Origin of the sequence: Salinadaptatus halalkaliphilus (assembly GCF_006543045.1) — an archaeon.
Taxonomy (GTDB): Archaea; Halobacteriota; Halobacteria; order Halobacteriales; family Natrialbaceae; genus Salinadaptatus; species Salinadaptatus halalkaliphilus.
In genome coordinates, this window is record NZ_RBZW01000031.1 from 1 (window position 1) to 55,284 (window position 55,284).

The following is a 55,284-nucleotide window of genomic DNA, read 5'->3' on the forward strand; positions in this document are numbered from 1 at the left end:
TTCAACACCCTTACTGATCGACTTGGATTTGCCAAGTCCTGGATCGACCAGTTCCTCAGTCCATATTTGCAAAAGTTATCTTGATCATTATCGTCGACATCGCACAGCGGCCACAGGCTTCTCGATCCGAGCTCATAGCCGGCGATACGGCCCGGCGAGACGTAATACTGTCGGAGCCCTCGCGGTGGGTCTCGAGGCTGTTCGAGCGTCTCCTGGGTTCACGCCGGCGTCAAAACCAGCTCCGGGAGGTCGCCGGATGCCGACGCCCTTTTACTACGGCCGTGGTATCACCACCCATGGGCAGTGATCGAGCGGGAGCCGACGGCGGAAACGGGGACCGAGTTGGGAGTGGAGGCCACGAAGCCGACCTCGAGGAACAGACCCTTCCCCAGGATGTCCTCGAGAACGTTCCCGACTGGGACGACGAGTACCTCGACCGGGTCAGCGACCGACTCATGCACACCTACGATTTGGACAAAGACGTTCGCGCCCGGAGCGAATCCTTCGATCTGTACGGCGAGCTCCGCGTCGAGAGCTCCAAACACCTGTTTCATCCGTCGGTCCAGTACGCCAACCACCACATGCGAGAGTATCTCTACGCGGATCGGCGCTCGAGCGTTACCGTCGCCGACCTCGAGCGACTGGTCGATCTGGGTCACGAGCTCGCCGACGAGCGCGTCGAGCCCGGCGACCAGCACCGCGCGACGGAGTTTACCTTCGTGCTCGTGGTGCCGGAGATCCCCGACGAGGTGGCCTCGTTCGTCGCGAACTTCTCGGATCGAACGCTGCTATCCTACGGCTTTCACGGCCACTACGAGATCCACTGCTGTGTCGTCGCACCCGACCACGAGGCAATCGTCACGAGCGACCGCACCGAGATCGACGCGGCGTTTGCACTCTGGGAGCCGATCGAGCGACAGGGTGGCGTCCTTTCGCGCGTTCGCGGTCTCCTCTCGCGGTGAGTCGGCACACAGCCGCTGTTTGCGTAAGCGTTCGTACGTTCCGACGTAGCAACGTTCAGATGGAAATGAACACAGGGTTATTTCGCTCGCTCACATAGAACGGATAATGGCAGACGATAAAAAAGGCCGAGACAAGAAAGCGGATGACACAGAGCGACGCCAGCGAGAGCGGGAGCTCGAGGAAGCGCGCGACCGGACCGACGAACCTGAACCGGCACACAACGAAGCTGGCGAGGGACTTGGTGACCTCGATGACGCGCTCGACGACCACGACTATCCAACGACGACGGACGAATTGATCGAGGCCCATGGTGATCGGGAGATCGAAACCCAGGAAGGGTGGAAATCCCTCTCGGAGGTGCTCGAATCGACCGATAGCGAACAGTACGACTCCGCCGATGACGCTCGAGGTCGGATACAGGGCCTGACATATCGCGGATGAGTGCGTCCAAACCAATCAACGCTGTATCTGTCTTTCTTGACCCTCGCCCAGACACAGCCACCCGCTCTACAGAGATTGTTTTGCTACAGTAACACCTGCAACTAGATACACACTGCTCGCACCCCGAGACGCGGTGGTCGAGACCGCAGTGCGATCAGTCGTCGTCGGAACCGACTGCCGGCTCGTCGGTCGACAACAGACTGTCGCGTGCGGTCTGGAGGTTCTCGTAGGCCATCTTGATTATCGACAACGCGAGGGCGATCAACACGAGCGCAAGCACCAGCCGGAGCGCGCTCGAGGCAATCTCGAGCCCGCTCGCTTCGGCTCGCCAGGCGGTATCGAGGAGCGTTCGCTGGAAGTTCTCCACGAACGCCAGCCACAGCAGTCCACAGACGGTGATGACGGTCATCACGATGACGGGAATGCCGGTAGTCAGCAGCTGCTTGGTGTCGCTCCAGTTGGCCAGCCACACGGTCGCGGTCAGCAAGGCGAGTGCAGCGAGTAGTTGGTTCGCACCGCCGAACAATGGCCACAGCTGTTCCCACTGGCCGCTCGAGACCAGCAGAAAAGCGGCGAACGTCGCGATGCCGGTGTTGACGTACTTGTTCGCGACGGCGTTCTGGACGCCGCTGTCGGGCGTACCGATCAGCTCTTCCATCATGTAGCGTCCGAGTCGGAGTCCGGTGTCGAGACTGGTCAACAGGAAGCTGACGAAGACCAGCGCCATGAACACCTCGCCGGTGAGCATCGGAATGCCGAAGCTAGTGAGGATGAGCCCACCACCTTCCGCGAAGTTCGGCAGCGCTGCGCCGATGCCGCTGACGCCTTCGGCCGTAACCGCGATGACGGAGACGGCCGCGAGCGCGGTCGCGGCGAGGAGCCCTTCGGCGAGCATGCCACCGTAGCCGATCAGACGCGCATCGCTCTCCCGGTTGAGCTGTTTGGCGGTCGTTCCCGAGGAGACCAGCGAGTGGAAGCCGCTGATCGTCCCGCAGGCGATGGTGATGAAAAGCAGCGGGAACAGCGGCATCGCCACGCCGACGAGGTCGCCGCCCATGAAGCTCGTGTAGGCCGGCAACTGAATCTCGAGTGCGCTCGCACCGCCCTGTGTCGTGCCGAGGAACGTGCCGACGATCACCGCGAGCAGGGTCCCGCCGACCCCGGAGTAGAGGAGGAACGACGAGAGGTAGTCCCGCGGCTGTAAGAGCACCCAGACCGGGAGGATGCTCGCGGCGAAGGCATACCCCAGCGCGACGATGATCCACATCGCCGTGTTCGCGCCGAACAGTCCCGATCCCGGCACCCAGGCACCCTCACCCGATAACAGGATAAACGCCTGGTCGGCGAAGCCGCTCGGTTCGAACAGCGCAATCGGGAACTGAATACCGACCCAGACGCTTGCAAAGACGCCGGCGACGAAGACGACCGTGCCCGGAATGAACGGCAGATCCAGCTGGTAGAGCCAGGCGCCAAACACCAGCGCCAGCCCGATGTAGATCAAACTCGCCGTCGCCGCCTGCGGATAGGCGTCCAAGATGATCGCCACCAGCAAGGAAAACACCGCGACCACGAGGATGATCACGAGGAAGGCAAACCAGAGGAACATGTTCTTCCCCCGCTCGCCGATGTACTCCCCGATGATGTAGCCGATCGACTTCCCCTCGTGTCGAACGCTCGAGGACAGTGCCATAAAGTCGTGGACGGCACCCATCAGCGGGTTGCCGATCGCGACCCACAGCAGGGCCGGGAGCCAGCCCCAGACCAGCGCCGCCGTGATCGGGCCGGCGATCGGTGCACCGCCGGCCACGCTCGAGAAGTGGTGCCCGAGCAACACCGGTTTCTTCGCCGGGACGTACTCCTGACCGTCTTGATACTTGTGTGCCGGCGTCTCCCGGGAATCGTCGAGTTCGACGAACTGCGAGAGGTACCGGCCGTAGCCCACGTAGCCGACGGTAAACAGTACGAGTACCGTCGCCACGATCCAAATTACCCCTGTCATGACTCCTAGTCGTTCGATTAGAGTACGCACACATAAATCATGTGGGACTGTGCCAGGGGGCACGGGTCGAAATCGACCGACAGTCGTCGGCTACCGCTCGTCGGCGGTCTCGATCTCGAGTGTCGCCGCGACCGTCGCCAGCCGATCCAGTCTGACCTCCTCGACCTGTGTTTCGATCGTCGCGACGACGGGCGGTGAGAGTACCTCGCGTGCGGTCTCGAGGCGCTCTTGTTCGGTGTCCACCCGGGAGCGAAGGTAGCGAGCACCGCGGCCGTCCTCCTCGGGGTCGGGTTCGGGCGTGAGTCGATTAGCGACGAGACCGCGAACCGAGAGCTCTCGCTCGTCGAGGTCGGCGATCGCTCGCTCGGTTTCTCGAATCGAGAGCGAATCCGGGTTGAACACGAGGAAAAACGCGGCGTCCTCGCGGAGCGTCTCGCCTGCGTACTCGAAGAACTCCTTGCGCTCCTGTAAGTGCGCGAGCACCGGATCGCCCTCGAGTACCCGCCGCGGTTCCTGATTGCCGATCGCCGCCTTCTCGAAGCGATCGATACTCCGGCGGCGTTTGGCCATGAGCCGGTCGATCCACCCCTCGAGGTAGTCGGGCAAGGAAAGCAGTCTGAGGGTGCCGCCGGTCGGGGAGGTATCGAAGACGATCCGCTCGAAGTCGTCGGCCTCGCGCATGACATCGACGAAGCGATCGAACAGCGCGGCCTCGTAGGCGCCGGGCGTCCCGTGGGCCATCTCGATCTGTCTGTCGACCGCGTTGACCATCGCCGCCGACACCTGCTGTGAGAGGTTCCGTTTGACGTCCTGAAGATGCCGGGAGACTTCCTCCTCGGGATCGATCTCCATCGCCGAGAGGTGTTCGACCCCCTCGACCGACCGAGGCTCGTCGCCAAACGACTGCCCGAAGAGGTCGCCAAGCGAGTGAGCGGGATCCGTCGACACGACGAGCGTCTCGAGACCGTCCTGAGCGCACGTGTAGGCGTAGGCCGCCGAAACCGTCGTCTTCCCGACTCCACCTTTGCCGCCGAAGAAGACGTGTCGATCCATCAGAAGTGATACTGGCGACCTTTGCGCTCGACGAGCGAACCGCGATCCCACAGCCGGCGCTCCCAGGCCTCGAACTCGTCCTCGAGATAGGGCAGCAGTTCCGCCGTGTAGTACGACACCGGCGAGGGAACGCCGAACGCGTCGGGGAAACACGACAGCATGAACTCGTCTTCGAGGTCCTCGGCTTCGGCCTCGATCTTCTCGTAGGCCGGGTGCGAGATCATCCCGTGATACAGGCCCCGAAGCCACTCCTCGAGGGCGGCGCGGAACGTGGCGATCCGATCGGCGAGTGTCATCGTCCGACATGCTCGGTGCCGACGACAAAAAGATGTCGTCGACGGCGACGGGTCGCGCTATCCGCTATCGGTCGGGAGCCACGAAGCCGACCGAGTGGTCGTCGCCGTAGACGAGCGTGGCATGTCGAAAGTCGTCCACGTCGACATCGAACCTGTCGCCGGCTTCGAACTCGCCGCTGAGTTCGTCCTCGAGCGCGAATTCGCTGTCACCGTCGTCTCCCCAGACCCGGACCTCGAGGGTCGAGACTGGCAGTTCGTCGCCGCCGACGTGTTCGATCGCCCCGTCGTCGTACTCGAGGTGGACCGACGGCAGGGCTCGCGTGCTGGCGACGCGGGCGTCGTCCGCGACCCAGACGACGTCGACGGTCACGCCGACCGACACGTCGGTGACGTCGATGGTCGTCTCCCCAGAGAGGGTGTCGGTCTCGTCAGACCACTGCGTCTCGGCTGGGTCGCCGTCGATCTCGTCGTCCCACCGCGCCCCATTCGGGTCGTCGTCGATCCGGAGTTCGTACGCGTCGGCCGGCCGTTCGTCCTCGAGGGAAAGCGTCGCCGAGAGCTGGCGGTCGTCGTACTCGTACTCGAACTCGACGTCGCCGGGGGGCGAAACGCGATAGGAACCGATTGCGTCCCGGTGGGTCCGCCCCTGCCAGCCGACGACGACGTGATCGCCGGGCGAGACGTCCTCGAGAGCGCCCGCGTCGCCGTCGGTGACCGTCTGACCGGTCCATGGGTCGGCCGTTGCGTGGGGTTCCGGCTCGTCCTCGCTTCTCCCGACGAACGGGCGCTCGTCGTAGGCCGCGAGCGTGATGTGATCGCCCTCCAGTGGGAACTCGTCCCCGTAGGTTACCGCGAGTGAGTCGTCGTCGTGGTCGTAGTCGAACTCGAACGTGAGGTTGTTGAGAATCGTCGTCCCCGAGCCACTCCCGCCGGCTGCGTGATCGTGTCGAAGCATGATCGAGAGGTTTGGCTCGACGTCGTCCATGTCGACGACGATCGTATCGCCCGCCTCGAGCGTTCCGTGACCGTCGGCCCAGATGTCACGGTCGTACACCTCGTCGTCGAGCTCGAGCGTGAGATCCTCGATCGGCGTCGGGTCGCCGCGGCCGATCTCGATCTCGAGGTACTCGTCGTCCGGGTCGATGTCGCGGTCGGCTCGCAACGAGCCGGGGCTGTCGTGCTCGCGGGCGGCGCGTTCGGCCGCGAGGTCGCGTTCGGCTGTCGCAGTGACGAGCGAGCCGTCGACCTCGACCGTCGGCTCGTCGCTGGTCGCCATGTAGGCCAGTTCCCCTTCGACCGCTTCGACGATATCGTCGGTGACCTCGCCATCGTCGTCGAATGCGAACGCGACGACCGTCTCGATCGTATCCGCATCGAGGACGGTCATCGCCCGTACCGTATACGCCACCGTGGCGTCGTCCGTGCCTGGAACTACGTGATCGTCGTCGTCCGTGATCGTGACGGTGACGTTGTCCGCACCGGCGAACTGCTCGAAGGCCGTCTCGAAGCGCGAATCGGTCTCGAGCAGTTGCTCGCCCTCGCCCGCGCTGGCGGCGACGGCGTGCTCGATCGTTCCAGCGTCGTCAGCGACGACGACGATGTCGTCGACGACGGCCGCGAGTTCGTCTTCGTCCGGCGCTTCGTGCCGGTCGTAGTCGACGCCAGCGACCGTCCGGCTTGTTGGGTCGCCCTCGAGGTCGACATCACCAGTGAGTACGACGACCGTACTGGCGAAATCCTCGTCGACGCTGTAGGCGGTCGTCATCGTCTCGATGGCGTCGGCATCGACGCCGAATGCCATTCTCGTCGGCCGCGGGTCGTGGGGATGGTCGGCCTCGAGCCACCGGTCGTAGTCGATGTGGGAGACGGTCGTCGACTCGCCGGCGACGGCGGCGGGGAGGGCCTCGAGTTCGGCGTCGATAGCGACGGCGTTCGATGCGGCGTCGGCATCGCCCGTACGAGTAGCATCGTCCGATTCGTCAGCACTCGTCGTCCCGACGGCGACGAGGGAAGCCGTCGCTGCGAGACCACCGAGGAGGGAACGGCGGGGACACTGTTGCATACGAGCCGACTTGATACTCCACCAACAAATAACTTCCCGTTATACTCCAAACCGCGACAGTCCCGAAGACGACGCTTCTTGACCCCGGGGCTCCAATAGCGCCGTATGAACGCCGATTCGGACGATATCCCCGTCACCGTCCTCTCGGGTAGTCTCGGCGCGGGAAAGACGACCCTCGTGAACCACCTCCTTCGGAACGCGGGCAACCTGGACCTCGCTGTCCTCGTCAACGACATCGGGTCGGTCAACGTCGACGCCGATCTCGTCGCCGACGGCTCGGACCTCGAGGTCGACGACGGCGTCGCCGAACTCTCGAACGGCTGTATCTGCTGTGAACTCCAGGACGACTTAGAGACCGCAGTCGTTCGCCTCGCGCGTGAGCGGGACTTCGATCACCTCCTCGTCGAATCCTCGGGCATCTCCGAGCCGGCACCCGTCGCCAGGCTGTTCACGACGACCTCGAGGGTGGCCGCCCGCTACGAGATCGACGCGCTGGTTACCGTCCTCGATACCCGGCTCTTTCTCGATACCTTCGCCGGCGACGAGGTGCCAGAGCGCCGGGGCGCGGTCCAACCCACCGACAGCGACGACGATCCCGACGACGATGCCGCCGATGGCGACGACCGCCGCCCCCTCTCGGATCTACTGATCGAACAACTCGAGGTCGCGAACGTCGTCCTGCTGAACAAGGCCGATCAGTGTGACCCCGACGAACTCGAGGTCGCAGCCGAACTGGTTCGTGCCCTCCAGCCCGACGCGACGACGATCCGAACGGCGTTCAGCGCGATCGACCCCGGTCGACTCCTCGGTGTCGGCCAGTTCGACCCCGACCGACTCGGCGAACTCGCCGGTTGGCAGCGGGCGCTCGAGGACGATCACGACGATGCGCACGGCTCCGACCACGACGATTCTCACAGTCACGATAGACACGACGACCACGATCACGACCATCGCCACCCCGACGAGGTCTACGGCGTCGACTCGTTCGTCTTCCGGGCACAGCGGCCGTTTCACCCCGAGCGGTTCACGACCGTTCTCCGTAATCTTCCCGACGGCATCGTCCGCTCGAAAGGCACCGCCTGGGTCGCCGATCGCGACGTGAAAATCGATATCGCCCAGGCGGGGCCGTCCGTCCGCGCAAGCGTTCGCGGCCCGTGGATCGACGCCCTCCCCGAAATCGACCAGGAACTCTACCGATCGAACCGTCCCGGCCTCGAGTGGGACGACGATCACGGCGATCGGCGGACGGAACTGGTCGTCATCGGAACCGATCTCGAGGAACGTGACCTACGTTCCCGGCTCACCGAGTGTCTGGTTACCGACGAGGAGTGGAACCGCTCGAGCGCCCTTGAGAATCCGTTCCCGCGCGAGGGCGAGGAACCGGTCGTCCTTTGCGAGCCCTGACGTTGATCTGTGAGCCCCACCACAGGTCCATCACCCCTTACGCACGCTCGCGACGAGTCGCCGCCTCGTCGCGTCCACGAGGGCGCTCAGAGCTCGAGTCGCCCCATCACGCATTGTTCGGCCTTTCGCAGGTGCTCGGCGGCGGTCCCCGGGGCACAGCCGAGTTCCGCGGCGACGGCCTCGACGCCCGCCTCCCGGGGGACCGCGAAGTAGCCCAGGTTGCGGGCGACGCGTACGGCCTCGCGCTGGCGGTCGGTCAGCGCCTCGAGCGTGCGGTCGCCGCCGCGGTAGTCGCCGACGCGTTCGACCGTCGTCTCCATCTCGTCGGGGACGGTCTCGAGTGCCGCCTGGATGTCCGCGGGATCACCGACCAGGCCGAATCGGACCGACCAGTCCATGCGATACTCGAGCGGCGGAATCGGGACGAGGCTGCCGCGGGCGAACGCCGACACCAGCTGTTCGCCCAACTCGCCCGGCTCCTCGCGAACGTAGACGTAGAACGCGTCGTCGTCACCGTCGGTGACGTCGATCGTCGTGGGGTTCTCGAGTTCGAGCAGGCGTTCGCGGTAGGCCTCTCGGTCGCCCCGGACGTGAAAGAGCATGACGTTGTAGCCGTCGTGGGCGTGGTTCCAGTTGACCAGCCAGTAGCGCGTAAACGCGTCGTGCTCGGCGACGAACCGATGCATCGGATGGACGTTCTCGGGACCGTGCTGTAGGGTCAGCCGAACCGACTTCATCGGTCCTCGTTCGTCCGCCTGGCATAAATGACCTAGCCACTGATGCAGAATGTCCACCCGAGAGCGGTGGCAACCATCGAGTAGGATGCCTTCGCAGTCGGACCTCGAGACTCTTCGCTCGGCCGGACCGGACACAGACGACGAGACACCGCTCGAGACCCTCCTCGAGGAGTACACGATCGGCCGCGACGACCACCGGCACGCGCCGGCGTTCGTGATCCGGCCCGACGAGGTACAGACGGTGCTTCGGACGCTACGCGAAGCGGCTGGATTCGACCACTGTGCGTGTGTCACCGCCCAGCAGTATCCCGACCGGTTCGAAACGATCTATCACCTCCGTTCGTACGCCGACGCGAGTCGCGAGGTGAGCGTCGTCGTGCCGACGCCGATCGACGAGCCGAGACAGGAGTCCGCCGCCCCGGTCTTCGAGACGGCGAACTGGCACGAACGCGAGGCCTACGACCTCGTCGGCATCGAGTACGCGGACCACCCCGATCTGCGACGCATCCTCCTGCCAGAGACGTGGCAGGGACACCCGCTGTCGCTTGCCTACGACCGCCAACAGCCCCAGATCGTCACACTGGCCGAGCACGCGAACCCGATCGCGGGGAGCGAACGCGATCCCGAGGGCGAGACGCTGTTTCTGAATATCGGCCCCCATCACCCCGCGACCCACGGCGTCATGCACGTCAAGGTGGTGCTCGACGGCGAAACCGTCGTCGACGCCGAACCGGACATCGGCTACATGCACCGCTGTGAAGAGCAACTGTGCCAACAGGGAACCTACCGCCACCAGATCATGCCCTACCCCGACCGCTGGGACTGGGTCTCCTCGGGCCTGTTGAACGAGTGGGCCTACGCCCGTACTGCCGAAGACCTCGCGGACATCGAGGTGCCCGAGTACGCCCAGGTCGTTCGCACGATGGGGGCCGAACTATCCCGGATGGCCGCACACTTCATCGCGCTTGGCACCTACGCGCTCGACGTCGTCGGCGAGTTTACAGCCACGTTCCAGTACGCCATGCGCGACCGCGAACTCGTCCTGGACATCCTCGAGGAACTCACCGGCCAGCGGATGATGTTCAACTACCTCCGTCTGGGCGGCGTCGCCTGGGACCTGCCAGAACCCCGCGAGGAATTCGTCGCGCAGGTTCGAGACTTCCTCGCTGATTTGCCCGCCAAGATCGACGAGTACCACGACCTGCTGGTGACCAACGAGGTCGTCCAGCTTCGCTGTGTCGACACCGGCGTCCTCGAGGCCGACACCGCCAAGGCCTACGGCTGTACGGGGCCCGTCGCCCGCGGCTCCGGCGTCGACTACGATCTCCGCCGAGACGACCCCTACGGCGTCTACGACCGCCTCGAGTGGGACGTCGTCACCGAATCGGCGGGCGACAACTTCGCGCGATTGCTCGTCAGGATGGGGGAGGTCGAACAGTCCGCGAAAATCGTCGACCAGTGTCTCGACCTGCTCGAGGCGTGGCCTGAGTCCGAGCGAACCCTCCAGGCGACCGTCCCCCGAACGCTCAAACCCGACGCCGACATCGAGATTTATCGTGCTGTCGAGGGGGCGAAAGGCGAACTTGGGATCTACATTCGCGCGGACGGGACCGAGACGCCCGCCCGATTCAAAATCCGGAGCCCGTCGTTTTCGAACCTCTCGGTACTGCCCGAACTCGTCCGCGGCGAGTACGTGCCCGACCTCATCGCCGCGATTGGGAGTCTCGATTGTATCATGGGCGAGGTCGACCGCTAACGACGCTGCTCGAGCGCGTCGATGACGACCCGCCTCGAGCGCGACCCACTCCTACGCCGGTCGAACCCGTTCGTAGATCGGAACCAGCGCCGTCCAGAAGAGGACGAACGCCGCCCCGACGGCGACGACCGCGAGCCACGGAATCGCGGTACCCGTCGGCGGCCCGCTCGCGAGCAACGCGATTGTCCCGACGAACAGCACGATACAGGTACAGACGCTGCCGACCTCGAGGGTCGTCGCGACCGGGTGGGCGCGAAACTGGGCGACGAGGCCGCCCATCCTCAGGCCCGCGATTCGATGTCGGCGGCGATCTCGTCGAGTTCGTCGTCTCCGAGATCGGCGAACCCGCCCATCGCGGCGTGAATCGGGCCACCGTCGTCGCCGTCGAACCGGGGGACGATATGACAGTGGACGTGGGGCACCTCTTGGCCGGCGGCCTCGCCGTTGTTGAACGCGACCGTCGAGGCGTCGGCGTCGACGGCGTCCTCGACGGCGGGCACCAGCTGCTGAACCGTCGCGTAGAGATCCGTCGCGACATCGTCGGGAAGGTCGTTGAGCCGCTCGTACTCGTCTTTCGGGATCACCAACGTGTGTCCCGGCGACAGCGGATTGGCGTCGAGAAAGGCGAACGTGGTCTCGTCTTCGTAGACGACTCGCGCGGGGATCTCCCCCTCGACGATCTGGCTGAAGATCGTGCTCATACCCACCACTGTGTCCGCTCTCCGTAAGAAACTTACCAGAACTGACCCGATCGTTGAATCGCACCCTCGAGCCGAACGATTACTGTGGTCGCGACCGTAGCACCGGCAACGAGCGATGAGCCCGACAAAATCCAACGGCCCCATCCAGAGTCTACTTGAGGCCGAGCGGCGACTCCACGAGTTGGCACCGATCAAAGACATCTACAGCAAACTCTTCTTGCGGACGATCGCCTGGTTTCTGTTCTTCTGGCTGCTCTACGTTGGCTTTACTGCCGTCGTCTGAGTTACGATCGTCAATCCCGCGAACCGCCTTCCCGCGTGTCTCTAGGAGCCACCAGACAGGCTCGACCAGCTACTCGAGGGGGCGATCACAACACGCCGTGAGCGTCTCGCCGACGGCCTCGATGTAGGAGTCGGGATCGTGATCGATTCGGGGTATCCAGACGTCCTGATACGAGGGATGAAAGATGGGGACGAGCCAGACGCCGAGTTCCTCGCAGGCGATCGGCTCGAGGACCGTCTCGAGAAAGCCATCGAGCGATCGGTTTTCGGCCGCGAGCATCGTTTTCGTGGCGTGTTTGCCGGTCGCGAGGACGACGTCCGGATCGACGATCTCGAGTTCGGTCAGTAGGTGCTCCCGGCAGTTCGTGCGCTCTTCTGGCGTCGGCTCGCGGTTGCTCGGGGAATCGGCCGGATCGGTGCTCGCGGTTTCACCGCTCGCATCCGAGGTGCGTGGCACCTCGCTTGCGGGAAAGCACTTGACCGCGTTCGTGTAGTAGACGTCGTCGCCGAACCCCACCGTCTCGAGCAGGCGCCGGATTCGCCGACCCGAATGCCGGGAGGTGTAGGCCTTCCCGGTCCAGTTGCCACCCCGCCAGCGATCGGCATCGGGATCACCGTATCCGGGTGCTTCGCCGACGACCACGACGCGTGCATCCTGCGGACCCGTTCCCCACGAGATACACTCACGGCTGTCAGTGAGTGCGGGACACCGATCGCAGTCCGCCTCGAGGACGGTTCGGTCGGTTGGAAATGCGGGCTCGGACGACCCCCCGTCGCCGTCGGCACCTGATTGGGATGGAGGCGAAGACACGTTCGCGGGCAGGGACTCGAGCGTGGTATGTCGATCGGTTCGTCCGTCGCGCTCGAGGGATAGAGTTACAATCACCGAGCCACTCTCGAGCAGTAATGCCGTCGGCTACACCCGAACTCCTCGCCGAATCGCTCACACTACTCCTCTATACGCTCGTCGCCGTGGTGCTCACGGTTGGCGGTCTCGCCGCCGAGTACGCGAGCGTCCAACACTTCGGTGCGGGCGAGCAACTCGTTGCGCTGTGGCTCGCCGCGATCGGCGTGGTCATGCTGTATGGCGGTCTCTACAAACTCGGCTACGAGCGGGTGCTTCTGGGGATCGCTCGGACGGTTTGAGATCCCGACAGGCTCGGTCAGGGCGGCGATCACCGCTATCGATGCATTGACCCTCGAGGAGCGTTCGTCTCCGACGTGTCCATCCCCAGGAGTAAGTACGGTGCTCGGCTCCGTCGACTCGGAGCCGAACTCTGGAGCGAGGGACGTGGCCCGATACTACTGGCAGTCGCCGGCGGCTGGTTTCTGTCCCTTGGCGCCCGGATGATCTATCCCGCGATACTGCCGCAGTTGCGAGCCGCCTACGGAATGGACCTGACGCTTGCTGGCATGCTGATCACCGCACTGTGGGTTGCCTACGCGCTCGGGCAGTTGCCGGGTGGGATCCTTGACGATCGGTTCGGTGGCGGACCCGTCCTCGTCGCCAGCACGGGTATCTCGGCGCTCGCGCTGGTCCTGGTCGTCACCGCGGGTTCGGTCGGCGTGTTGTTCGGGGCGACGATCGTGTTCGGCTTCGCCACCGCGCTGTACGGCATCGCCCGGTTTACCATCCTCGCCTCGAACTATCCGGACCACGGCGGGACGGCGATCGGGTTGACCATGGCCGCCGGCGACCTCGGCAACACCCTCTTGCCGCCACTCGCCGGCGCGCTCGCGGCCGCGATCGCCTGGGAATTCGGTCTCGGCATCACGATTCCCCTCTTTCTCGTCGCGACGGCCGGGCTCTTCGTCGTGTTGCCCCGAGATGGCGGCGGATCGGCCGCCTCGAGCGCCTCGAGCGAACCCGAATCCGGCGACGGCTTTGCCGAGACGGCTCGAACGATTGCGGGAGCGATGCGTCGTCGACCAGTACTGACCGTCGCGGCAATTCAGACGCTTGGCTACTGCGTCTGGCAGGCCTTCACCGGCTTTTATCCGACCTATCTGGTCGAGAGTAAGGGTCTCGAGCCAACCACGGCGACGATCCTCTTTGGGGGCTTTTTCGCACTCGGGACGCTCGTCAAGCCGATTGCTGGATCGGCCTACGATAGCTACGGGCTTCGGCGGTCGCTCCCGGTGCTGTTGCTCGCGATCACCGCGACCATGTTCGTGCTACCCTTTGCCGAGGGACTTGCGATGCTCGTGGCCGTCACTGCCCTCGCAAGCAGCATCCTCGGCTACGGCACCATCACGCTGACCTACCTGACCAACTCGCTTCCCGAGGACGTACAGGGGACGGGGCTTGGCACACTACGGACCAGTTACATGCTGATCGGTGCCGCGAGTCCGACCGTCGTTGGCGTCCTCGCCGACGCTGACTACTTCGACGAGGCGTTTTTTCTGCTCGCAGCCGTCGCCGCCGTTGCTGCGCTGCTCTCACTGCTCGTCCCCCGACAGTGACTGCCAGGGCGACTGTGGGTGCAGGCCGGCGGGCTCGCGCGGACCGATTCTCCTTTAGTCTCGGAGCGAATCACGTTCGGTATGAGCAGATTCGACGAGGTCGACGACCAGTACGACCCCGACGCCTTGGAACAGCGGGTGTTCGACTACTGGGACGACGTCGACGCCTACGAGCGGACCGTCGAGCACCGATCGGACGGCGAGAACTTCTTCTTCGTCGACGGCCCGCCGTACACCTCGGGCTCGGCCCACATGGGAACCACCTGGAACAAGTCCCTGAAAGACGTCTATCTGCGTTTCCTTCGGATGCAGGGTTACGACGTGACCGATCGGCCGGGCTACGACATGCACGGGCTGCCGATCGAAACCCGCGTCGAGGAACGGCTCGGCTTCGAGAACAAGAAAGACATCGAGGCCTTCGGCGAGGAGAACTTCATCCAGGAGTGCAAAGACTACGCCAACGAGCAACTCGAGGGCCTGCAATCCGATTTCCAGGACTTCGGCGTCTGGATGGACTGGGACGACCCCTACCGCACGGTCACCCCGGAGTACATGGAAGCGGCCTGGTGGGGCTTTGCGAAGGCAGCAGACCGCGACCTCGTCGAGAAGGGACATCGATCGATCTCGCAGTGTCCCCGCTGTGAAACGGCCATCGCGAACAACGAGGTCGAGTACGAGGACGTCGAGGACCCATCGATCTACGTCAAATTCGACCTCGAGGATCGTGAGGGGTCGATCGTCGTCTGGACGACGACGCCCTGGACCATCCCGGCGAACACCTTCACGGCCGTCGACGAAGACGGCGACTACGTCGGTGTTCGCGCCGAAAAGGACGGCGACGAAGAGCTGTTGTACCTCGCCGAGGCCAAACACGAGGAAGTGCTGAAGGAGGGTCGCTACGACGACTACGAGGTCGTCGAGGAACTCACCGGCGAGGACCTGCTCGGCTGGGCCTACGAACACCCGCTGGCCGAGGCGGTGCCCGACCACGTCGATGCTGCAGGCACCCACGAAGTCTACGCCGCCGACTACGTCGACACCCACGGCGACGGTACCGGGCTCGTCCACTCCGCACCGGGCCACGGTGAGGAGGACTTCGAACGCGGCCAGGAACTTGGCTTCCCGATCTTCTGTCCCGTCGGCAGTGACGGCACCTACACCGACGAGGCTGGCAAATACGAGGGGCAGTTCGTCAAAGAGGCCGACGACGAGATCATCGCCGACCTCGAGGGCAACGGTGCACTGCTGGCCTCGGGCACGGTTCAGCACAGCTACGGTCACTGTTGGCGCTGTGACAGGGGGATCATCCAGATCGTCACCGACCAGTGGTTCATCACGATTACGGACGTCAAAGACGAGCTCCTGGACAACATCGAGGACAGCGAGTGGCATCCCGACTGGGCTCGCGACAACCGCTTCCGGGACTTCGTCGAGGACGCCCCCGACTGGAACGTCTCCCGCCAGCGCTACTGGGGCATTCCGCTGCCAGTCTGGACACCCGAAAATCGGGACGATGACGAGGATACGATCGTCGTCTCGACTCGAGAAGAACTCGCCGAGCGCGTCGATCAGGAGATCGATCCCGAGGCCGTCGACCTCCACAAGGACACCGTCGACGACTTCACGATCACCGAAGACGGCACCACCTACACCCGCGTTCCCGACGTCTTCGACGTCTGGCTGGACTCCTCAGTGGCGACCTGGGGGACGCTCAACTACCCCGAAGACGACAGCCAGTTCGACGAGCTCTGGCCCGCCGACCTCATCCTCGAGGCCCACGACCAGACCCGGGGCTGGTTCTGGTCGCAGCTGGGAATGGGGACCGCCGCCCTCGGCGAGAGTCCCTACGAGCAGGTCCTGATGCACGGCCACGCGCTCATGCCTGACGGCCGCGCGATGAGCAAATCGAAGGACATTCTGGTCGACCCCCACGAGGCCATCGACCGTCACGGCCGGGACGTGATGCGGCTGTTCCTGCTGTCGAACAATCCGCAGGGCGACGACATGCGCTTCTCCTGGGACGGGATGCAGACGATGGAAAACCACCTCCGAACCCTGTGGAACGTCTTCCGGTTCCCGCTGCCGTACATGCGGTTGGACGACTTCGATCCCCAGAAGACGGGACTAGCAGACGTAGACGAGGACCTCGAGCTCGTCGACGAGTGGATCCTCGCCCGGCTCCAGACGACCAAAGCCGAGATGACCGAGCACCTGAAAGACTTCCGCCAGGACAAGGCCGTCGACGCGCTGCTCGAGTTCGTTGTCGAAGACGTCTCCCGGTTCTACGTGCAGGCGGTTCGCGAACGGATGTGGGAGGAAGACGACAGCGCTTCGAAGCTGGCCGCCTACGCGACGATCTACCACGTCCTCGAGCAGAGCGTCGTTCTGCTGGCCCCCTACGCGCCGTTCGTCAGCGAGGAGATTTACGGCACCCTCACCGGTGACGCCGGCCATCCGACGGTCCACATGGCAGACTGGCCCGCCGTCGAGGAGTACTGGGCCGACGACCAACTCGAGACCGACGTGGCCGTCCTGCGAGCAATCGAGGAAGCCGGCGCAAACGCCCGCCAGCAGGCCGGCCGCAAGCTGCGCTGGCCCGTCCCGCGAGTGGTCGTCGCGGCGGACGACCAGCGGGTCGTCGACGCCGTTGCCCGGCACACCCCGCTGCTCGAGGATCGGCTCAACGCCCGCGAGATCGAACTCGTCGCGCCCGAGGACCGCTGGGGCGAACTGAACTACAGCGCCGAGGCCGACATGAGCGAACTCGGGCCAGCCTTCGGCGACCGCGCCGGCCAGGTCATGAACGCGCTCAACGAGGCCCGAATCGACGACCCATCGCTCGAGGCGCTCGAGGCGGCCGTCTCAGACGTGCTCGAGGACGGCGAAGAGATCACCGAGTCGATGGTCTCGTTCGTCACCCAGACCCCCGACGACATCGCCGGCACCGCCTTCGGACTCGACGGCGACGACCGCGGCGTCACCTACGTCGACGCCTCCCTGACCGACGATATCGAAAGCGAGGGCTACGCCCGCGAGGTCATCCGCCGCGTCCAGGAGATGCGCAAGGACCTCGAGTTAGACGTCGAGGAACGCATCGCGCTCGAGCTCTCGATCGACGACGACCGCGTCGCGTCGCTCGTCGACGAGCGCCTCGAGCTGGTCCGCGAGGAAGTGCGAGCCGACGACCTCCGCGATGTAGAGGACGCCCACCGCAAGGAGTGGGATGTCGAGGGTGTGACGATCGAGATCGCGCTCGAGGCGCTGGCGGCTGCGGAGGCGTCCGATTAGTCGGCTTCGAGTCGCTCGAAGTAGATCATGCGACGTTCGTCGGGGGCTGGGCTGGTCAGCCAGGAGACACCGACGGTGACGAGCAATCCGAGGCCCATTCCGACGATGCCGGCGGTCCAGCCCATGTACGTTCCCCGAAGGACGCCAGTGACGAGCAACACGAGCAACGGTGCGAGGTCGCCCAGGATCGGCCCGAAAAACTCGATCGCGCCGACGATCGAGCCGACGAAGAGATTCCCGAGGTAGAACAGCTGACTCGCCAGGATACCCGCCGTCATGCCGGCTCGAGTCGTCCGTCGCCAGTAGAGGGCGACGATCACGGGCAGCGCGAGTTGAGCGAAGCCGCTGAAGGCCGCGTCGCCGAGTTCGAACAGCGTGGCGGGGTTCCAGAGGCTGGCGAGGAAGGCGCCGGTCGCGAAGACGACGACGCCGATTCGGGCCAGCAGGTCCTCTCGGCGTTCGGAGACATCTTGCTCGAGGAACGGACGGTAGAGGTCTCGCGTGAAGTACGACGATCCGGACAGCAGCATGGAGTCCGAGGAAGACATCATCGCGGCCATCGCGCCGGCGATGACGAGCGCGGCGAACCAGACGGGAGTAAACTCCGCAAGCACCGCGGGCAGGACGTTGCCGCCCTCGGGGACGGTCACGTCGAGGCCGCGAGCCCACGCGCCAAGCAAGAACGAGGGGACGAACAGCAGGACACAGAGGATCGGCCACAGTGCGAAAGAGCGCTTGAGGACGGTTTTGGAACCCGCGGCGAAGAATCGTTGGTTTACCTGCGGAAACATCGCGACGCCGAAGCCGATCGTAATCGCCGTCGAGAGCATCCACTGGTGGGTGTAGAAGTCGCTGCCGAGTGCTAGGTGGTGGGCCGCCTCGGCCTCGAGTGCCGACGTGGCCGCGACGGGGCCGCCGACGACCGCGAGCACCCAGATGAGCGCGAGCCAGGTCGTGACAAGCATGAAGATCCCCTGGAGGGTGTCGGTCCAGGCGATGCCGCGCATCCCCGCGATGACGACGTAGAGGATCATAAACGCCGTGATCAGCCCGGCACCGACGGCGTAGGGCAGCGACCCCTCGGTCAGGGCCTCGAGTGCGGTCCCGGCGCCGACCTGCTGGAGCATGACGTAGGGGAACAGATACAGCAAGCTGATGCCCGCGACGAGGCCGCGAAGCCGCCGCGAGGCGAAGCGGTCGCCGAGCATCTCCCCGAGGGTGACGTAGTCAAAGCGCTGGCCGAGCAGCCACTGTTTGTAGCCGATGACGTACCAGAGGATCGCGAAGATGATGCCGTCCATCAGGCCCATGACCAGTACCCACTCGGGGCCCTCCGCGTAGGCGATGTTCGGCCCGGCGAAGAACGTAAACGCCGAGAGGAGGGTTGCGAAGGTGGTAAACAGCAAGACGACCGTTCCGAAGGTTCGGCTCGCGAGGTAGAAGTCTTCGGCCGTCCGTTCGGCGACGCGGTAGGCGACCAGGCCGACGAGTAAAGCGATCACGAGATACCCGACGACGATACCGAGTTGGAGCGCGACGCTCACGACCGATCACCCCGCGAGTCGCCGGTCGTTTCGATGCCGATACCCCATGCTCGCTGGGCGAACAGCCAGAAGACGACGCTGGCGAGTCCCATCCAGCCGACGTGCCACCAGAGCCACAACGGAACGCCAACGACGGTCATCGCGTCTCCCCACAGAAACCAGGGGATCGCGAGCGCACTGAGTACCACCCCGACGACGAGCCACCCCCACACCTCGAGACGTCGCATGGTCCGTGGTGTGGACTGACGTGGGTAAAGCCTTTCTTTCGACCGGCTGGATTGAAGACCGAGAGTCATCGGTTCGATCGGAGCGCTGTATCCCGGTTTTGCTGGCTAAAATCGCTTTTTCACGTAGGAAAAGGAGTATAAGGCACCACAGGAGATATCACAGCGACGACGATATGGCCCGTCTGTTTCCCTTCCGGTCGGAGACGCCCGCCCAGGATGGCACACCCCGCGTCGTCGACCTCGAGGGCGACGACGCCGATGCGGTGTTTGGCGCGCTCTCCTCGACGACGGCTCGCCAGATTTATTCGCGACTCGACGACGAACCGGGGACACCAAGCGACATCGCCGACGCGATCGACTCCTCGATTCAGAACGTCCGCTACCACCTCGAGAACTTGGAGGAAGCCGGCCTCGTCGAAGTCGTCGACACCTGGTACTCCTCGCGGGGCAACGAGATGAGCGTCTACGGGACGACCGACGGGCCGTTGATCGTCACCAGCGATGAGTCGACGGGCTCGCAGTTGAAGACCGCCATCTCGAGGCTGATCGGCGGCATCGGGGCTCTCGCGGGCGGGAGTCTGCTGGTCCAGTACGGCGTCACGCAGTGGCTGGGAGCCGGCGATCCGGTGACGCTCGAGGGGCCGATGCCATCTGCCGAAGACGAGGGCGATGCAGCACCGCCGCCCGACGGCGAACGCGAGGCGCGGGGCGACGAGCCGGCTGGTGCGGACGGTGACGACGGCACGTCCGACGACATCGATACCGACGCAACGGGTGACATCGACGACAGTGTGCCCGACGACGCCGACGATGACGCTGGCATCGCGTCGGTCGAGGACGATGCCGAAGACGCCGAGACGGAAGCGGACGAACCGGTCGATGACGCCGTCGAGGATACTGACGGCCCCGCCGAAGTCCAAGAAGAGGAGGCGATGGACGAACCCGACGACGAGTACGCGATGGACGTGCCCGACGACGACGCCTCGACCCCCGGCGAACAGCTGGATACCGAGCCGACCGGCGACTACGCCGCCGACGGCGGTGCCGAGGCGGCCGACGCTGTCGTCTCGAGCGTGCCGCCCGGGCTGCTGTTTTTCCTCGGTGGCCTGGTCGTCTTGCTCGCGGTTACGGCCTACTGGTACTGGTATCGACCGACGTACTGATCCGTCGAACTGGTCTGCGTACTGATCTGTCGATCGGTCGGTCGGGATGGCTCGAGACCGAACGACGTGGCAACGGTTTCTTCCACAGGTCAACAGCTATTTGCCCATCACGGTCCAACGACTAGATAAACCGGTCCCCCGACGCGATTATCGCGTCACCGCCCTATCCGGGGCTGATCTCCCATGGAAGACACCTCGAAATACCTCATTCACGCGGACGTCACGGCTGACGGGGTCGTCGAGCGCAGCGACGTCGTCGGTGCCATCTTCGGCCAGACCGAAGGCCTGCTCGGCGACGAACTCGATCTGCGCGATCTCCGCCAGTCACAGAAAGTCGGCCGTATCGATGTCGAAATAGCCAGTACGCAAGGCCAATCCCACGGCAGCGTTACGATCGCGACCAGTCTGGATAAGGTCGAAACCGCGACGCTCGCGGCTTCCCTCGAGACGATCACCCGCGTCGGCCCCTGTCGAGCTACCCTCGCAGTCGACGAGATCGAGGACGTTCGGGCTGCAAAGCGAAAGGCGGTCGTCGAGCGTGCCAAGGAACTCCTCCAGACGGGCTTCGACGACAGCGTCATGTCCTCCGAAGAGATCCTCGCCGAAGTCCGCGAACACGTCCGCGTCGAGGATATCACCGAGTACGAGGGACTCCCGGCCGGCCCCCGCGTCACGGACAGCGATGCGATCATCGTCGTCGAAGGTCGCTCGGACGTCCTCACGCTCCTCAAGTACGGAGTCAAAAACGCGATCGCCGTCGAAGGGACCAATGTCCCCGACTCGGTGGCCGAACTCACCCACCATCGGACCGTCACCGCCTTCCTCGACGGCGACCGCGGCGGTGACCTCATCCTCGAGGAACTCGCCCAGGTCGGCGACATCGATTACGTGGCGTTTGCGCCCTCGGGCGAGTCCGTCGAAGAACTCGATCACCACCAGCTGTTTGCCGCCCTGCGAAACAAGACGCCCTTCGACATCATCGACGGCGCGAACGAACCCCGCGAAGCCGTCGCCGCGACCGACGGGAGTTCGACCCCGGCACCCGCGCCCACCCGTAGCGCTCCGCCGTCGCCGACGGTCGACGACCCCGACGTGACCGACGCTGGCGACGACGGTCTCGAGGCCACGGCGACATCCGAGTCGACTGAACTGGATGGAACTGCAACGGCAGCGGCGACGACCGAGACGGAGTCCTCGACCGACACCGCGACGGCCGACGACACGCGATCGCCAGCGACGGCCGGTTCCGCCGACGCCGAGGACGAGCACGCGCAACCGGGGCCCGCGACGGTCTACGAACACGCCAGCGCAGTCATTCGCGAGGGGTCCGATACCGTCCGATTTCTCGACGAGGAATCCGAGACACTCGAGGGCGCCGACGCGAGCGACGCCTACGACGCGCTCGAGGACGCCGAGACGGTCCCGGTGACGATCGTCCTCGACGGCATCCTCAGCCAGCGGCTACTCGATCTGGCCGCCGATCGCGGCGTCGAGCGGATCGTCGCCAGATCGCTCGGGCAGTTCACCAAGAAACCAACCAGCGTCGCCGTACACGCCGCAAGCGATATCGCGAAAACGCCTCCAGTCCCGCAATCCGACGATCCGTAAGTCTCAACCGAGTACGCCGACGGAAAACACCAGCAGTGCACAGACGATCGCACCCAGTAGCGTCGCGAGGAAGTTGACGCCCTGATTGCCCAGCACGGACCCCTCCAACGTCGCCCCGAGCAAGCTGTCGACGGTCATCCCGACGAAGCCGGCGGCGGCGATGATCGCCGCGCCGACCGCGTCGACTTCCGGGAAGAGCACGTAGGAAATGAGCGCGACGATGGCGCCGCCGGCGATCCCCGCGACCTCCCCCTGCCAGGTGACGCCGCCGTCGGTGCCGGGCTTGACGGGCTCGAGGGTGGTGATCAGTCGCGGTCGCTCGAAGACGCTGCCGATCTCGCTCGAGAGGGTGTCGCTCATCGCGGTGGCGACGGAGCCGGCGAAGGCGAACAGAAAGAGGGCGGGGTTCGGATCGGCCGGCAGAAGCGCCGCCGAACTGGCGGCATAGCCCAACACGGCGACGAGTGCGACCGCGGCATTACCGAGTACGTTCCCACTGCCGCGGGCGCCGTCGTTGGCCTCGGCGACGCCGAGTTCTTCCTTGCGCTCGTAGCGGTATTTCGTCGAGAGGCCGCCGATCGCGAAGAAGGCGATGAGGACGACGAACCAGCCGTAGCCGCCGAGAACGATCGTCACGAGTCCGAGGAGAACGCCCGTTAGCATCCCGGCGATCGACGCCGTGCCGAGGGCAAACGAGGCGTACCCGAGCGCGACGGTCACTGCGAGTGCGATGGCGATCTCGCCGGCACCGATCGCCGGCTGGAGTTCGACCAGCAGCCAGAGCAGGAAACCGACCGAGAGCATGACGATCGGATCGTCGTAGAGCAAGAGGACGTCACGAAGCAACGCGGCGAACAGGGTACCGCTGGCTGCCAGAAAGAGAACCGTCGGAAGCAGCGGTTCGATAGCCGTCCCAGTGAGCCAGAACGTGGCGAGTTGGCCGGCAGTCGCTGCGAGCGTTGCAACGAGACAGAAGGTGGTCACGACGACCACCTCGGTGTCGGTTCGCAAGCGGGCGAGTCGTTCACCCAGGTTGCCGTAGCCGATCAACAGGACCGTTCCGACGAAGACGGCGATCGAGAGGGACGCTGTCACCGCGATGAGACCGAGTACGACGGCGGCAAGGACGAACGTCAGAAGCCCGTAGAGTCGACCGTCCTCGTAGTCGCTTGGATAGGCGAGCAGATCGAACAGCGGCCCGTCGGTGAGGACGAACGCCCCGACCAATACGATCGCGGCGAGTGTGGCCCCGACGGCCGGCCCGAACAGCGGCACGGCGAGCGAGAGCGTCGCGAGAATCGCGAAGACGGCGGCTCGCCGAACGGGTGTAGTCACGATATCGAACTCTTTCTGTGGCGGTTACTTGAAGGTTCCCGAACCAGTGGCACGACGGTATCGGTCGTATCAACGTCTGTGGACCGTTTCTCGCACTGCAAACGGACGAAACGCACACAACCCGTAACCGGTATAGTATCGGCTATCGAACCAGTTACCGTGGGACTGTACGAACGGTATCTCGCGAGTCGGATTCGTCGCCACGACGGCGACCCGCCCGACCACGTCGCACTGATCATCACCGAGCGGGATCTGTTAGAGCGTGGCGCCTACGAGACGCTGACGGACTTCTTCGAGTGGGCCGTCGAGTACGCTTCGCAGGTGACCGTCTACGTAAGCGTCCTCGATACCGGCGCCGTCCCCGCACTACGGCGCGAACTCGAGGCGATCGATGCACCCCGCGAAATCGCCGTCCGCGGCCCGGACGACCGCTCGCAGGCCGACGCCCCGATTCGAATCGGGATCGGACTCGGGGGCAAACACGAGTTCACGAGCGCCGTCCAGACGATGGCCGAAGCCGTCGACGGCGGTGGTCTCGAGCCCGACGATATCGACGACGAACACGTCGAAGACCACCTCGTCTTCCCGGCGGAACCGGACCTCGTCATCAAGACCGGCGCCGAACGGCTCTCGGATTTCATGATCTGGCAGTCGGTCTACTCGGAACTGTACTTCACGGACGTCAACTGGCGGGATTTCCGCAAGCGAGACTTTCTGCGAGCAGTACGAGAGTACTGCAACCGATCGCGGCGCTTCGGTCGGTAACTCGGCATCGGTCCCCTCATCGTGACGGCCCGATATGCACTCGATGACATCGACCCGGCACTCGCAACGAAAGTGACAGCCGTCCCGATCGTGAGCAACGACCATCGATGGCGTCGCTCGCGTGGGCGGTCACCGCGGACTCGCTTCTCGTCGCGCTCCTCGTAGCGATCGTTGCCGTCGTCCACCTCCTCCCCGACGAGGTGCCCATCTCCGTCCCCGTCTCGCGACACAACGTCCTCTCTGCCACCGGGGGCGTGTCGATCGTCTACGCGTTCGTACACCTCTTCCCCGAACTCGACGAGCGCCAGCAGGCCCTCGAGGGGGTGGCCGTCCTCGAGTGGTCGCTGGCTGCCCACCACGTCTATGCCGTCGCATTCGTTGGGCTCGCCGCCTTCTACGGTCTCGAGCGACTCGCGATTATCACCCGAACGCACGACATCGGTAGCGGACGGCAGACCGAGCCCGTCTTCTGGGTTCACATCGGCGCCTTCGCCGTCTACAACGCCTTCATCGGCTACGCGCTGGTCCAGGGAGAGACCGGTGCGGACAACACGACACTGTTTGCGATCGCGATGGCGGCACACCTGTTCGGCAACGACACCGGCCTCGAAGGCCACCATCGCGACGCCTACCGGCGACTCGGCCGTTGGATACTCACCGGGGCGGTCCTCGTCGGCGCCGGCGTCGGCGTCGTCTACACGATCGACCCGGTCACGCTTGCCCTCCTGTTGGCGCTGTTGACCGGCGGCATCGTCTTCAACGCGATCAAAGACGAACTTCCTCGAACGCGAGAGAGTCGCTTCTGGCCGTTCGCGGCGGGATCGATCGCCTACGGGCTGCTATTGCTGGTACTGTGATCTAACAGTACTCGAGATATCCCGGGATCAGTCGGCGGTCGATCCGCTCGAGTCGAGACTCTCGACGGTGCCGTTCGCGTCGGGCTCGTCAGCTGGTGGCTCGAGACGGCCCTCGGGTCGCTCGCCGGTCGGCAGGGAGTCCCGGAACCGGTCGACGATCGATCGGGCTTCGGGGAGGTCCGCGTCGCCGACCGCGCCGAGCAAGGCAAGCGCCCGTCGGGCCCGCGTTCGTCGCCAGGATTCCTCGCGGTGTTCGTAGGTCCGAACCGCACGGAGGAAGTCGGCTTTCGAGAACTCCGGCCAGTAGGGCGTACAAAAGAAGACGGCGGCCTCGTTCCCGTTGGCGTGCCAGGGCAGGAAGTTCGAGGTGCGCTCGTCGCCGCCGGTGCGGATGATCAGGTCGACGTCCCGAACCGGCCGGTCGTAGAGGCGGTGTTCGATCGCCTCGACGTCGATCTCGGCGGGGGAAATATCGCCCGATTCGACCTCGCGTGCGACGCCCCTGGCGGCCTCGAGCAGACGCGAGCGGCCGCCGTAGGCCAGCGCGATGTTGAGCACGAACCGGTCGTACTCCCGCGTGCGACGCTGGGCGTAGTCGACGGCCGCTTGGACCCGGTCGGGGAGCATCCCGGTCTCGCCGATTGCGCGGATACAGACCTCGTTGTCGTGGACGCGGTCGGCGTCGGCGAACTCCCGAAGTTTCTCACAGAGTAGATCGAATAGTTGTTCGTTCTCCTCGTCGGGGCGATCGAAGTTCTCCGTCGAGAACGTATACAGCGTCAGTTCCTCGACACCGACATCCTGGCACCACTCGAGGACGCGCTCGGTCGTCTCGACGCCAGCGCGGTGGCCCTCGTGGGCAGAGCCGCCGCTACGACGGGCGTACCGTCGGTTTCCGTCCTGGATCACCGCGACGTGGGTCGGTGCGCCCGAGAGTTCCCGCGAGAGGACGCGCTCGTAAACGACATCGACCCGTCGCCGGAGCCACCGCTTCATTAGTTGCAGTGACGACACCGCTGAATATGTGTCTTGTGTGTAACTCGCTGTCACTGAGAAAAGTCATCACGGATACAGGTCGGCGGCCGTCCCAAGGAATATTGTCCCGCCAAACGACGGGGCGGCCGCCTCAGCAAACCGTGATGGCTATCAGTCCGGACCTGCTCGTTCCGACAATGACCACCGCGATCGACGAGGACCTCTACCAGCGAACCAAGGCGCTGCTCGAGCCGGGTGAGATCGACCTCAACGGCGCGATCGTCCACACCGACTACGACGGCAGCGAGGACGTCCAGATGATGCAGGCGACGATCGACATCGGCGACATCATCGCCGACCGCTCGGGCTACGAGCCGACTGACTGCTACGTCCACTCGGGCAACGACGATCCCGACTTTTCCTCGAATCAGCACCAGGGACGTACCCTCGAGGACGAGGCGTTCGTCTGGGAGTGCCAGCAACTGCTCCGGGACGGCAGTTTCGACGTCGTCATCTACTATCGTGCCAGCGCGGATCACGAGGCGATCCTCGAAGATGTTCGGGACCTCGGTTACGAGGTAACCGGCGTTACGGGCGAGTAACGGACCCACTCGAGATGATTCCGCTCCTGCACGACCTTACGGACGCGACGGTGCTCGTCTTCGGCGGCGGTCCCGTCGGTGCTCGCAAGGCCCGACGCTTCGACCGCGAGGCCGACGTCGTCGTCGTCAGCCCTGAGTTCGCCGACCGCGAGTTCGGGTCGGCCGAACTGATTCGTACTGCACCCGATCCCGCAGCTATCGACGGCTGGCTCGAGCGAACCGACCCCGAACTGGTCGTCGCCGCGACCGACGACGACACGATCAACGACGCCGCCGAGCGCGCCGCTCGAGCGCGGGGCGTGCTCGTCAACCGCGCGGATCGAGCGGGCGAGCGCGATCCCGGTAGCGTCGTCGTTCCCGCGACAGTCCGTGACGATCCCGTCGTCGTCTCGATTTCGACCGGTGGGACCGCGCCGGCACTGAGCAAGTACCTGCGCCAGGAACTCGAGGAGACGCTCGCGGGTGCCGGCGAGGTAGCCGTCGTTTGTGATGAACTTCGGAGCGAACTCAAATCACGGGACGTGGCGCCGAGCCGACGACGCGAGATCGTCACCGATGTCGTCAATTCTCCGGATGTTTGGACAGCTTTACGTAGCGGTACTGCAAACACTCGCCAAGTGATCGAGGACGTGCTCGGCGAGGAACTGGCTGGGGGTGGGCACTCGTGACGTCGACTGGCGTCGTCACCGCTGGACGCGTAACACACCAAAGCGGTGGCGTCGACGATCTCGCGGCCGCGAGTCCCGACAATCAACGGGTCGGCGTCGAGGCCCTCTGCTCGCTGCAGTCGGTCGAGGAGGCGTACGTCCTCTCGACGTGTAACCGAGTCGAGGCCTACGTGGTCACCCCGGACCCGGCGATCGGGCAAGCAGCCATTCGCGAGTTTTTCGACACGGTCGAGATGCAGGCGCTCGTCATCACTGGCCACGACGAGAGCCTTCGCCACCTGCTGTCGGTCGCGACCGGCCTCGAATCAGTCGTGCTCGGCGAGGATCAGATCATCGGCCAGGTTCGAACGGCCTACGAAGACGCCCGCAACGCCGGCGGCATCGACGAGATGCTCGAGGCCGCCGTGACGAAGGCGATCCACGTGGGCGAACGCGCCCGCACCGAGACGGCGATCAACGATGGCGTCGTCTCGCTGGGCTCGGCCGCGACCAGACTCGCGGCCGACGAGATCAGTCTCGAGGACGCGACGGGCCTCGTCGTCGGTGCCGGCGAGATGGGGCGTCTCGCCGCCCGCAGCCTCGCCGACGCCGGGGTCGACGAACTCGTCGTCGCGAACCGAACCGTCTCCCACGCCGACCATCTCGCGAGCGAACTCCCTGTCGACGCCGAGGGCGTTGCGCTCGAGGCCCTCGCGACGACCGCCGCCGCCGCCGACGTGGTGGTGACCGCGACCGGCAGCGACGACCCCGTCCTCACTCCCGGTCACCTCGACAACGACGACGCTCGAGACGGTCCCGGACAAGTGGTCGTCGATCTCGGACAACCACGCGACGTCGACCCGGCAGCCGACGAGCTTGGGCCGGTGACCGTCTACGATCTGGACGACCTCGAGACGATCACGCAGGCAACTCGCGAACAACGCGCCGACGCCGCCGCCGAGGTCGAAAGAATGGTCGACCGGGAGTTCGAGTTGCTCTGTGACCAGTACAAACGCGCGCGTGCCGACGAGGCCATCGCTGCGATGTACGAATCCGCCGAACGCATGAAAGCTCGCGAACTCGAGCAGGCGCTCTCCCGACTCGAGGCTGAGGGAATTACCGACGAGCAACGCGAGGTCGTCGAATCGATGGCCGACGCGCTCGTCAACCAGTTGCTCGCGCCGCCGACCAAGAGCTTGCGGGAGGCCGCCGCCGAAGACGACTGGAGCACGATCAACACCGCCTTGCAGCTGTTCAACCCCGAGTTCGACGACGGCCGACTGGCGCCGACGTTCGGCACCGGCCAGCAGGCCGAGCCTTACAGCGAAACTGCCGACGACGATTGAGACGGTTTACTGTACCGATGTACCGGCCCACCCGCCGCCCGAGTCGCGGGTGGGCCGGCAACGACGTACAGTAATCCGTATGAGGCGGATTGGTGTCACGATCACCCGGTACAACCGCAGGACATCGCGGTTGCACCAGCAACGATGGCCAACAGTCCGTCTGGGATCCACCGAACGGTTAATTGTTGCCAAAACGACGGTGGCACAAACGTTATTTGAGTGGCCTCCGTTCGATCAGCTATGGGCGACTTACTGTCAGACGACGAGATCGAGACACGGCTGCCCGAGACCTGGGCGCGCGACGACGACGAGATCGTCCGTACCTACGAGTTCGACGACTATCTTCACGGCGTCAACTTCGCCCAGATGGTCGGCGAGATCGCCGAATCCCAGTTTCACCACCCCGAGATCATCATCGGCTACAAGGAAGTCGAGATCCGGCTCACCTCCCACGAGGCCGGCGGGATCACCGACGACGACACCGAGATGGCCGAGCTGATCGAGTCCGAGCGAGAGGAACGCGACGCCTGATCGCCGACTCAACGACGGCTCGAGTCGCCGACCGCCGTTGCAGCGGCGCCAGATTCGACGATCCGACGGTCCATGGAGGGAAACTACGTCTTTCGCGTCACGCTACAGATCGAACCAGCAGTCGAAGGCGTCTCGATCGAGCCCGCGAGTGCCGAGCCGACGGTGACGTGTTATCGGGAAGCCGCCGAGCCGGGTACCGAGGGCTGGCTCTTCTTCCGGAATACGCTCTGGCGCGGCGAGATCGCCGATCAGGCCTACGGCTGTGATCTCGCCGAGGAGTGGCTCGAGCTCCCGGTGGCGGCCGTCGACTTCCGCGAACTCCAGGTCGACGAGGCCTACCTCGAGGCGCTGAAAACCGAAATCGCCGCCGATCTCGACGCATTCAACGCCGAGACCGTCTCGGCGGTGCTCTCGAAGTACCTCGGCTCGAGCATCCATGTCCGTTCGGCGTAGTCGACAGCGTCTCCCGTAACCAACACTCATATACTCGAGAACCACGTAGTACTCGTTCCCGATGGCACCGCAGTCCGCCGCCCTCGCAGACTACGATTTCTGGCTGCTCGACCTCGATGGGACGCTCGTCGATGTCGAGTGGTCCTACACTCGAGAGGTGTTCGACCGGGTTGGCGACCGTCTCGGTCGCGAGTTTACCGATCAAGAAGCCGACATCATCTGGAGCGGGCTCACCGGGTCGCGCGACCGCCAACTCGAGGCCTGGGGGATCGATCCCGCGGCGTTCTGGGAGGCGTTTCACGACGAGGAAGATCCCCTGGTCCGGGCCGAACAGACCTACCTCCACGACGACGCCGCCTTCGTCGCCGAACTCGAGGGACCGGTCGGGCTCGTGACCCACTGCCAGGAGTTTCTCTGTGAACCAGTCTTAGAGAACGTCGGTATCAACGACTGGTTCGACACCCGGCTATGCTGTACCGAGGAGACGGGCTGGAAGCCCGATCCGACGCCCGTCGAGCGCGTGATGGCCGACCTCGGGGTCGCCCACAACGGCCACCGGGGCGTGCTCGCGGGCGACGGCGCGAACGATGTCGGTGCGGCCTGGAACGCCGGTCTCGACGCGATTCACGTCGAACGCGTCGGCCACGAACGCCGCGGCCAGTGCGTGCTCGGCGATTACCGAGTCCAGTCGTTCGACGACCTACAGTAGCGTCCGAAACGCTGATCCACCGCGTTACAGCAGGTGTTTTTCGGCGAGGGAACTGACGACCGGCAACCGCGTCGCCTCGCCCTGATAGGCGGTGATCAGCAGGTAGAGCCAGGCGACGAAGACGACGAGCCAGATCGCCAGCGAGACGAATATCTCGATGATCGTCACGAACAGCGCGAGCAGAAAGCCGATGACGGGGACGGATCCCGCCAGCGTATTGAACACGAGCGACAGCGCCTGTAACGTCGCATACACTGCGATAACGCCGATACCGAAGACGACGCTGTGGGCGGCGTGATACCGAGCGAACTCGTTGTCCTCCTCGAGCAGGTAAACCAGGATCCCCGAAATGGGCGTAAATACGTGGGCAAGCAGTGCAACGACGTTGCCATCCGGACCGAGACTGGTATCCGTCGTGGCCGCCGGTTCGACCGCCGAAACGTTTTGTTCAGTTGCCATACGGGGACTATTGATGGCCGTATTTAATAACATTTTACCATTCAGAGCAGGAATTATTCGCCCGACTGCTGAACCGATAGCCAGTGGCGGCTGTCTGGACGGCGGCCTCGAGGGATCGCAGCCCACTTATCGCCACCGCCCAAACCGTCGGCTATGCAGATCAAAGACCGGGAGCAGATCGAGGGCGGACGCAAGCGGGTGACGGTCGTCCCCGAGAGCGTCGACGATCTCTGGCATTTGCAGTACGTCCTCGAGCCCGGCGATCGCGTCGCGGGCGATACGACCCGGCGGATTCAGCGCAACGACGACCAGATGCGCGATACGGGCGGTGAGCGCGAGCACATGTGGGTCGCCATTGCCGTCGACGACATCGAATTTCACCGGTTCGCGAACCGGCTGCGGGTCGGCGGCGAGATCGTCGCCTGTTCGCGCGAGGACCAGCTGGGCTTTCACCATACGTTGAACGTCGAGGCACGCGAGGAGCTATCGATCGAGAAGTACTTCAAACCGGATCAGGAGGCCCGCCTCGAGGAGGCCGAGGAGGCCACCGAAAATCCCGATGTCGCGATCGCCACCGTCGAGGAGGGGCAAGCCCACGTCCACACGGTGGCTCAGTACGGTACCGAGGAGCGGGCGACGATCACCGGCACGACGGGCAAGGGAGAGTACGCCCGCGGGCGCTCGGAGCTGTTCGCCGAACTCGGGACGGTCCTCGAGCGCCAGGACGCCGACGCGATCATCCTCGCGGGCCCCGGTTTTACGAAACAGGACGCCTACAAGTACTTCGAGCAGAACCATTCCGAAATCACCGAGCAGATCACGATGGTCGATGCGGCGGCCGTCGGCGATCGCGGGGTCCACGAAGTCCTCAAACGCGGCGCAGTCGCCGATGTCCAGCAGGAGACTCGCATCGAGAGCGAGGCCGAGTACATCGACGAACTCACGCGGCGAATCGCCGACGGCGCGAAGGCGGCCTACGGCCCCGAGGAAGTGAAACAAGCCGCCGAGTTCGGTGCGATCGACCGCTTGCTCGTCCTGGACGACCGCCTCCGCAAAGAGCGTGGACCTGACGGCGACTGGGCGGTCGACGTCGACGACATCGTCCGCACGGCCGAACAGAAAGGCGGGGAGGTGACCGTCTTTTCGAGCGAGTTCCCGCCCGGCCAGCAACTGTCGAACCTCGGCGGGATCGCTGCGCTATTGCGGTACCGCCTCGAGTAGATTCGATGACACACGTGGTGAGAATTCGTCCCCAGTCGCCGGATTTGTCGGTTCACTATCGCTCTCGACGCCGATTCCGGCTCCGATCGCCTGTCGGAAATGTACACATACAAGCAAAAATGAGTTATCCTAGGACTCGTATGAGCGGTGTATGAAGCTCGCGACAATTGGTGTTGGAAACGCCGGCAGCAAGATCATCGACCGGATGCTCGAGTTCGAGCAGGAGACCGGTCGAAATCTCTGTCGGCACGTCCTGGTGATCAACTCCGCCAGGACCGACCTCGCAAAGCCCGACTACGTCCCCGAAGACCGGCGCGTCCTCATCGGCGACACCCACCAGAAAGCCAAAGGCCACGGCGTCGGCGGCGACGTCGAGGTCGGCGCGGAGGTCGCCAAACACGACATCGACGAAATTCGGCGCGCGTTCGACGATATCGACATCCACGAGGTCGACGCGATTCTCGTCGGCGCTGGACTCGGCGGCGGGACCGGCAGCGGTGCGGGGCCGGTCGTCATCGACGAACTCCAGAAGATGTACGACGAGCCGGTCTACGGCCTCGGTATCCTCCCCGGCGAGTACGAAGGCGGCCGCCCGGCGTTGAACGCCGCACGATCGTTGCAGTCGTTCGTCCAAAAGGTGGACAACTTCGTCGCCTTCGACAACGACGCCTGGCGCTCCCGCGGCCAGACCATCGAGGAAGGCTACGAGCAGATGAACCGCGAACTCGCGATCCGGCTGGTGACCCTGCTGGCCGCCGGCGAGATCGACGAAACCGAGGTCGCCGAGAACGCGATGGACTCGAGTGACATCATGCGAACGTTAGATACGGGCGGCGTCTCCTCGATCGGCTACGCCTCGACGACCGTCCGCACGGAAGGCGGGGGCCTCCTCGATCGGTTCCGCGACGAGGGAGAGGCACTCGACGAGTCGACCGACGCCGCGAAGATCAAGGGACTGGTTCGTCGGGCGGTCAACTCCCGGCTGACGATCCCCTGTACCGTCTCGAGTGCGGATCGGGCACTGATCATCCTCTCGGGGCCCTCCGAACTCATCTCCCGGAAGGGAATCGAGAGCGCCCGACAGTGGCTCGAGACCGAGGCCGACACCGTCGACATTCTCGCGGGCGACGATCCGCGACCGAACTCACCGGAGCTTGCGGCGGTCGTCTTGCTCTCGAACGTGACCGAGACGCCGCGGGTCGACGAGATCCAGAACCAGGCCGTCGACGCACAGGACAAGATCGCGGAGCTCGAGGCCGTCCGCGAGGAGGAGATCAACGACCTGATCACCGACGACGACGACGAACTCGATCCGGTCGTCTGACCGCGCGAAGGGTATGCTAGGTGTCTCTCAGCTATGAAACTCGCTCTCATCGGCGTCGGTCGCGGGGGCTCGCGGGTCGTCGACCGGCTGGTCGATCGCGAGTCGGCGACCGGTCGCACCCTCTGTGATGGCAACGCACTCGTCTTCGATACCACCGAGACGACGCTCGAGGCCCTCGAGTTCGTCCCCGAGGAGCGACGATCGGTGTTCGGCGATATCCACCCCAACGTCGGCGACGACGGCCTCGAGGGTGATCCCGACCTCGGCGCCGAGGTCGCCCGAGAAGACGTCGAGGAGATCCGCCGCGCGTTCGACGACCTCGCGTTCACCGACGTCGACGCCGCCCTCGTCGTCGCGGGACTGGGCGGCGGTACCGGCGGCGGTGCCGGCGCGATCGTCCTCGAAGAACTCCAGACGATGCTCGAGAAGCCGGTGTACGCAGTCGGCTTGCTCCCGACCGACGACGAGTCCGACCGACGGATACACACCGCTATGCGGTCGCTACAATCGTTCGTCACCATCGCGGACAACGTCGTCTGTTTCGACAACGAGAGCTGGCGCTCGACGGTAACCTATGACGAACACGCCGCGACCGAGTCAGCCGACGACCAGGACGGGGACGACACCGCCGTCGACGACGATCGAGACGAAGACGACACGTCCGATCCCTACGACGAGATCGACGACGCCGCTGCGAGACACGTCCACTCGCTGTTCGGTGCCAACGAACTCGAGTCGACCACCCTGGCGGAGAACCGGATCGACGCGAGCGATATCGCCCGCACCCTCGAGACGGGCGGCGTCTCCACGATCGGCCAGGCGACGCTCGAACTCGAGCGAACGGACGGCCCGCTGCCCTGGTTGCCCCGCCCGTCGTGGCTCCCCGACGCGCTCGCACGGCGGCTCCAGGGCGAGATCGAGAACAACCAGACCGACGCGGCGGCGATCAAACGTCTCGTCCGGAGTGCCGTCGAGTCGCGGCTGACACTGCCCTGTGACGTCGCGAGCACCCATCGAGCGCTCGTCGTGCTCTCGGGGCCGCCCGCTGCGGTCTCACGGAAGGGGTTCGAGAGCGCTCGCTACTGGCTCGAGCAGGAGACCGACACCGTCGAGATCCTCGCGGGTGACGAGCCCTTGACTCGGTCGTCGACGATCACGGCGACCGTCCTGCTCTCGAACGTCACGACGGTGCCCCGGATCGACGACCTCCAGGCGCGGGCCGTCGCAGCCGAGCGGGAACGCGAAGGCGACGACGCCGGCACAGCCGCCACGCCCGCAGACGCCGGGACCAACGAAGAATTTATCTGGTGACTGTCGTGGTCGGGGTCGCGCTCGGCTGGTCGTCGCTTGCCACCGGGCTCTGGCTGCTCGCGGTGGCGGCCTACGGCGTCGGCGATCTCGTGACGACGATGGTCGGCCTGCGCTCTCCCGATCTCGAGGAGGGACAGGCCGGCGCGCAACTGATCCTCGGTGAGCCGCCCTCGTGGTGGCGATTCAGCTGTTTCAAACTCGTCTTCCTTGCAGTGTGTTACGCGGGCTACGTCGCCCTCGAGGGGACGCGAGCACGACTGCTCGTTCCTGCCGGCATCGCGCTCGTCGGGCTGTACGCCGTGTTCAACAACGTGCGTGTGATGGTCGCGGTTCGATAGGTATCGGCCGGTGGCGATTCGATCGGCGTCAGCCACGGACGTGCTACCGGTCGAGAACTGACACCCGTTGTCGGCTCAGCGCTTGGCCAGCCGCTGTCCGACGAGGACAGGTCCGATCGTCCACAGTCCGAGCACGGCGAGCCCGAACAGGTTCGGCAGGTGTGGCGCGGTCGTCGAGCCACCGACGGCGACCTCGAGCGTCCGCGGTAGATAGTAGATCGCCCCCTCGACGGCGTCGAACGGACTCACGCGCGTGGCGTACAGGTACCAGGTCGGCTCCTCGAGGCTCGCGAGTAGCGTCGGTCCCTCGACGGGCGGCGTCGACCCGCCGGTGAGAAGCACCGAGACGAGCGCGACGGCGGTCTGGTGCCACAGAAAGCCAAGCACGACGAGACAGCCAATCGCGACGCCGACCGTCCGGGTCACCGTCTCGAGCCACGCCGAGAGGCCGACCGTCAGCCCGAGCCAGGCCCCGCCAAACAACACCAGCGCGAGGAGGCCACCGACGATCGATGCTGGGGCGACGGACTCGAGGTAGACCCCGATCAGTGCGGCCAACACCGCGACCAGTATCGTACAGACGCCCGCGAGAAAGATCAGCCGGCCGAGTAGCGTTCCGAGAACGGCCTCGAGTATCCCGGCGCCACTGGGCGACGTATCCGTTCGGAACTGACTCGAGTCGGCGGTATCCGTTAGCGACACTGCACCGAGGACGAGCGCGAAAAGCGACGTCCAGAGGGTGACCTGACGAAGCGCCAACAACAGCGGCCGATCGTCAGCCTGGGCGTGGGGCGAGAACAGCCACGGGAGCCAGGTTACAGTCGCAACGGCGACGAACACCACCGTCGCGACCACGACCGTCCGTGACCGAAAACACCGCTCGAGGTCGGCGCGAGCGATCGTTCGAACGCGACTCACGGCCGCTCACCGATCCGGCATCTCCTGTTGGGAACCATAGGAACGACGATGACTCGAGTAACGGTTGGAATGTCTATATTTCTGTCGCTCCGTCGCCCCGAGAGACGACGCGGGGGCCGATCTCGTCAACCCCGCATTTCGGCGTCGATCGCGGTTCGAACGAGGCGAGCGAGACCCAATATGACGAGAAAGGTCCCCGCAAAGACGATGGCGCCAAAGAGCACGAGCCCCATGATGAGTGCGCCGGCGTTCCCGAACCCAAAGAGGTCGACGATCACGAACCGATAGCTGAGCGCGACCAGCAGGATACCCGCTGCGACGTAGATCGACGCTCGCCAGTAGGCACCGTACTCCTCGGGCGACAGTTCCATGGCTCGTGATGTACGGCTGTCCCTAATACGGTTTACTGTACCGGCTTGCCGGTACAACCACCGGACGGTCGCGGCTGCACCGGCGACGATCGACACCAGACCGTACAGAAGCACTGCCGAACCGGCGTTATCGGTCCGCCGCGATCCCCGTCGTCAGCTGTTGGGCGACGCGAGCGCCCGTCCGCCGGGCGATCGCTTGGCGCCGAAAGACCGCACGAGCGCTCTCGGCGGCCTCGGCGTCGACCTCGAACTCGAGGTCGGGATACGTGACGTCGGTCAACACGAGTGGTTCCGGCGGCGCGGGAGCGATTCCCTCGTGACCGGGGAGCGGATCCGGCTCGAGCGCGCGGTCGATCGCCTCGAGCGACGACTCGCCGGTAGCGACGGCCGTCGCGAGCGAGACCAGCCGACGGACGAGTTCTCGGGCGAATCCACCAGCGGTGACGGTGACGACGAGGTAGTCGCCGTCCCGCGTCGCCTCGAGGGTCGGCGCACGCTCGGTGTTGTGGTCGTCTGGCGTGAGGTTGTGGAAGTCGTGTGGTCCCGACAGCGCGTCGCAGGCGGTGCGAAACCGGTCGTCGTCGACGGTGGCGTCGTCTCGCGTCGCCGAGTCCGATTGCGGTCCCTCGACAGGGGACGCGTACAGGTGGTACGTGTACGTCCGTCGGGCCGCATCGTGGGTCGCGTGAAAGTCGGCCGACGGATCGGCGACCGCCCACGCCCGTACGTCACCGGGCAGTTCGGCGTTCAACGCCCGCGGCGTGAGCCACTCGGGTGCCTCGAGGGCGATCGTCTGGGCCAGCGCGGAGACGCCCGCGTCGGTTCGGCCGGCCGCGGCGTAGCCCGCGGGTTTGGACGCATCTGCCTCGAGTACCTCGAGTGTACGCAGGCCGTCGAAAAGTCGATCCTCGACGGTGTCGACGTCGGGCTGGCGCTGAAAGCCGTGGTAGGGACGGCCGTCGTAGGCGATCCGAAACGCGCGCAGTGGCATCGACTCGAGTGAGTCGGGCCAGGGAGTTAGGGCCGTCGGCTTCGCGCCGGCCGGAGACGGCCGGTCACTGTTCGTCGGTCAGGTCCGCGATCAAACTCGACTGGGCCGGCATCGGCACTCGCGTCGCCGAGGGCGGCGTAGGCCTCCCAGACCTCGGGGTACTGCTCGGCGAATTCGCCGGCGGTCGCGGGCAGTTCCCCGGTCGGATCGTCGACATCGTCTGGCATGATCGTTCGGGCCGTCACTCCCGAGCCCGGCAAGTGATCGCAGGCGTTCCCATTCGGCTACAGGTTCCGACACAGCGGATCCGGCGTTTTATGTGCCCGAGTGGCCGATCACTCTGCATGACACGGCCACTGCTGATCGATACGGATCCGGGCTGTGACGACGCCGTTGCGCTCGCACTCGCCCTCGAGCACGCCGCTCTCGAGGTCGTCGGACTGACGACGGTTCACGGAAACGCACCGGTCGCGGCGACGACCGAGAACGCACGATCGATCCTCGAGCTGGTCGGTCGGACGGACGTGCCGATCGCCCGCGGGGCCGACCGACCGTTGACGGCTGATCTCAATACGGCCGAGCACGTACACGGCGAGGGCGGGATCACCGGCGACCTGCCGGCACCGACGGCGGCGACCGAGCCCGTCGAGGCCCACGCCGCGCAGTTTATCGTCGAGCAGGCCAGACGCCACGCGGGCGAGCTGACGCTGGCGGCGATCGGCCCGTTGACCAACGTCGCACTCGCGCTGGCGATCGAACCCGACCTCCCCGACTTGCTCGAGGAATTCGTCGTCATGGGCGGGGCCGCCTTCGATCCGGGCAACGTCACGCCGCTGGCCGAGGCGAACTTTCACTCCGATCCCGAAGCGGCCTATCGGGCCGTTCGCGACGCCGAACCCACCATTATCGGGCTGGACGTCACGACCCACGCGACGCTGCCGCCGGAACGTGTCGACGGCCTCACCCGCGACGGCCCGCTCGAGCGCTCGCTCGCCGCGTGGCCCACCTACTACGACGAGGACCAGCTCGCCCGGTACGACATCGAAACCGCCGCGATCCACGACGCGCTGGCGATCGCCTGGCTCGTCGACGAGTCGATCCTCGAGATCGAACCCTATTACATGACCGTCGGTACCGACTCCGATATCGCCCGCGGGAAACTCGTCTGTGACGCGATCGGGGTGACCGGCGAGGAGCCAAACGGCGCCGTCGCCCTCGAGGCCGACTACGAACGCTACCACGAGGTGCTGTCGGCCTCACTCGAGCGCACGCTCTCGGTCGCCGAGCCCACGCCGTAGGATAGCCACCCGATCACAGTACAGTCGATAGGCACTCAAACCGTCGACGCCGGCCCGTTCTCGAGGGCGTCGAAGACCATCTCTCGCGTCGGGATCGCCGTCTGGACGCCCTCAGTTTCGGTCGCGATCGAGCCGGCGGTCGTCGCGACGTCGGCCGCGCGTTCGATGGGCGCGCCGTCGGCGAGCATCGCTGCGAGGTAGCCACAGAACACGTCGCCAGCGCCGGTGGTGTCGACAGGGTCGGCCGCCGGTGGCGTCAGGCGGTAGGACCGCGTGCCCGAGATGACGACCTCGTCGCCGCCCTGGGTCCGGACGATCGTCCCGTCGAACGACTGAAGGGCGTCCTCGAGAGCTGCGAACTCGGTCTGGTTGACGACGACGATGTCGATCGTGGCTCGCTCGAGCAGCGGGGCGGCGCCGTCGGCGGGCGCGGGGTTGCAGATCACGGTCGGGCGCTCGGATTCGTCGGCCAGACGGGCAAGCACCGCGTCCATCGTCGCGACGGGGATCTCGTTCTGGAGGAGGAGGACATCGGCCGCGAGAATGCGGTCGTACTGGCCTCGTGCGTAGTCCGGGTCGACCGCCTCGTTCGCACCGTCGACGATACCGATCCAGGATTCGCCGGTGTCGTCGACGAAGACGTAGGCCTTCCCGGTTTCGCAGTCGGCGGTTCGGACGCCGCCGACGTCGACGCCGCGGTCGGCCAGCGTTTCGAGGACGCCGTACTCCGTGTGATCGGTGCCGACACAGCCCAGAAAGGCGCTATCGGCCCCGCCACGTGCCGCGGCGACGGCCTGATTCGCTCCTTTCCCGCCGACGACGTTTCGATACGCGTCGTCCTCGAGGGTCGGCAGCGACGGGCTCTCCTCGACGCGGACGGTTTCGCCGGCCGCGGGAAACCAGTCGTATCGAGACTCGAGAGCCCGGATGCTCTCGGTGTCGAGATATCGCGTTCGGTCGACGTTGGCGCTGCCAAGACTCACGACATCGCTCATCGGTCGCTGGTATGCGGGCAAGCGCGTATATAACCCGGTCGTTGCGAAATCGGTCGATCCGTAGACAGATACGCGGCGATACGTCCGTCTCGATATCGTGAATCACCTGCATACTCCGGGCTGGTGGCCTTCCCCACGAGTGGCGAGGTCAACCCTATGGCGGAACCCAACGGACGTGACAACGACCCACACACGAATCCGCGGAACGTCGCACTCGTCGTACTGGATACGGCTCGAGCCAGGAGTGTCGATCCGACGACGGCCCCGACGCTGTGTCGACTGGCCGACGAGGGAACGGCGTTTTCGAACGCCTTCGCGACCGCACCGTGGACGCTCCCATCACACGCATCGCTGTTTACCGGGCTGTACGCGTCCGAACACGGGACTCACGGCGGGCACACCTATCTCGACGACGATCTGCGGACGCTTCCCGGCGCGTTCGCCGACGCCGGTTACGAAACCGTCGGCGTCTCGAACAACACCTGGATCACCGAGGAGTTCGGCTTCGACCGGGGCTTCGAGACGCTGCGCAAAGGCTGGCAGTACATCCAGTCCGACGCCGACATGGGCGCGGTCGTCCGCGGCGAAAACCTCCGCGAAAAGCTTCAGGCGACCCGCGAGCGACTCTTCGATGGCAACCCGCTGGTCAACGCGACCAACATCTGCTACAGCGAACTGCTCCAGCCGGCCGGCGACGACGGCGCCGACCGATCGACATCCTGGATCGCCGACTGGCTCTCGAGCCGGGACGACGACCGACCGTTTTTCCTGTTCTGTAACTACATCGAGCCCCACGTCACCTACGACCCGCCCCGAGAGTACGCCGACCGGTTTCTCCCGGCGGACGCCGACTACCAGGATGCGATCGCGATCCGGCAGGATCCTCGCGCCTACGACTGTGAAGACTACGCGATCACCGATCGGGAGTTCGCGCTCCTGCGGGGGCTGTACCGCGCCGAACTCGCCTACGTCGACGACCAGCTCGCCGCGCTTCGAACCGCCCTCGAGGACGCCGACGAGTGGGAGGAGACCCTCCTGATCGTCTGTGGCGACCACGGCGAGCACATCGGCGAGCGCGACTTCTTCGGCCACCAGTACAACCTCTACGACACGCTGTTGCACGTTCCGCTGATCGCCCACGGCGGGGCGTTCACCGGCCGCGGCCGCCGCGACGATCTCGTCCAGTTGCTCGACCTCCCCGAGACGCTGCTCGAAGCCACCGGCGTCGACGACCCGGCGCTTCGCGGGCAGTCCTCGGGGCGGTCGATGTATCCACAGACCGCCGCCGAGCCACGCGAGGCCGTCTTCGCCGAGTACGTCTCCCCCCAGCCCTCGATCGAGCGCCTCGAAGACCGGTTCGGCGAGATACCGGACCGCGTCCGACGTTTCGATCGGCGGCTGCGAGCCGTCCGGACGCGCGAGTACAAGTACGTCCGTGCCGACGACGGCTTCGAGCGGCTGCACGACCTCGAGGCCGACCCGAACGAGCGAACCGACCTCGCCGACGACGACCCCGATCGCGTGCGGGACCTCCGCGGTCGGCTCGAGGCGAGATTCGACCCGCTCGAGGACGTGGGCGCGGACGGGTCGGTCGAGATGCGAGCCGGCACGAAAGAGCGGCTGGCCGATCTGGGATACCTCTGACACGCAAGTGATTCCTGCGATGCGGACGTGGCTCGACGTATGACCGACGGGACGAGCGAGGACGCAGACCACGTTGTCACCGCCTTTTTGCGCCATCGAGGCGAGATAGCCCTGCTCCGTCGCAGTGACGCCGTCGGCTCCTACCGGGGGTACTGGGGCGGCGTCTCGGGGTTTGCGGAGGGCGACCCCGACGAACAGGTTCGCCGCGAGATTCGCGAGGAAACCGGCCTCGAAGTCGACGACGTGTCGGTCGTCCGATCGGGACGGCCCCTCGAGGTCGTCGACGACGATCTCGGACGAACGTGGATCGTCCACCCGTATCTGTTCGATGTCGACACCCGCGATCTCGTATTGAGCGACGAACACGACGCTGCAGCGTGGGCGCCGCCGACCGTCATCGTCGCGGGAGCGGTCCCTAATGGCGACGAGGCGACCTCGGACGGCGATGGGGCCGAATCGTGGGCCGACCGCGAGACCGTTCCCGCGTTGTGGACGGCGTACGAACGCGTTGGCCCTTCCGTTCGATCGATCGCCGCCGACGACGAACACGGTGCGGCGACGCTCTCGATTCGCGCGCTCGAGGTGGTACGTGACCGGGCGGGACTGCTCGTCTCCGAACGCGAGAGCGACACGACGGCCGGCGAGATCCCCGCAGACGGCGAGTTGCCCGTCGACGAGACGACCGTTGGGGACGAGTGGGCGGAGCTGTCGGCGCTCGCCGACCGCGTGCTCGAGGCGCGGCCGTCGATGGCCGTGCTTCGCAATCGCGTGAACAGAGCGATGGCCGACGCGATCGGAACCGAACGCGCCGGAGAAACCGACGGTGACGGTCAAGACGATCCAGCCGACGATGAGAAACGGGACGGTACAGCCGGCAACTCGACTGGGGCAGTCGCCGTCCTCGAGTCGACGATCGCCGGTATCGAGCGCGCGCTCGAGGTCGATGCCGATGCCGCGGCGAACGCGAGCGAGTTGCTCGGGGGCCGCGTCCTGACCCTCTCGCGCTCGGGAACCGTCTTCGAGGCGCTTGGCCGCGGCGAGCCGTCTCGGCTCTTCGTCGCCGAGTCGCGGCCGGATCGAGAGGGAATCGACGTCGCGGCGCGACTGGCCGACGATCCGGCGTTCGAGTGTCCGATCACGGTAGTGACCGACGCCGCCGTCGCTCACGTCCTCGAGCGCGAGGGCGTCGACCGGGTGCTCGTCGGGGCAGACACGATCCTGCCGGATGGCTCGGTGGTGAACAAGACCGGGACGCGGTCGACGGCAATCGCCGCCGAGCGAGCCGGCGTCCCCGTCACCGTCGTCGCCGCCACCGACAAAGTCTCGACCCGCGAGGCGGTCAACCTCGAGTCCGGGCCACGCGAACAGGTCTACGACGGTGACGCCAACCTCGACGTAATGAACCCGACCTTCGACGTGACGCCAGCCGATTGTGTGGCCGACATCGTCACCGAACGCGACACGCTGGCTCCCGACGGGATCGAATCGCTGGTGGGCGAACTGGCCGCCCTCGAGTCCTGGCGGGACGGGTAACAGCCAGCCGGAAGCGACAGACCGAAACCCGTCGGGAGACAACCGACGGTTGGCGGCCGTGACGACGTGTTACCCCCTCCGAGCCCCTTGTGACGAGGGTCTTTTCCCGAGCCGCCTTCGGATCGGCGCTCGAGCTACAGCTGCCGGGCCGTGGTGGGTGCTATCAAGGAAACACATATAATGGATACCCCGAATGGTCAGGGATGGGTTCCAAATCGAGTCTGTTTCGTCGTGCGTTACGCCACCCGGACGCGTTCGTCGCCTCGGTTCGACATCACAGTTATCGAGTAGCAACCAGCCCGATTCGGACGGTCGGCTCGATCGTTATCATGTACGTGTTCATGATCCTTCTCGTCGCGTTTGCCAGCAATCCCGACGAAATGCAAACGCTCGTAGATTCGGGACCGTCGGTCGACGGATTGGTCCCGTTGCTTCCGCCACTATCGTTCTTGCTCGTGCTTGCCGGGGTGTCGGTCGTAGCTGTCCCGATCGGCACCGTCGCACGCGGCGTTCGACGCGACCTCAGATCGAGTCGGCGGCGGCGAAAGCGACGAGACGAGTGACCGCACTCGACAGGCATCCACTCGACATCGATTTAGTAGCCGTCGAGACGCGTCTGGCCACCCTCAGTACCGTCGATATCCGCAAGCTCGGCCGCCCGCTCGAGGGTCGTCCGGAACGTCTCCTCCTGGCTACGGTCATACAGCGTGGCAGCAGGGTGAACACAGACGAGCAGTCGTCGTGGCTCGCCGCCGATGCGAACGTCCTCGAGAGTGCCCGCCTCCTTGGTGACTGCGACCGATCGCTCGAGGAGGTGTTCGGTCGGTACCTTGCCGAGCGTGACGATCACTTCGGGGTCGAGTTGGTCAATTTCGGCCTCGAGGTAGCCGCGACAGTTCGCGAGTTCGTCGTCGGTCGGATCTCGGTTTGCCGGCGGTCGACAGCGGACGCAGTTGGTGATGCGAACGGCCTCGCGCTCGAGGCCGACCGCCCGAAGCCCGTCGTCCAGGACGGAGCCACTGCGGCCGACGAAGGGCTCGCCCTGGTCGTCCTCCTGCGCGCCCGGTCCTTCGCCGACGAATAGCAAGTCGGCGCCCTTGGGACCGGTGCCGTTGACGATCCGACTCCGGGAGTCGACCAGTGCCGGACAGCGCGTACACTCCGTCACACAAAGATCCTCCATCTCGCCCATACCGATAGATCCGCGGTCGGCTTTCTACCTCTTTCGGGTCGCACGTGCTGGTCATCCGTCCGGCCGCGACTCGCTCGCTGACCAACGCTTATCCGGACGCGTGGGCGTACGAATCCGCGGCTCGAGCCGCGAGGCTGGCGACGCGGATCGGTTCGGGACGGCCGCCCTCGAGAGTAAACGCCCGGACGACCTCGGCGGCGCGGTCGGGTCCACAGCCAACACAACGTACGTAGACGGTGTCGTCGCCGACCGAAAGCTCCTCTCGTGCGGGCAGCGATCGGTAGCGCTCGAGGCGATCGCGCTGCTCCGTGCCGTCGAAGGCGTCCTCGAGTGCGTCCTCGAGTCCCGAACTCGCCTCGAAGGTGACGGCGATGACGGGACGGTCGACTACCGAGTGGATGTGATCCAGGTCGAGAATATTGTACCAGGCGGGGGCGATGGCGCCAAGCAGGACGAAGCGGACATCAGGCCGACAGACGGCCTCGAGTATCGAACCGACGGCGTCGGTCGCGTCGGTCCCACCGACCGTACACTCTTCGTAGCCGAGTCCGTCGAGAACGCCGTCCGCACGCACGACGGCACCCGCGAGCGTGCTGCGATCAGCGCCGTCGCCGTAGGACTCGGCGATGCCAAGCGCCCGCGCCCCGGGTTTCATCAGCCGTCGTCGTCTTTGATCTCCTGGAGTCGATCGAGGAGTTCGTCGCTCGAGGCGCCGTTCTCGAACTCGATCGATCCCTGGTGGCTGTTCTGTTCGGACTCGACTGCGTCATCGTCGTCAAAATCAGCGTCTACGTCTTGTTGCTCGGATTCGTCGTAGCTCCCGAATCCCATACAGGTACGACTACGGGCCTGGCAGTGAAAAAATCCCGGGTCGTTCGAATCAGCAGCTCCCGTGCGAAATAATCGCTGACCGCCATCGTTTTTCACTGTGGTCTGCGAATAGCAGGGTATGGCTGTCCACCACGTCACCGACGATGCCGACACGTTCACCTGCAACGCCTTTCTCGCCGTCGGCGAGGAGACGACCCTCGTCGACGCCGGCGCCTGGGACGGGATTCTCGAGGCGATTCGAAACCACGTCGACGATATCGATGCCGTCGTCATGACCCACCAACACGGCGACCACGTCGCTCAACTCGAGGCCGTCGTCGACGCCTTCGACCCCGACGTCTACGCCTACGGGGACCATCCGACGCGAACGCACGCGATCGACGACGGCAACACGGTGGCGATCGGCAGCGAGACGTTCGAGGTCGTCTACACGCCCGGTCACGCCGACGACCACGTCTCGTTCGTCTCCGAAACGACGCTGTTCTCGGGCGACGTCGTGGTCCACGACGACGGCGCGTTCGACTACGGCAGCTTCGGCCGGACCGACATGGCCGGCCAATCCCGCGAGCGACTCATCGAGAGCATCGAGACCCTCCTCGAGCGCATGCCCGACGGCGTCGAGGCCATGTACGCCGGCCACGGCGGCGTCTTCGAGGGTGACGTTCGCGATGTCGTCGAAACGGCGCTCGAGCGGGCAGAGAAGCGCGAGCCGAAGTATCCCGACGAATAGTACCGCGAGTGAGCACGGCGAACGAGCGGCTTTTTCATCTCTCGCTGAACGAAGTGAAGCGACGGTCAGCGAGAGCGTTGCTCTCGCCAGACAGATTTTTGCGCGAGGGATGAGTGAGCACCGCGAGCGAACCCGAGCGCAAAAAGGTGGGCCTCATACGGTTTACTGTAAGTCGTTACCGCCGAAACCGCGACCCGTCTGCGGTTTCGCCGGTACATCGTTACAGCAATCCGTATCAGTCGTCGCTCGGCGCTGCTTTCGCGTCGTCGGCGACCGCTTTCGAGTTCTCGAGCCAGCCCTCGAGGTTGTCGGCGACGTAGTCTTTGCCGCCCCAGCCGAACGCGATGCCGATCGCCAGCGCGGCGGCGAGACCGATGCCGTAGGCGAACGCCTGTGCGAACGTGTGCAGGATGGCGACATTGATGCCCATCGTATCCAGGCCGATGACGAGGACGACGAAATACAGCAACGCTTTCGTCCCACCGGCGAACTGTGGCGAAAAGCTCGACCCCTGGGCGACATCGGACGCTCGAACCTGATCGGCGGCGTAACTCGCCAGGTAGAAGCCCAGAAAGAGGACGATGACGCCGAGAACGATCGGCTGGATGTCGCCGAGGAATTCTCGTGCCCAGTCCCGGAGAAACCACGTGGACGTTCCGATGTGCCTGGAGACGGTCCACTCGACGGCGACAACGAACGCGATTAGCACGACGTAGTACTTGACCAGCAGCGCAAACGCTCTCGAGACGGCGTTTGGCTCGTCGGAAAACAACGCCGCAAACGGCGTTTGATGGACCTTCTCGTCGAATTCGATCCGTCGACTAACGGACGTAACGATCGGCTGGAGTTTGTTGCCGATAGCGACACCGCACAGGACGATCACCGCTGCACCGAACAGTACCGGGAGGAAATCGACGAAGTCAACGACCGCGCCCTGGATCGAATTTCGGATTCCGTCGGCAAGTAGTGGATACATCATCGAACACCCTGTAACAACACGTCTCTCTCAGTGGCGTCACCTGTTCTGTCGATGGAAACGAGCATACGTGAACGACGGATTTATTCAAAATAATATTTTTGATTTTATTCTAAATGTACGAGGATATATGTAATACGGACGCCGACGATAGTGGACAGTGACGCTTTCGACACCGATAGAGAACTGACTCGAGAACAAATTCGACAGCTGGTTCCGATCTCGACGGAGAATGAACCTCGAACGGTTCGAACGACCGATCAGGCCGCGCGGGGCTCTTTGGCCTTGGGACGGAGGTTCCCGTAGCCACATTTGCGGCAGTTGTCAGCGTCTTGCGGGTTGCGCGCGTTACAGCGCATGCAGATCATCTTCTCGAGCGAGCGGCGTTCGGCGGCGTCGAAGCTTGGCATATCGCTCCGTTGGAGGGACGTGCATTTAACCGCTGTGATCGGTATCCGACGCGGCGCGAGAGTGGCCAGGGCTCGTGATCACTCCTCGTCGGCCAGATACTCGTCCTGAACGGCGACGACCTCGGTCGAGTCCGTACACTCGCTGTAGCGACGTAGCGGTTCCTCGTTGAGCGTCAGAAACGTCTCGCCCCAGCGAAACGGCTCGAGCAGCGACTCGGCACGGTCGTACTCGTCGAAGATACAGCAGCCAGCCGCGAGGGCCTCGACGGTCGTCAGCCGGAACGGCCGACCGTAATTGACCGGGTTCGCGGCGACGAGAAAGGGGAGTGCGCGGTGGACGCCGTTCATCCGAAAGGCGGCTTCCTCGGCCGACTCCCAGGAGCAATCGAGTGCCACGAGCGTCCCTAGTCCCGCCTCGGCGTCGGCCGGCGAGAGGGCCTGGTCTGCGTGTGGATTGAGGACGACGCCGTAGGGGACCTGTTTCATCCGCCGGTAGAGAATCGCCTCGTCGAAGCGCTCGAGTCGACGGGCGGTGCACTTCTCGGGGTCGTCGTCACCCTCGTAGTAGACGTGACACTCCACAGCGGCCTCTCGGAGATACAGCGAGAAAAGCGTCGTGATACAGCCGCCGATACGATCGGGCGGGCTCCGTCTCCCGCACTCGAGGACTGGTTAATATCGGGTGTGGGTCTACCGCGACGAGTCGAGAATTATTTGAATTCGAGATATAATTTGAAACTGAAATATTGCTGCCAAATTCGTGGCTTCGAACGCCCCCGACGTGCTCGAGTCGGGAGACTCGCTGCAGCCGTCACTCACGACGTTTGTCACCGTCACCAGCGTGTGTCAGGTGGCCAAGCGGACGGCTCCGCGCAATCGCGTGGAGCCGTCCGATTACGGGGAATGGCAGGTGGGTGCGGTTGCCTGGTGGACTGAAAGGGCGGGGGAGGGTCGCGTCGGAGAGCAGTCGCTCCGGTAGCGCTATCCGACCGGCGGGAGGATATCTACCGGAGCGGCCGCGAGCCTCCCGAGGGCTTTCAAAATAATACCTTCTCTTGAGAAGAGATCGTAGACATAATCAGTAGTTCATTTAGTAGCGTGCAAGACCTACACCCGACATCGGTCACGGCGGCGGAAAGAGGGACGAACGACTCGTACGTTTTTCACGCTCGAGTGGAATATCGAGATATGGAACCGGTCGCTCTCGTTCGCCAGTATTACGACGCGCTGGATGCCCACGACTACGAGACGCTCGAGTCGATCCTCGACCCCGCGTTCGTTCAGCACCGCCCCGATCGAACCTTCGAGGGCCGCGAGGCGTTCGTCGAATTCATGCGCGAGGAGCGACCCAATCCCGACACGACCCACGAACTGGCCGCGGTCGTCGCCGAGGGCGAAACGGTCGCTACACGGGGGCGCGTCCTCGACGACGGCGAGGAACTGTTCGAGTACGCGGATTTTTTCGACCTCGAGGGCGACCGTATTGCGGTCCTCGAGACCTACTCGCGGTGACCGACCCCGCGCCGTCCCGGCCATCGCAACACCGGAGCCAAACGCACTTGTCACTCGAGCAACGAGAAGTACCATGGAACGTCGCCAGCTGCTCGCAACCGGTGGGACGCTTGCGGCCGCCGCAGCCGGTGGCTGTGTCGGCTGTGCCACGGCACCGACGCTCTATCTCGCGATGGAGGCAACGTCGGACCGGGATATCGGCGAGCGGATGACGATGGCCCTCGAGCCCGATTCCGAGGACCACCGAATCGGGATCGACGCCGTCGAATCCGACTCGGTCACGGCCACCGACATCAGCGAACCGTTCCCGCTGGCGACGCCCTACGCGTACGAGGGGACCGTCTATACGGCCGACGCGACGGTCGTCGACCGGACGCCCGGCACGTCGATCAGCTTCTCGATCAACCCGCTCGACGACGACGAGCGCGTCGATTCCGCGGACGCGATCGAGTACGACGAGCTACCCGACGTCGACAAGGATGCCTTCGATCGGTACGGCTGGGACGAGCCCGATCCGTTTCTCGGCTACAGCACGTCCGTCCACTATCTCGAGGACGATCTCGAGGCATCCGTCCTCGTTCCCGATCCGGAGTACGAGGTGATCGTCTGGCCGGAACGACGGGGTCGGTTCGAGGTCGACGGCCACACGGACCAGCCCCTGGAAACCTACGAATACACTGCCGAAGCCGTCGCCGACTCGATCGAACAGTACGGCCGAGAGATCCGCGAGCCCGTCGAGTTCGAACTCGGCCCGCTCGACGAGGAGGTGGCCGCGGTCGTCGAGGACGCGATCGAGGACCCGCCCTACACCGTTCCTCGAGAGGACGATCTGTCGGATGCCGAGTCACAGGTCGTCGAGCAGTTCGAAGATCAAGAGCGGGTACACGTGGAGTCGGTGCCGGAAAACGGTTCGCTACGGGGAACTGAGTGGTACATCGTCGCGTACGCTGACGAGCGTTACTGGGCGGACATGCGCGTCTTTACGGGTTGAGACGGTCTGTTGTAGCTCGGTACCAGTTATCGCTACCGGGACAGCGATCACCAGTATGGGCATCGACGAGCAGGTGACCGCGTCAGGCCGAACAGTTGTTCGGCCCCAACTCGAGTTCGACCCGCTCTTCGGGTGGGAGATCGAGCGCGCCGCGGTTTCGCTCGATGATTTCCTCGTAATTCGACGGCTTCTCGCCGGCGTCGGCCATTCGGTCGACGAACGCGTCTTCCTCGAGGTCGAGCAGATCGATGCCCGTTCTGGCCGCACGAATCGTCGTCGTGATGGGGTCGCCCGGCGCGCCGTGTTCGAACTCGCCGTCGGCGGTGACGGTGACGTGACCCGGGAGGACGAGCACCCCCTCGGGTTCGGCCAGAATCGTCCGGTGTAGCGTCTCGTAGAGCATCCGGGCGCCACGTTCGCCTCCGTCGTCGCTCGCGGTTTCACCGCTTGTGCCCCCCGAGGCGCTACGCGCCTCGCTGCCCCCGAACTCGAGTTCCGTTCGTCCCGTCGACGCGACGTGGAGCGTATCCGCGGTCAACAGCGCGCGATCGTCGACCAGCACGGTAATCATCTCGCTCGTGTGGCCGGGCGTGTACAGCGCCTTGCACTCGAGGTCGCCCACGGCGAGGACCTCGTTGCGCTCCAGCGGCGTGAACTCGATCTCGACGCCCCGGTCGGTCGCGTGTTCGCCCAAATAGTACGGTACCGCGAGACTGTCGGCCAGCTCGCGACCGCCGGAGACGTGATCGGCGTGGACGTGCGTGTCGACGACACCTGTGATCGTAAGGTCGCGTTCCGTCGCCGCGACCTCGAACTCGTCGATGTCGGCCGTTGGATCGACGACGATAGCCTCGCCGGTCGACGCACAGCCGACGACGTAGCCCAGACAGCCCTTCGCCCGGCGCTGGACCTGCACGATCGTCACGCTCTCGCCGGCGTCGACCTCGACGTGGTCGTAGACGCCGCTCCACCCTTTCATGCCGCCGTCGACGACCTGGACGTCGTACTCGTCGGTCGTCGACTCGAGACGCGTCGCGAGATTGCTCGAGGAGATCGCCTTCGCACAGATGGTGATCACCCGCTCGGCGTCGCCGACGGCCTCGTGGAACTCCTCGAGGCGCCCGTCGAGTTCCTCCTCGGGACCGAACGGAAAGTGGATCGCCCCGCTGACGTGCCAGGACTCGTAGCTGTCTTCGGGCCGCGTATCGACGAGTGCGTATTCGGCGTCCGAATCCTGGAGTTGCGCGAGGCGGTCGGGCGAGAGTGCGGTGACCATATCCTCAATAGTGTCGCAAGCACCGTAAGTGTCGCTGGGTAGGTGCTAGGCCAACGTCGTGGAGACAGTTGTGTAACCCGGTAGATCTGTCATCTCGGTTCCTACTACATGGGAACTACAAACCGAGTACAAGTGTAGTGGAAGCCAACGATCAACTGTAAGAGGTGACCGACAATGCCAACAACTCCGGTAAATCGCTTCGAAAGCCGTCTCGGCGGCATCACACTCGAGGGTGAGCCACACGCGCTGAGTGCGTGGTTCGTCGTCGGCCTGCGGCTCACGATGGGACTGGCGTTCCTGGGAGCCGGGCTTGGAAAAGTCACCGGCGAGGCCTTCGACGCGAGCGGCTACCTGATGGGCGCCGAAGGTCCCGTCGCGGGACTGTACGCGACGATGGCCGGCAGTCCCGTGCTGATGGACGTCGTCAACGTCGTCGTCCCGGCGACCCAGCTCCTGATCGGACTGGCGCTGGTCACCGGCGCATTCGTCCGCCTCGCTGCGCTAGGTGGCGCGATGCAGATGGCGATGTTCTACCTGGGGAGCTGGGACGTGGCCGGCCCGCTCGGGTTCGTCAACAGCGACTTCGTCTACCTGCTCGTCTTCCTGGCGATCGCGGCCTTCGGCGCCGGCCGCATCCTCGGGCTCGACCGCTACATCGAGCGCCTCGAGGTCGGCGGACAACCGCTGCTCGAGCGCGTCCCGAAACTCCGGTACGTCCTGGGCTGATCCAGGCCGTCTCTCCGTTCCCAACTCGGTTGTCTCGATATCCGCTGTTGGGTTTTTGTCGCGTCTTCTGTTCGGTCGTGTCTTCTGTTCGGTTTTCCCAGTCTCGCCACGTCGGGCCACGAGCCGCGATTCTCGTGACCGATCGATACACACGCCCACGAGACAGTACGCAACCACTACATACCCGCGCTGTAAACGTGGCGACGATGTCATCGATTCGCCGCCTTCTGCGAGGGCTCTTCGCCAGCGTCGTGGGCATCCTCGTCATCGGCGTGGTCGCAACGCTCGTCTTCGCGGTGGCTATCTTCGTCGTCTCGACCGGTGCCGGACTCGCCGGCTACGATCCCAGCGCGGACTACGTCGTCCTCGCTGCGGCACTGATCGTCGTCGCGGTCATCCTCACCGGCGGCTTTACGCCGCGACTGTCCGGCGGTAGCGACGACGAGACGACCGACCGGTTCGACGACCGGACCTTCAACTAACCCGGATCGGGGTCGACGGAGCAACCTCTCGGGCGTCGACTGAGGGTCGAATCGGCCGACACCACCGGATTCGACTCGACAGTACTGGGTTGGGAGGCCCATATTCACATCGCGGTGCGTATGAGTTCGTTTAACTGACACGGGACCGAACGGTCGACTATGAGCCTCTCCGATTCCGTCGCCGCCGTGGGCGCCGCCTTCCGCCGTCGGCCCGCCGACTTCCTCCCGTTTTACTTCCTCGGGGCGGCGATTCCCGCCGTCGTTCGCGTCTTTCCGTTCGTCGCGATCGCCCTGTCGTACGTCTATCTCGCGACGACCGGTCGCCTTGAGGCCTTCACCGAGGAACTGACCGCGATCGAAACCGAGATGCCCGATCCCGAGACCGAACCAGAGGCCTTTGGCGACTGGCTGTTCGAGGTCTCGACGGCGTTCGAACAAATACTGACGCCGGTCGTCGGGCTGTTACTCGTCAGTTCGATTCTGCTGTTTATCGTCGTCTACGTCGTCCTCGACGCGCTCGTCAGCGCGACCCAACTCGCAGCCTGTGACGGCTCGCTGCGTGACGAGCGCGGGTCGGTCGCCGGCATCGCCGGCTTTCGACAGTACGGCCTGCAGTTTCTCGCACTCTATCTCCTCGAGATTGCCCTCTGGAGTGCCGTGTTCGCGACGGTCGGCATCGGGACGTTCGTCGTCGCGGTCGTCGTTGGTGCCGCGTCGCCGCTGCTCGCGATCCCCGTCGTCTTCCTCGGATTGCTGTTCATGCTCCTGCTTCTGGCCGCGATCAGAGCGCTGTTTGCGTTCGCTCCGGTCGCCGTCGTCGTCGACGACGCACGGACCCTCGAGTCGCTGTCGAACACCGTCGGGTTCGTCCGCGGACAACCGATCGATGCGGCCTTCTACTACGCTCTGTCGGTCGGCTCGCTGCTCGCCATCTCCGCCGTGTCGGGGATCCTCGCGCTGGTCGACGTCGTGATGACCGTCTCGCTGCTCACCATCGTCGTCCTCTTTCCGGCACTGGATCTGTTAAAGACCGCCCTCTACAGCCAGTATCGCGGCTCGCTTCGACCGCCCGCGACGCCCGAGCGCAGCGTTCGATCCCAGTTCACTCGGGGGTGTCGTCGCGGCTGGTCCGAAATGGTCGCGTTCGTCCGCCAGACTCCCCTGATGCACGTCGCCGTCGTCGCGCTCGGCGTCGTCTCGTTCGTCGGCGGCTGGCTGGCCGCCGATCCCTACACCGGCGTCTTCCCCGCCTCGATCGACGCCCGCCTCGAGAGCCACATCCCGCCCGCAGCAGCTATCGAGTTCTTCGGCAACAACTGGTTCGTCGCGATCACGACCGCCTTTGCCGGCATCGCACTCCTCATCCCCGCGCTCGTCTCGCTCGTGTTCAACGGCGTCTTCATCGGCGCGATCGCCCGCCTCGAGACCGAACCGATCGAACTGCTAGCGTTCATTATCCCCCACGGGATCGTCGAGATTCCGGCCATCTTCGTCGCGAGCACCCTCGGAATCTGGCTCGGGCTCGCCTGGTGGCGCACCTACCGCGGTCACGCCGACCGCGAATCGTTCGCCGACGCCCTCGAGCGGGCGTTCTGGGTGCTGATCGGCGTCGGCCTCCTGCTGGCGCTTGCTGGCTTCATCGAGGGCTTCGTGAGTCCGTACTACTTCCGACTGTTCCTGTAGGGTTGTTGGTAATGTGGTAACGAGATCGGAATCGTTGTTTGTTTTCAACCGTATGTATCGAAACGTGTCCGTCGGATTTCTCGAACGGCGATCCGATATAGCGGCGACCAGCCCGGTTCGGTGAAACGGTCGCGTTGGTGACCCGTACTATCGATCGGTCCCACTGGCACGGATCGTCCGGCCGGGGGACGCGAGCAGTCGACGATCATACTGGTAGAGGGCAGTCAGTGAGACATCGGTCGCGAATTCGGGGCCGTCCACAGGGTGACGGCCACAGTAGCGCGACCGGTCGTCACAGTGTTCCGTCCGGCGGTATCATACGGACCGTTGTAGTTCTTTACCGGTGATCACCGACCCCGTCCGGGTGATCACCGGTAAAACGCTACAACAATCCGTATCAGTCGTCTTCGGTTTTCGGACCGGAATTGGAATCACTCGAGGCGACCGCGCTCGAACTCGGCACGTCGACTTCGTCTTCCTCTCGCAGGAACAGCGATCGTTGGGTCCCGAACGCAAGCGCCATCGAGGCGACGGCGATCAGCGTAATGATCGAAAACGGCCCGCCGGTGATGATCGCTGCTGCTTGCAGGGCTTCGACACCGCCCGTGACGATGAGCAACGAGGCGAGCGCACCGATGAGAAAACCCCAGATGACTCGGTTGACCGTCGAGGGTTGTTGTGCTCCGCCCGTCGTGAGCATGCCGAGTGCGAGCGTCGACGAATCCGCAGACGTGATCAAAAAGAGAAGGACGAGCAGGAGAAACAGCGCCGTCAACAGCCCACCGAGTGGGAGTGCCTCGAAGAGCGGGTAGCCCGCACCCGCCTCGTCGTACGTCTGGATCGCAGAGAGCACGTCGGCTTGGCCGTCGTCCTGCAGGTAAATCGCCGTTCCGCCCATCGTCGCGAACCACGGGATCGTAATGCCGGTCGAGGCGAGAACGCCCGTCGCAGCGACCTGACGGACGGTTCGCCCGCGTGAAATCCGCGCGATAAACAACCCGACAAACGGCGTCCAGGAGAACCACCACGCCCAGTAGAAAATCGTCCAGTCCCCGACCCACCCGGAGACGCCACCGCTCCCGGTCTCGGCGGTTCCCGTGTAGAAACTCATCGGGATGAACTGGCTGATGTAGGTGCCAAGCGCTTCGGTTCCGAGGGCTGTGATGTAGTTCGTCGGCCCGAGCAGGAAGGTTACGACCGTCAGCAGTCCGAACAGGGACAGATTGACGTACGATATCCGCCGAATCCCCTTCTGGACTCCGAGTGCAACCGACGCCGTGAACGCGACGGTCATCCCGGTGATAACGAGGATAGTCCCCAGGTCACCGACCGAGATGCCCATGGTCCACTCGAGACCGACCAGAAACTGGCTTCCGACCAGTCCGAGGGTCGTCGCGACCCCACCGATCGTCGCGAACACGGCCAGGATGTCGACGGCTTTCGCGACGGGAGTGTCGAGGTTGTCGATGCCGATCCACGGCGCGAGCACCGTCGAAATCCGCATCGGTGCGTCGTAGCGGTACGCACAGTAGGCGATCGGTAAGGCGACGACGACGTACGCCGTCCACGCGGAGACGCCCCAGTGGAAGAACGTGTACTGAATCGCGCCGACGGCGGCCACAGAAGACTGTGACTCAGCCCCGATAAACGGCGAGACGTCGTCGTAGTGTGACACCGCCTCTGCCGGCCCCCAGAAGACGATGCCGGCGGCGATCCCCGCCGAATACAACATCGCGAAGTAGGAGGGAAAAGCGAACTCCGGCTCTTCGTCTTCCTCGCCGAGTGTGATGTTCCCCCAGGGACCGAAAGTCAGGAAGATAACGAACGCGACGAGAACGAACATCACGATCAGATACCACCACCCG

58 protein-coding genes (1 of these 58 only partly in view) are annotated in these 55,284 nt (G+C 64.8%); 32 read left to right on the forward strand and 26 right to left on the reverse strand.

Annotated elements, in window-relative coordinates; all coding sequences use genetic code 11:
* The first annotated feature begins 296 nt into the window (after nt 1-296).
* Both D8Y22_RS11930 and D8Y22_RS11935 read left to right on the forward strand, forming a co-directional pair.
* Nucleotides 297-962 (forward strand): hypothetical protein, encoded by a 666-nt coding sequence (locus tag D8Y22_RS11930; protein WP_246084422.1) that lies wholly within the window; start codon nt 297-299, stop codon nt 960-962.
* 106 nt (nt 963-1,068) lie between these two features.
* Nucleotides 1,069-1,404 carry a DUF5789 family protein gene (locus D8Y22_RS11935; protein ID WP_141464933.1) on the forward strand — a complete coding sequence of 112 codons (336 nt, stop codon included), beginning with the start codon at nt 1,069-1,071 and terminating at the stop codon, nt 1,402-1,404.
* 154 nt (nt 1,405-1,558) lie between these two features.
* Here D8Y22_RS11935 and D8Y22_RS11940 read toward each other — a convergent pair whose 3' ends face one another.
* The 4 genes from D8Y22_RS11940 to D8Y22_RS11955 all read right to left on the reverse strand — a co-directional run bounded on the left by D8Y22_RS11940 (nt 1,559) and on the right by D8Y22_RS11955 (nt 6,814).
* Nucleotides 1,559-3,403: a carbon starvation CstA family protein gene (locus D8Y22_RS11940; RefSeq protein ID WP_141464934.1), complete on the reverse strand. Its 1,845-nt coding sequence runs from the start codon at nt 3,401-3,403 to the stop codon at nt 1,559-1,561.
* Nucleotides 3,404-3,493: 90 nt separating this feature from the next.
* The gene (locus tag D8Y22_RS11945; protein ID WP_141464935.1) at nt 3,494-4,456 is read right to left on the reverse strand and encodes an ArsA family ATPase; all 963 of its coding nucleotides are present in this window, start codon (nt 4,454-4,456) and stop codon (nt 3,494-3,496) included.
* Nucleotides 4,456-4,752 (reverse strand): hypothetical protein, encoded by a 297-nt coding sequence (locus D8Y22_RS11950; RefSeq protein ID WP_141464936.1) that lies wholly within the window; start codon nt 4,750-4,752, stop codon nt 4,456-4,458. The genes D8Y22_RS11945 and D8Y22_RS11950 overlap by 1 nt, the downstream gene beginning before the upstream one ends.
* A gap of 64 nt (nt 4,753-4,816) precedes the next feature.
* On the reverse strand, nt 4,817-6,814 hold the full coding sequence (locus D8Y22_RS11955) for a hypothetical protein (RefSeq protein WP_141464937.1): 1,998 nt from the start codon (nt 6,812-6,814) through the stop codon (nt 4,817-4,819).
* 105 nt (nt 6,815-6,919) lie between these two features.
* On the opposite strand from D8Y22_RS11955, the gene D8Y22_RS11960 reads away from it, so the two are divergent.
* Nucleotides 6,920-8,218, forward strand: coding sequence for a CobW family GTP-binding protein (locus D8Y22_RS11960; RefSeq protein ID WP_141464938.1), 1,299 nt, complete (start codon nt 6,920-6,922; stop codon nt 8,216-8,218).
* Between the two features lie 86 nt (nt 8,219-8,304).
* Here the strand turns inward: D8Y22_RS11960 and D8Y22_RS11965 are convergent, their stop codons facing one another.
* On the reverse strand, nt 8,305-8,955 hold the full coding sequence (locus tag D8Y22_RS11965) for a helix-turn-helix domain-containing protein (RefSeq protein WP_141464939.1): 651 nt from the start codon (nt 8,953-8,955) through the stop codon (nt 8,305-8,307).
* An 85-nt stretch (nt 8,956-9,040) separates the two neighbouring features.
* Here D8Y22_RS11965 and D8Y22_RS11970 point away from each other — a divergent pair, with 85 nt between their 5' ends.
* The gene (locus D8Y22_RS11970; RefSeq protein ID WP_141464940.1) at nt 9,041-10,711 is read left to right on the forward strand and encodes an NADH-quinone oxidoreductase subunit D; all 1,671 of its coding nucleotides are present in this window, start codon (nt 9,041-9,043) and stop codon (nt 10,709-10,711) included.
* Nucleotides 10,712-10,762: 51 nt separating this feature from the next.
* Here the strand turns inward: D8Y22_RS11970 and D8Y22_RS11975 are convergent, their stop codons facing one another.
* Both D8Y22_RS11975 and D8Y22_RS11980 read right to left on the reverse strand, forming a co-directional pair.
* Entirely contained in the window at nt 10,763-10,990 is a 228-nt protein-coding gene (locus D8Y22_RS11975) for a hypothetical protein (RefSeq protein WP_141464941.1), read from the reverse strand.
* 2 nt (nt 10,991-10,992) lie between these two features.
* A complete protein-coding gene (locus D8Y22_RS11980) occupies nt 10,993-11,412 on the reverse strand; it encodes an HIT family protein (protein ID WP_141464942.1) in 420 nt (139 codons plus the stop codon).
* A 115-nt stretch (nt 11,413-11,527) separates the two neighbouring features.
* Between D8Y22_RS11980 and D8Y22_RS22395 the strand changes: the two genes are divergently transcribed.
* Nucleotides 11,528-11,695 (forward strand): hypothetical protein, encoded by a 168-nt coding sequence (locus D8Y22_RS22395; protein WP_174811838.1) that lies wholly within the window; start codon nt 11,528-11,530, stop codon nt 11,693-11,695.
* A gap of 69 nt (nt 11,696-11,764) precedes the next feature.
* Here the strand turns inward: D8Y22_RS22395 and D8Y22_RS11985 are convergent, their stop codons facing one another.
* Nucleotides 11,765-12,517, reverse strand: coding sequence for a uracil-DNA glycosylase (locus D8Y22_RS11985; RefSeq protein ID WP_141464992.1), 753 nt, complete (start codon nt 12,515-12,517; stop codon nt 11,765-11,767).
* A gap of 83 nt (nt 12,518-12,600) precedes the next feature.
* Here D8Y22_RS11985 and D8Y22_RS11990 point away from each other — a divergent pair, with 83 nt between their 5' ends.
* The 3 genes from D8Y22_RS11990 (at nt 12,601) to ileS (ending at nt 17,445) form a co-directional block, all read left to right on the forward strand.
* The gene (locus tag D8Y22_RS11990) at nt 12,601-12,840 is read left to right on the forward strand and encodes a hypothetical protein (RefSeq protein WP_141464943.1); all 240 of its coding nucleotides are present in this window, start codon (nt 12,601-12,603) and stop codon (nt 12,838-12,840) included.
* Between the two features lie 75 nt (nt 12,841-12,915).
* A complete protein-coding gene (locus D8Y22_RS11995; RefSeq protein ID WP_141464944.1) occupies nt 12,916-14,157 on the forward strand; it encodes an MFS transporter in 1,242 nt (413 codons plus the stop codon).
* Between the two features lie 81 nt (nt 14,158-14,238).
* Nucleotides 14,239-17,445 carry an isoleucine--tRNA ligase gene (gene ileS, locus D8Y22_RS12000; protein WP_141464945.1) on the forward strand — a complete coding sequence of 1,069 codons (3,207 nt, stop codon included), beginning with the start codon at nt 14,239-14,241 and terminating at the stop codon, nt 17,443-17,445.
* Here ileS and D8Y22_RS12005 read toward each other — a convergent pair.
* Nucleotides 17,442-18,989: a sodium:solute symporter family protein gene (locus D8Y22_RS12005; protein ID WP_141464946.1), complete on the reverse strand. Its 1,548-nt coding sequence runs from the start codon at nt 18,987-18,989 to the stop codon at nt 17,442-17,444. The two genes, ileS and D8Y22_RS12005, sit on opposite strands and share 4 nt — an antisense overlap.
* Nucleotides 18,986-19,216 carry a DUF3311 domain-containing protein gene (locus D8Y22_RS12010; protein WP_141464947.1) on the reverse strand — a complete coding sequence of 77 codons (231 nt, stop codon included), beginning with the start codon at nt 19,214-19,216 and terminating at the stop codon, nt 18,986-18,988. The genes D8Y22_RS12005 and D8Y22_RS12010 overlap by 4 nt, the downstream gene beginning before the upstream one ends.
* A gap of 173 nt (nt 19,217-19,389) precedes the next feature.
* On the opposite strand from D8Y22_RS12010, the gene D8Y22_RS12015 reads away from it, so the two are divergent.
* Both D8Y22_RS12015 and dnaG read left to right on the forward strand, forming a co-directional pair.
* The gene (locus tag D8Y22_RS12015; protein WP_141464948.1) at nt 19,390-20,379 is read left to right on the forward strand and encodes a helix-turn-helix domain-containing protein; all 990 of its coding nucleotides are present in this window, start codon (nt 19,390-19,392) and stop codon (nt 20,377-20,379) included.
* Nucleotides 20,380-20,562: 183 nt separating this feature from the next.
* A complete protein-coding gene (gene dnaG, locus D8Y22_RS12020) occupies nt 20,563-21,987 on the forward strand; it encodes a DNA primase DnaG (protein ID WP_141464949.1) in 1,425 nt (474 codons plus the stop codon).
* A gap of 3 nt (nt 21,988-21,990) precedes the next feature.
* Here dnaG and D8Y22_RS12025 read toward each other — a convergent pair whose 3' ends face one another.
* A complete protein-coding gene (locus tag D8Y22_RS12025; protein WP_141464950.1) occupies nt 21,991-23,322 on the reverse strand; it encodes a DUF92 domain-containing protein in 1,332 nt (443 codons plus the stop codon).
* 159 nt (nt 23,323-23,481) lie between these two features.
* Between D8Y22_RS12025 and D8Y22_RS12030 the strand changes: the two genes are divergently transcribed.
* Both D8Y22_RS12030 and D8Y22_RS12035 read left to right on the forward strand, forming a co-directional pair.
* Nucleotides 23,482-24,087 carry an undecaprenyl diphosphate synthase family protein gene (locus D8Y22_RS12030; protein WP_141464951.1) on the forward strand — a complete coding sequence of 202 codons (606 nt, stop codon included), beginning with the start codon at nt 23,482-23,484 and terminating at the stop codon, nt 24,085-24,087.
* Between the two features lie 107 nt (nt 24,088-24,194).
* Complete coding sequence (locus D8Y22_RS12035) at nt 24,195-24,944, forward strand: hypothetical protein (RefSeq protein ID WP_141464952.1); 750 nt, start codon at nt 24,195-24,197, stop codon at nt 24,942-24,944.
* A 27-nt stretch (nt 24,945-24,971) separates the two neighbouring features.
* Here the strand turns inward: D8Y22_RS12035 and uppS are convergent, their stop codons facing one another.
* A complete protein-coding gene (uppS, locus tag D8Y22_RS12040) occupies nt 24,972-25,940 on the reverse strand; it encodes a polyprenyl diphosphate synthase (protein WP_141464953.1) in 969 nt (322 codons plus the stop codon).
* Between the two features lie 176 nt (nt 25,941-26,116).
* On the opposite strand from uppS, the gene D8Y22_RS12045 reads away from it, so the two are divergent.
* The 6 genes from D8Y22_RS12045 to D8Y22_RS12070 all read left to right on the forward strand — a co-directional run bounded on the left by D8Y22_RS12045 (nt 26,117) and on the right by D8Y22_RS12070 (nt 30,207).
* A complete protein-coding gene (locus D8Y22_RS12045) occupies nt 26,117-26,521 on the forward strand; it encodes a DUF5778 family protein (protein ID WP_141464954.1) in 405 nt (134 codons plus the stop codon).
* A 14-nt stretch (nt 26,522-26,535) separates the two neighbouring features.
* A complete protein-coding gene (locus D8Y22_RS12050) occupies nt 26,536-27,189 on the forward strand; it encodes a precorrin-2 dehydrogenase/sirohydrochlorin ferrochelatase family protein (RefSeq protein ID WP_141464955.1) in 654 nt (217 codons plus the stop codon).
* On the forward strand, nt 27,186-28,514 hold the full coding sequence (hemA, locus tag D8Y22_RS12055) for a glutamyl-tRNA reductase (RefSeq protein WP_141464956.1): 1,329 nt from the start codon (nt 27,186-27,188) through the stop codon (nt 28,512-28,514). Before D8Y22_RS12050 ends, hemA begins: the two co-directional genes overlap by 4 nt.
* 240 nt (nt 28,515-28,754) lie before the next feature.
* The gene (locus D8Y22_RS12060) at nt 28,755-29,045 is read left to right on the forward strand and encodes a 4a-hydroxytetrahydrobiopterin dehydratase (RefSeq protein ID WP_141464957.1); all 291 of its coding nucleotides are present in this window, start codon (nt 28,755-28,757) and stop codon (nt 29,043-29,045) included.
* A gap of 72 nt (nt 29,046-29,117) precedes the next feature.
* Nucleotides 29,118-29,498 (forward strand): LWR-salt protein, encoded by a 381-nt coding sequence (lwrS, locus tag D8Y22_RS12065; protein WP_141464958.1) that lies wholly within the window; start codon nt 29,118-29,120, stop codon nt 29,496-29,498.
* 61 nt (nt 29,499-29,559) lie between these two features.
* Entirely contained in the window at nt 29,560-30,207 is a 648-nt protein-coding gene (locus D8Y22_RS12070) for an HAD family hydrolase (RefSeq protein WP_141464959.1), read from the forward strand.
* 24 nt (nt 30,208-30,231) lie between these two features.
* Here D8Y22_RS12070 and D8Y22_RS12075 read toward each other — a convergent pair whose 3' ends face one another.
* On the reverse strand, nt 30,232-30,666 hold the full coding sequence (locus D8Y22_RS12075) for a DUF4870 domain-containing protein (protein ID WP_141464960.1): 435 nt from the start codon (nt 30,664-30,666) through the stop codon (nt 30,232-30,234).
* Between the two features lie 153 nt (nt 30,667-30,819).
* Here D8Y22_RS12075 and D8Y22_RS12080 point away from each other — a divergent pair, with 153 nt between their 5' ends.
* From D8Y22_RS12080 to D8Y22_RS12095, 4 genes are all read left to right on the forward strand, one after another.
* Entirely contained in the window at nt 30,820-31,887 is a 1,068-nt protein-coding gene (locus D8Y22_RS12080) for an mRNA surveillance protein pelota (protein ID WP_141464961.1), read from the forward strand.
* A gap of 151 nt (nt 31,888-32,038) precedes the next feature.
* Entirely contained in the window at nt 32,039-33,211 is a 1,173-nt protein-coding gene (locus tag D8Y22_RS12085) for a tubulin/FtsZ family protein (protein ID WP_141464962.1), read from the forward strand.
* 33 nt (nt 33,212-33,244) lie between these two features.
* Nucleotides 33,245-34,522, forward strand: a complete 1,278-nt coding sequence (locus D8Y22_RS12090) for a tubulin/FtsZ family protein (protein WP_141464963.1) — start codon at nt 33,245-33,247, stop codon at nt 34,520-34,522.
* Nucleotides 34,519-34,860 (forward strand): hypothetical protein, encoded by a 342-nt coding sequence (locus D8Y22_RS12095; RefSeq protein WP_246084424.1) that lies wholly within the window; start codon nt 34,519-34,521, stop codon nt 34,858-34,860. Before D8Y22_RS12090 ends, D8Y22_RS12095 begins: the two co-directional genes overlap by 4 nt.
* A 75-nt stretch (nt 34,861-34,935) precedes the next feature.
* On the opposite strand, the gene D8Y22_RS12100 is transcribed toward D8Y22_RS12095, so the two are convergent.
* From D8Y22_RS12100 to D8Y22_RS12115, 4 genes are all read right to left on the reverse strand, one after another.
* The gene (locus D8Y22_RS12100; RefSeq protein ID WP_141464964.1) at nt 34,936-35,778 is read right to left on the reverse strand and encodes an ABC-2 transporter permease; all 843 of its coding nucleotides are present in this window, start codon (nt 35,776-35,778) and stop codon (nt 34,936-34,938) included.
* 125 nt (nt 35,779-35,903) lie between these two features.
* On the reverse strand, nt 35,904-36,149 hold the full coding sequence (locus D8Y22_RS12105; protein ID WP_141464965.1) for a hypothetical protein: 246 nt from the start codon (nt 36,147-36,149) through the stop codon (nt 35,904-35,906).
* Nucleotides 36,150-36,276: 127 nt separating this feature from the next.
* On the reverse strand, nt 36,277-37,140 hold the full coding sequence (gene truA, locus D8Y22_RS12110; RefSeq protein ID WP_141464966.1) for a tRNA pseudouridine(38-40) synthase TruA: 864 nt from the start codon (nt 37,138-37,140) through the stop codon (nt 36,277-36,279).
* A 26-nt stretch (nt 37,141-37,166) separates the two neighbouring features.
* Nucleotides 37,167-37,367 (reverse strand): hypothetical protein, encoded by a 201-nt coding sequence (locus D8Y22_RS12115; RefSeq protein ID WP_141464967.1) that lies wholly within the window; start codon nt 37,365-37,367, stop codon nt 37,167-37,169.
* 117 nt (nt 37,368-37,484) lie between these two features.
* On the opposite strand from D8Y22_RS12115, the gene D8Y22_RS12120 reads away from it, so the two are divergent.
* Nucleotides 37,485-38,438: a nucleoside hydrolase gene (locus D8Y22_RS12120; RefSeq protein ID WP_141464968.1), complete on the forward strand. Its 954-nt coding sequence runs from the start codon at nt 37,485-37,487 to the stop codon at nt 38,436-38,438.
* A gap of 35 nt (nt 38,439-38,473) precedes the next feature.
* On the opposite strand, the gene D8Y22_RS12125 is transcribed toward D8Y22_RS12120, so the two are convergent.
* On the reverse strand, nt 38,474-39,433 hold the full coding sequence (locus D8Y22_RS12125) for a PfkB family carbohydrate kinase (protein WP_141464969.1): 960 nt from the start codon (nt 39,431-39,433) through the stop codon (nt 38,474-38,476).
* A gap of 156 nt (nt 39,434-39,589) precedes the next feature.
* Between D8Y22_RS12125 and D8Y22_RS12130 the strand changes: the two genes are divergently transcribed.
* The 3 genes from D8Y22_RS12130 to D8Y22_RS12140 all read left to right on the forward strand — a co-directional run bounded on the left by D8Y22_RS12130 (nt 39,590) and on the right by D8Y22_RS12140 (nt 43,173).
* Nucleotides 39,590-41,077 carry a sulfatase gene (locus D8Y22_RS12130; protein WP_141464970.1) on the forward strand — a complete coding sequence of 496 codons (1,488 nt, stop codon included), beginning with the start codon at nt 39,590-39,592 and terminating at the stop codon, nt 41,075-41,077.
* Nucleotides 41,078-41,116: 39 nt separating this feature from the next.
* Nucleotides 41,117-42,610 (forward strand): NUDIX domain-containing protein, encoded by a 1,494-nt coding sequence (locus D8Y22_RS12135; protein WP_141464971.1) that lies wholly within the window; start codon nt 41,117-41,119, stop codon nt 42,608-42,610.
* Between the two features lie 203 nt (nt 42,611-42,813).
* Nucleotides 42,814-43,173 (forward strand): hypothetical protein, encoded by a 360-nt coding sequence (locus tag D8Y22_RS12140; protein ID WP_141464972.1) that lies wholly within the window; start codon nt 42,814-42,816, stop codon nt 43,171-43,173.
* Between the two features lie 32 nt (nt 43,174-43,205).
* Here the strand turns inward: D8Y22_RS12140 and D8Y22_RS12145 are convergent, their stop codons facing one another.
* From D8Y22_RS12145 to D8Y22_RS12155, 3 genes are all read right to left on the reverse strand, one after another.
* Nucleotides 43,206-43,802 (reverse strand): uracil-DNA glycosylase, encoded by a 597-nt coding sequence (locus tag D8Y22_RS12145; RefSeq protein WP_141464973.1) that lies wholly within the window; start codon nt 43,800-43,802, stop codon nt 43,206-43,208.
* 88 nt (nt 43,803-43,890) lie between these two features.
* A complete protein-coding gene (locus D8Y22_RS12150) occupies nt 43,891-44,457 on the reverse strand; it encodes an endonuclease dU (protein WP_141464974.1) in 567 nt (188 codons plus the stop codon).
* Nucleotides 44,457-44,633 (reverse strand): DUF5786 family protein, encoded by a 177-nt coding sequence (locus tag D8Y22_RS12155; protein ID WP_141464975.1) that lies wholly within the window; start codon nt 44,631-44,633, stop codon nt 44,457-44,459. Before D8Y22_RS12155 ends, D8Y22_RS12150 begins: the two co-directional genes overlap by 1 nt.
* 118 nt (nt 44,634-44,751) lie before the next feature.
* On the opposite strand from D8Y22_RS12155, the gene D8Y22_RS12160 reads away from it, so the two are divergent.
* Complete coding sequence (locus tag D8Y22_RS12160; RefSeq protein ID WP_141464976.1) at nt 44,752-45,363, forward strand: MBL fold metallo-hydrolase; 612 nt, start codon at nt 44,752-44,754, stop codon at nt 45,361-45,363.
* A 235-nt stretch (nt 45,364-45,598) separates the two neighbouring features.
* Here the strand turns inward: D8Y22_RS12160 and D8Y22_RS12165 are convergent, their stop codons facing one another.
* The 3 genes from D8Y22_RS12165 to D8Y22_RS12175 all read right to left on the reverse strand — a co-directional run bounded on the left by D8Y22_RS12165 (nt 45,599) and on the right by D8Y22_RS12175 (nt 47,331).
* Nucleotides 45,599-46,339 carry a mechanosensitive ion channel family protein gene (locus tag D8Y22_RS12165; protein WP_141464977.1) on the reverse strand — a complete coding sequence of 247 codons (741 nt, stop codon included), beginning with the start codon at nt 46,337-46,339 and terminating at the stop codon, nt 45,599-45,601.
* A 260-nt stretch (nt 46,340-46,599) separates the two neighbouring features.
* On the reverse strand, nt 46,600-46,749 hold the full coding sequence (locus D8Y22_RS12170) for a 50S ribosomal protein L40e (protein ID WP_141464978.1): 150 nt from the start codon (nt 46,747-46,749) through the stop codon (nt 46,600-46,602).
* Between the two features lie 78 nt (nt 46,750-46,827).
* Nucleotides 46,828-47,331 carry a DUF367 family protein gene (locus tag D8Y22_RS12175; RefSeq protein ID WP_141464979.1) on the reverse strand — a complete coding sequence of 168 codons (504 nt, stop codon included), beginning with the start codon at nt 47,329-47,331 and terminating at the stop codon, nt 46,828-46,830.
* Between the two features lie 606 nt (nt 47,332-47,937).
* On the opposite strand from D8Y22_RS12175, the gene D8Y22_RS12180 reads away from it, so the two are divergent.
* Both D8Y22_RS12180 and D8Y22_RS12185 read left to right on the forward strand, forming a co-directional pair.
* Nucleotides 47,938-48,261: a nuclear transport factor 2 family protein gene (locus D8Y22_RS12180; protein ID WP_141464980.1), complete on the forward strand. Its 324-nt coding sequence runs from the start codon at nt 47,938-47,940 to the stop codon at nt 48,259-48,261.
* Between the two features lie 73 nt (nt 48,262-48,334).
* A complete protein-coding gene (locus D8Y22_RS12185; protein ID WP_141464981.1) occupies nt 48,335-49,252 on the forward strand; it encodes a hypothetical protein in 918 nt (305 codons plus the stop codon).
* Nucleotides 49,253-49,334: 82 nt separating this feature from the next.
* Here the strand turns inward: D8Y22_RS12185 and D8Y22_RS12190 are convergent, their stop codons facing one another.
* A complete protein-coding gene (locus D8Y22_RS12190; protein ID WP_141464982.1) occupies nt 49,335-50,528 on the reverse strand; it encodes an MBL fold metallo-hydrolase in 1,194 nt (397 codons plus the stop codon).
* A 174-nt stretch (nt 50,529-50,702) separates the two neighbouring features.
* Between D8Y22_RS12190 and D8Y22_RS12195 the strand changes: the two genes are divergently transcribed.
* The 3 genes from D8Y22_RS12195 (at nt 50,703) to D8Y22_RS12205 (ending at nt 53,419) form a co-directional block, all read left to right on the forward strand.
* Entirely contained in the window at nt 50,703-51,254 is a 552-nt protein-coding gene (locus D8Y22_RS12195) for a DoxX family protein (RefSeq protein ID WP_141464983.1), read from the forward strand.
* Between the two features lie 206 nt (nt 51,255-51,460).
* Nucleotides 51,461-51,736 carry a hypothetical protein gene (locus tag D8Y22_RS12200; RefSeq protein WP_141464984.1) on the forward strand — a complete coding sequence of 92 codons (276 nt, stop codon included), beginning with the start codon at nt 51,461-51,463 and terminating at the stop codon, nt 51,734-51,736.
* Between the two features lie 159 nt (nt 51,737-51,895).
* Complete coding sequence (locus D8Y22_RS12205) at nt 51,896-53,419, forward strand: stage II sporulation protein M (protein ID WP_141464985.1); 1,524 nt, start codon at nt 51,896-51,898, stop codon at nt 53,417-53,419.
* Between the two features lie 397 nt (nt 53,420-53,816).
* Here the strand turns inward: D8Y22_RS12205 and D8Y22_RS12210 are convergent, their stop codons facing one another.
* Nucleotides 53,817-55,284, reverse strand: the 3' portion of a protein-coding gene (locus D8Y22_RS12210; protein WP_141464986.1) for a BCCT family transporter. The gene runs 173 nt beyond the window's last position; 1,468 of the gene's 1,641 nt are visible here — the last part of the coding sequence; its start codon lies off the right edge, out of view; it ends in the stop codon at nt 53,817-53,819.

Excerpts from the sequence above, each read along its gene's own strand:
- D8Y22_RS11930 (WP_246084422.1), top strand. The coding sequence starts at position 297 with ATGGGCAGTGATCGAGCGGGAGCCGACGGCGGAAACGGGGACCGAGTT.
- D8Y22_RS11935 (WP_141464933.1), top strand. The coding sequence starts at position 1,069 with ATGGCAGACGATAAAAAAGGCCGAGACAAGAAAGCGGATGACACAGAG.
- D8Y22_RS11940 (WP_141464934.1), bottom strand. The coding sequence starts at position 3,403 with ATGACAGGGGTAATTTGGATCGTGGCGACGGTACTCGTACTGTTTACC.
- D8Y22_RS11945 (WP_141464935.1), bottom strand. The coding sequence starts at position 4,456 with ATGGATCGACACGTCTTCTTCGGCGGCAAAGGTGGAGTCGGGAAGACG.
- D8Y22_RS11950 (WP_141464936.1), bottom strand. The coding sequence starts at position 4,752 with ATGACACTCGCCGATCGGATCGCCACGTTCCGCGCCGCCCTCGAGGAG.
- D8Y22_RS11955 (WP_141464937.1), bottom strand. The coding sequence starts at position 6,814 with ATGCAACAGTGTCCCCGCCGTTCCCTCCTCGGTGGTCTCGCAGCGACG.
- D8Y22_RS11960 (WP_141464938.1), top strand. The coding sequence starts at position 6,920 with ATGAACGCCGATTCGGACGATATCCCCGTCACCGTCCTCTCGGGTAGT.
- D8Y22_RS11965 (WP_141464939.1), bottom strand. The coding sequence starts at position 8,955 with ATGAAGTCGGTTCGGCTGACCCTACAGCACGGTCCCGAGAACGTCCAT.
- D8Y22_RS11970 (WP_141464940.1), top strand. The coding sequence starts at position 9,041 with ATGCCTTCGCAGTCGGACCTCGAGACTCTTCGCTCGGCCGGACCGGAC.
- D8Y22_RS11975 (WP_141464941.1), bottom strand. The coding sequence starts at position 10,990 with ATGGGCGGCCTCGTCGCCCAGTTTCGCGCCCACCCGGTCGCGACGACC.
- D8Y22_RS11980 (WP_141464942.1), bottom strand. The coding sequence starts at position 11,412 with ATGAGCACGATCTTCAGCCAGATCGTCGAGGGGGAGATCCCCGCGCGA.
- D8Y22_RS22395 (WP_174811838.1), top strand. The coding sequence starts at position 11,528 with ATGAGCCCGACAAAATCCAACGGCCCCATCCAGAGTCTACTTGAGGCC.
- D8Y22_RS11990 (WP_141464943.1), top strand. The coding sequence starts at position 12,601 with ATGCCGTCGGCTACACCCGAACTCCTCGCCGAATCGCTCACACTACTC.
- ileS (WP_141464945.1), top strand. The coding sequence starts at position 14,239 with ATGAGCAGATTCGACGAGGTCGACGACCAGTACGACCCCGACGCCTTG.
- D8Y22_RS12010 (WP_141464947.1), bottom strand. The coding sequence starts at position 19,216 with ATGCGACGTCTCGAGGTGTGGGGGTGGCTCGTCGTCGGGGTGGTACTC.
- D8Y22_RS12015 (WP_141464948.1), top strand. The coding sequence starts at position 19,390 with ATGGCCCGTCTGTTTCCCTTCCGGTCGGAGACGCCCGCCCAGGATGGC.
- dnaG (WP_141464949.1), top strand. The coding sequence starts at position 20,563 with ATGGAAGACACCTCGAAATACCTCATTCACGCGGACGTCACGGCTGAC.
- D8Y22_RS12035 (WP_141464952.1), top strand. The coding sequence starts at position 24,195 with ATGGCGTCGCTCGCGTGGGCGGTCACCGCGGACTCGCTTCTCGTCGCG.
- uppS (WP_141464953.1), bottom strand. The coding sequence starts at position 25,940 with ATGAAGCGGTGGCTCCGGCGACGGGTCGATGTCGTTTACGAGCGCGTC.
- D8Y22_RS12045 (WP_141464954.1), top strand. The coding sequence starts at position 26,117 with ATGACCACCGCGATCGACGAGGACCTCTACCAGCGAACCAAGGCGCTG.
- D8Y22_RS12050 (WP_141464955.1), top strand. The coding sequence starts at position 26,536 with ATGATTCCGCTCCTGCACGACCTTACGGACGCGACGGTGCTCGTCTTC.
- D8Y22_RS12060 (WP_141464957.1), top strand. The coding sequence starts at position 28,755 with ATGGGCGACTTACTGTCAGACGACGAGATCGAGACACGGCTGCCCGAG.
- lwrS (WP_141464958.1), top strand. The coding sequence starts at position 29,118 with ATGGAGGGAAACTACGTCTTTCGCGTCACGCTACAGATCGAACCAGCA.
- D8Y22_RS12070 (WP_141464959.1), top strand. The coding sequence starts at position 29,560 with ATGGCACCGCAGTCCGCCGCCCTCGCAGACTACGATTTCTGGCTGCTC.
- D8Y22_RS12075 (WP_141464960.1), bottom strand. The coding sequence starts at position 30,666 with ATGGCAACTGAACAAAACGTTTCGGCGGTCGAACCGGCGGCCACGACG.
- D8Y22_RS12080 (WP_141464961.1), top strand. The coding sequence starts at position 30,820 with ATGCAGATCAAAGACCGGGAGCAGATCGAGGGCGGACGCAAGCGGGTG.
- D8Y22_RS12085 (WP_141464962.1), top strand. The coding sequence starts at position 32,039 with ATGAAGCTCGCGACAATTGGTGTTGGAAACGCCGGCAGCAAGATCATC.
- D8Y22_RS12090 (WP_141464963.1), top strand. The coding sequence starts at position 33,245 with ATGAAACTCGCTCTCATCGGCGTCGGTCGCGGGGGCTCGCGGGTCGTC.
- D8Y22_RS12105 (WP_141464965.1), bottom strand. The coding sequence starts at position 36,149 with ATGGAACTGTCGCCCGAGGAGTACGGTGCCTACTGGCGAGCGTCGATC.
- truA (WP_141464966.1), bottom strand. The coding sequence starts at position 37,140 with ATGCCACTGCGCGCGTTTCGGATCGCCTACGACGGCCGTCCCTACCAC.
- D8Y22_RS12115 (WP_141464967.1), bottom strand. The coding sequence starts at position 37,367 with ATGCCAGACGATGTCGACGATCCGACCGGGGAACTGCCCGCGACCGCC.
- D8Y22_RS12120 (WP_141464968.1), top strand. The coding sequence starts at position 37,485 with ATGACACGGCCACTGCTGATCGATACGGATCCGGGCTGTGACGACGCC.
- D8Y22_RS12125 (WP_141464969.1), bottom strand. The coding sequence starts at position 39,433 with ATGAGCGATGTCGTGAGTCTTGGCAGCGCCAACGTCGACCGAACGCGA.
- D8Y22_RS12130 (WP_141464970.1), top strand. The coding sequence starts at position 39,590 with ATGGCGGAACCCAACGGACGTGACAACGACCCACACACGAATCCGCGG.
- D8Y22_RS12135 (WP_141464971.1), top strand. The coding sequence starts at position 41,117 with ATGACCGACGGGACGAGCGAGGACGCAGACCACGTTGTCACCGCCTTT.
- D8Y22_RS12140 (WP_141464972.1), top strand. The coding sequence starts at position 42,814 with ATGGGTTCCAAATCGAGTCTGTTTCGTCGTGCGTTACGCCACCCGGAC.
- D8Y22_RS12145 (WP_141464973.1), bottom strand. The coding sequence starts at position 43,802 with ATGGGCGAGATGGAGGATCTTTGTGTGACGGAGTGTACGCGCTGTCCG.
- D8Y22_RS12150 (WP_141464974.1), bottom strand. The coding sequence starts at position 44,457 with ATGAAACCCGGGGCGCGGGCGCTTGGCATCGCCGAGTCCTACGGCGAC.
- D8Y22_RS12155 (WP_141464975.1), bottom strand. The coding sequence starts at position 44,633 with ATGGGATTCGGGAGCTACGACGAATCCGAGCAACAAGACGTAGACGCT.
- D8Y22_RS12160 (WP_141464976.1), top strand. The coding sequence starts at position 44,752 with ATGGCTGTCCACCACGTCACCGACGATGCCGACACGTTCACCTGCAAC.
- D8Y22_RS12165 (WP_141464977.1), bottom strand. The coding sequence starts at position 46,339 with ATGTATCCACTACTTGCCGACGGAATCCGAAATTCGATCCAGGGCGCG.
- D8Y22_RS12170 (WP_141464978.1), bottom strand. The coding sequence starts at position 46,749 with ATGCCAAGCTTCGACGCCGCCGAACGCCGCTCGCTCGAGAAGATGATC.
- D8Y22_RS12180 (WP_141464980.1), top strand. The coding sequence starts at position 47,938 with ATGGAACCGGTCGCTCTCGTTCGCCAGTATTACGACGCGCTGGATGCC.
- D8Y22_RS12185 (WP_141464981.1), top strand. The coding sequence starts at position 48,335 with ATGGAACGTCGCCAGCTGCTCGCAACCGGTGGGACGCTTGCGGCCGCC.
- D8Y22_RS12190 (WP_141464982.1), bottom strand. The coding sequence starts at position 50,528 with ATGGTCACCGCACTCTCGCCCGACCGCCTCGCGCAACTCCAGGATTCG.
- D8Y22_RS12195 (WP_141464983.1), top strand. The coding sequence starts at position 50,703 with ATGCCAACAACTCCGGTAAATCGCTTCGAAAGCCGTCTCGGCGGCATC.
- D8Y22_RS12200 (WP_141464984.1), top strand. The coding sequence starts at position 51,461 with ATGTCATCGATTCGCCGCCTTCTGCGAGGGCTCTTCGCCAGCGTCGTG.
- D8Y22_RS12205 (WP_141464985.1), top strand. The coding sequence starts at position 51,896 with ATGAGCCTCTCCGATTCCGTCGCCGCCGTGGGCGCCGCCTTCCGCCGT.